This window comes from Paraburkholderia terricola, from assembly GCF_900142195.1.
Classification (GTDB): domain Bacteria; phylum Pseudomonadota; class Gammaproteobacteria; order Burkholderiales; family Burkholderiaceae; genus Paraburkholderia; species Paraburkholderia terricola.
This window is the reverse complement of record NZ_FRAB01000027.1, coordinates 1-57,671: the sequence shown is the minus strand read 5'-3', so window position 1 is coordinate 57,671 and position 57,671 is coordinate 1. Positions and strand designations below refer to the sequence as shown.

46 protein-coding genes and 1 pseudogene (1 of these 47 running past the window's edge) are annotated in these 57,671 nt (G+C 62.9%); 21 read left to right on the top strand and 26 right to left on the bottom strand.

Annotation, left to right across the window (positions count from 1 at the left end):
- The 3 genes from BUE39_RS21655 to BUE39_RS21645 all read right to left on the bottom strand — a co-directional run.
- On the bottom strand, positions 1-93 hold the 5' portion of the coding sequence (locus tag BUE39_RS21655; protein WP_073430772.1) for a hypothetical protein. Its footprint begins 87 nt before the window's first position; 93 of the gene's 180 nt are visible here — the first part of the coding sequence; it begins with the start codon at positions 91-93; the stop codon falls past the left edge of the window.
- Positions 94-184: 91 nt separating this feature from the next.
- Positions 185-1,492 (bottom strand): MFS transporter, encoded by a 1,308-nt coding sequence (locus BUE39_RS21650; RefSeq protein WP_073430771.1) that lies wholly within the window; start codon positions 1,490-1,492, stop codon positions 185-187.
- Between the two features lie 522 nt (positions 1,493-2,014).
- Positions 2,015-2,581, bottom strand: coding sequence for an energy transducer TonB family protein (locus BUE39_RS21645; protein WP_084561463.1), 567 nt, complete (start codon positions 2,579-2,581; stop codon positions 2,015-2,017).
- A gap of 238 nt (positions 2,582-2,819) precedes the next feature.
- Between BUE39_RS21645 and BUE39_RS21640 the strand changes: the two genes are divergently transcribed.
- On the top strand, positions 2,820-3,125 hold the full coding sequence (locus BUE39_RS21640; protein WP_073430769.1) for an NIPSNAP family protein: 306 nt from the start codon (positions 2,820-2,822) through the stop codon (positions 3,123-3,125).
- A 245-nt stretch (positions 3,126-3,370) separates the two neighbouring features.
- Here BUE39_RS21640 and argH read toward each other — a convergent pair whose 3' ends face one another.
- Together argH and BUE39_RS21630 are read right to left on the bottom strand one after the other, a co-directional pair.
- Positions 3,371-4,777, bottom strand: a complete 1,407-nt coding sequence (gene argH / locus BUE39_RS21635) for an argininosuccinate lyase (protein WP_073430768.1) — start codon at positions 4,775-4,777, stop codon at positions 3,371-3,373.
- Between the two features lie 133 nt (positions 4,778-4,910).
- A complete protein-coding gene (locus tag BUE39_RS21630) occupies positions 4,911-5,723 on the bottom strand; it encodes a helix-turn-helix transcriptional regulator (RefSeq protein ID WP_073430767.1) in 813 nt (270 codons plus the stop codon).
- A gap of 151 nt (positions 5,724-5,874) precedes the next feature.
- On the opposite strand from BUE39_RS21630, the gene BUE39_RS21625 reads away from it, so the two are divergent.
- Entirely contained in the window at positions 5,875-6,627 is a 753-nt protein-coding gene (locus tag BUE39_RS21625) for a class I SAM-dependent methyltransferase (protein ID WP_073430766.1), read from the top strand.
- 125 nt (positions 6,628-6,752) lie between these two features.
- On the opposite strand, the gene ppc is transcribed toward BUE39_RS21625, so the two are convergent.
- Complete coding sequence (gene ppc, locus BUE39_RS21620) at positions 6,753-9,977, bottom strand: phosphoenolpyruvate carboxylase (protein WP_073430765.1); 3,225 nt, start codon at positions 9,975-9,977, stop codon at positions 6,753-6,755.
- Between the two features lie 448 nt (positions 9,978-10,425).
- Here ppc and hemC point away from each other — a divergent pair, with 448 nt between their 5' ends.
- From hemC to BUE39_RS21605, 3 genes are read left to right on the top strand one after another with little or no spacing between them, the layout of a single operon-like run.
- Entirely contained in the window at positions 10,426-11,436 is a 1,011-nt protein-coding gene (hemC, locus tag BUE39_RS21615) for a hydroxymethylbilane synthase (protein WP_073430764.1), read from the top strand.
- On the top strand, positions 11,436-13,478 hold the full coding sequence (gene hemDX, locus BUE39_RS21610) for a fused uroporphyrinogen-III synthase HemD/membrane protein HemX (RefSeq protein ID WP_073430763.1): 2,043 nt from the start codon (positions 11,436-11,438) through the stop codon (positions 13,476-13,478). Before hemC ends, hemDX begins: the two co-directional genes overlap by 1 nt.
- 2 nt (positions 13,479-13,480) lie before the next feature.
- Positions 13,481-14,671, top strand: coding sequence for a heme biosynthesis protein HemY (locus BUE39_RS21605; protein WP_073430762.1), 1,191 nt, complete (start codon positions 13,481-13,483; stop codon positions 14,669-14,671).
- A gap of 84 nt (positions 14,672-14,755) precedes the next feature.
- Here the strand turns inward: BUE39_RS21605 and BUE39_RS21600 are convergent, their stop codons facing one another.
- From BUE39_RS21600 to BUE39_RS21590, 3 genes are all read right to left on the bottom strand, one after another.
- Positions 14,756-15,217 (bottom strand): hypothetical protein, encoded by a 462-nt coding sequence (locus BUE39_RS21600; protein WP_073430761.1) that lies wholly within the window; start codon positions 15,215-15,217, stop codon positions 14,756-14,758.
- A gap of 422 nt (positions 15,218-15,639) precedes the next feature.
- The gene (locus BUE39_RS21595) at positions 15,640-18,924 is read right to left on the bottom strand and encodes a DEAD/DEAH box helicase (protein WP_073430760.1); all 3,285 of its coding nucleotides are present in this window, start codon (positions 18,922-18,924) and stop codon (positions 15,640-15,642) included.
- Between the two features lie 509 nt (positions 18,925-19,433).
- Complete coding sequence (locus tag BUE39_RS21590) at positions 19,434-20,045, bottom strand: ATP phosphoribosyltransferase regulatory subunit (protein ID WP_073430759.1); 612 nt, start codon at positions 20,043-20,045, stop codon at positions 19,434-19,436.
- 558 nt (positions 20,046-20,603) lie between these two features.
- On the opposite strand from BUE39_RS21590, the gene BUE39_RS21585 reads away from it, so the two are divergent.
- On the top strand, positions 20,604-21,368 hold the full coding sequence (locus BUE39_RS21585) for a ParA family protein (protein WP_073430758.1): 765 nt from the start codon (positions 20,604-20,606) through the stop codon (positions 21,366-21,368).
- 434 nt (positions 21,369-21,802) lie between these two features.
- On the top strand, positions 21,803-22,402 hold the full coding sequence (locus BUE39_RS21580; RefSeq protein ID WP_073430757.1) for a hypothetical protein: 600 nt from the start codon (positions 21,803-21,805) through the stop codon (positions 22,400-22,402).
- A gap of 130 nt (positions 22,403-22,532) precedes the next feature.
- On the opposite strand, the gene BUE39_RS21575 is transcribed toward BUE39_RS21580, so the two are convergent.
- A complete protein-coding gene (locus BUE39_RS21575) occupies positions 22,533-23,567 on the bottom strand; it encodes a hypothetical protein (RefSeq protein ID WP_073430756.1) in 1,035 nt (344 codons plus the stop codon).
- 634 nt (positions 23,568-24,201) lie between these two features.
- Between BUE39_RS21575 and BUE39_RS21570 the strand changes: the two genes are divergently transcribed.
- Both BUE39_RS21570 and BUE39_RS21565 read left to right on the top strand, forming a co-directional pair.
- A complete protein-coding gene (locus BUE39_RS21570) occupies positions 24,202-24,894 on the top strand; it encodes a hypothetical protein (protein ID WP_073430755.1) in 693 nt (230 codons plus the stop codon).
- 684 nt (positions 24,895-25,578) lie between these two features.
- A complete protein-coding gene (locus BUE39_RS21565; protein ID WP_073430754.1) occupies positions 25,579-26,223 on the top strand; it encodes a YajG family lipoprotein in 645 nt (214 codons plus the stop codon).
- 119 nt (positions 26,224-26,342) lie between these two features.
- Here BUE39_RS21565 and BUE39_RS21560 read toward each other — a convergent pair whose 3' ends face one another.
- The 3 genes from BUE39_RS21560 to BUE39_RS21550 form a co-directional block, all read right to left on the bottom strand.
- On the bottom strand, positions 26,343-27,662 hold the full coding sequence (locus BUE39_RS21560; RefSeq protein WP_073430753.1) for an MFS transporter: 1,320 nt from the start codon (positions 27,660-27,662) through the stop codon (positions 26,343-26,345).
- A 187-nt stretch (positions 27,663-27,849) separates the two neighbouring features.
- Positions 27,850-28,608 (bottom strand): SDR family oxidoreductase, encoded by a 759-nt coding sequence (locus BUE39_RS21555; protein WP_073430752.1) that lies wholly within the window; start codon positions 28,606-28,608, stop codon positions 27,850-27,852.
- Positions 28,609-28,675: 67 nt separating this feature from the next.
- Positions 28,676-30,115 (bottom strand): aldehyde dehydrogenase family protein, encoded by a 1,440-nt coding sequence (locus BUE39_RS21550; RefSeq protein ID WP_073430751.1) that lies wholly within the window; start codon positions 30,113-30,115, stop codon positions 28,676-28,678.
- 260 nt (positions 30,116-30,375) lie between these two features.
- Here BUE39_RS21550 and ppa point away from each other — a divergent pair, with 260 nt between their 5' ends.
- Positions 30,376-30,903: an inorganic diphosphatase gene (gene ppa / locus BUE39_RS21545; RefSeq protein WP_073430750.1), complete on the top strand. Its 528-nt coding sequence runs from the start codon at positions 30,376-30,378 to the stop codon at positions 30,901-30,903.
- Positions 30,904-31,173: 270 nt separating this feature from the next.
- Positions 31,174-33,267: an FUSC family protein gene (locus BUE39_RS21540; protein ID WP_073430749.1), complete on the top strand. Its 2,094-nt coding sequence runs from the start codon at positions 31,174-31,176 to the stop codon at positions 33,265-33,267.
- Between the two features lie 96 nt (positions 33,268-33,363).
- Here BUE39_RS21540 and BUE39_RS21535 read toward each other — a convergent pair whose 3' ends face one another.
- Together BUE39_RS21535 and BUE39_RS21530 are read right to left on the bottom strand one after the other, a co-directional pair.
- Positions 33,364-33,690: a GIY-YIG nuclease family protein gene (locus BUE39_RS21535; protein WP_073430748.1), complete on the bottom strand. Its 327-nt coding sequence runs from the start codon at positions 33,688-33,690 to the stop codon at positions 33,364-33,366.
- A 9-nt stretch (positions 33,691-33,699) separates the two neighbouring features.
- Positions 33,700-34,869: a GNAT family N-acetyltransferase gene (locus tag BUE39_RS21530; RefSeq protein ID WP_073430797.1), complete on the bottom strand. Its 1,170-nt coding sequence runs from the start codon at positions 34,867-34,869 to the stop codon at positions 33,700-33,702.
- A 134-nt stretch (positions 34,870-35,003) separates the two neighbouring features.
- Between BUE39_RS21530 and BUE39_RS21525 the strand changes: the two genes are divergently transcribed.
- Positions 35,004-36,716 carry an NAD+ synthase gene (locus tag BUE39_RS21525; protein WP_073430747.1) on the top strand — a complete coding sequence of 571 codons (1,713 nt, stop codon included), beginning with the start codon at positions 35,004-35,006 and terminating at the stop codon, positions 36,714-36,716.
- A gap of 134 nt (positions 36,717-36,850) precedes the next feature.
- Entirely contained in the window at positions 36,851-37,189 is a 339-nt protein-coding gene (gene glnK / locus BUE39_RS21520; RefSeq protein WP_062126765.1) for a P-II family nitrogen regulator, read from the top strand.
- Positions 37,190-37,385: 196 nt separating this feature from the next.
- On the opposite strand, the gene BUE39_RS21515 is transcribed toward glnK, so the two are convergent.
- From BUE39_RS21515 to BUE39_RS34365, 5 genes and pseudogenes are all read right to left on the bottom strand, one after another.
- Positions 37,386-38,537, bottom strand: a complete 1,152-nt coding sequence (locus tag BUE39_RS21515; protein WP_073430746.1) for a porin — start codon at positions 38,535-38,537, stop codon at positions 37,386-37,388.
- A gap of 597 nt (positions 38,538-39,134) precedes the next feature.
- A complete protein-coding gene (locus BUE39_RS21510) occupies positions 39,135-39,914 on the bottom strand; it encodes an ABC transporter ATP-binding protein (protein ID WP_073430745.1) in 780 nt (259 codons plus the stop codon).
- Positions 39,915-39,963: 49 nt separating this feature from the next.
- Positions 39,964-40,677, bottom strand: coding sequence for an ABC transporter permease (locus BUE39_RS21505; protein WP_073430744.1), 714 nt, complete (start codon positions 40,675-40,677; stop codon positions 39,964-39,966).
- Positions 40,674-41,363 carry an ABC transporter permease gene (locus BUE39_RS21500; protein ID WP_073430743.1) on the bottom strand — a complete coding sequence of 230 codons (690 nt, stop codon included), beginning with the start codon at positions 41,361-41,363 and terminating at the stop codon, positions 40,674-40,676. Before BUE39_RS21500 ends, BUE39_RS21505 begins: the two co-directional genes overlap by 4 nt.
- 220 nt (positions 41,364-41,583) lie before the next feature.
- Positions 41,584-41,724: pseudogene (locus BUE39_RS34365) on the bottom strand (ABC transporter substrate-binding protein); the annotation flags it as partial.
- Between the two features lie 576 nt (positions 41,725-42,300).
- On the opposite strand from BUE39_RS34365, the gene BUE39_RS21495 reads away from it, so the two are divergent.
- Positions 42,301-43,011, top strand: a complete 711-nt coding sequence (locus BUE39_RS21495) for a pirin family protein (protein WP_073430742.1) — start codon at positions 42,301-42,303, stop codon at positions 43,009-43,011.
- 175 nt (positions 43,012-43,186) lie between these two features.
- Here the strand turns inward: BUE39_RS21495 and BUE39_RS21490 are convergent, their stop codons facing one another.
- Positions 43,187-43,720 carry a periplasmic heavy metal sensor gene (locus tag BUE39_RS21490; RefSeq protein WP_073430741.1) on the bottom strand — a complete coding sequence of 178 codons (534 nt, stop codon included), beginning with the start codon at positions 43,718-43,720 and terminating at the stop codon, positions 43,187-43,189.
- Between the two features lie 219 nt (positions 43,721-43,939).
- Between BUE39_RS21490 and BUE39_RS21485 the strand changes: the two genes are divergently transcribed.
- Entirely contained in the window at positions 43,940-44,665 is a 726-nt protein-coding gene (locus tag BUE39_RS21485; protein ID WP_073430740.1) for a response regulator, read from the top strand.
- Positions 44,649-45,965, top strand: coding sequence for an ATP-binding protein (locus tag BUE39_RS21480; RefSeq protein WP_073430739.1), 1,317 nt, complete (start codon positions 44,649-44,651; stop codon positions 45,963-45,965). Before BUE39_RS21485 ends, BUE39_RS21480 begins: the two co-directional genes overlap by 17 nt.
- Before the next feature lie 60 nt (positions 45,966-46,025).
- Here BUE39_RS21480 and BUE39_RS21475 read toward each other — a convergent pair whose 3' ends face one another.
- Together BUE39_RS21475 and BUE39_RS21470 are read right to left on the bottom strand one after the other, a co-directional pair.
- On the bottom strand, positions 46,026-46,292 hold the full coding sequence (locus BUE39_RS21475; RefSeq protein ID WP_073430738.1) for a hypothetical protein: 267 nt from the start codon (positions 46,290-46,292) through the stop codon (positions 46,026-46,028).
- Positions 46,293-46,430: 138 nt separating this feature from the next.
- Positions 46,431-48,122 (bottom strand): sensor domain-containing diguanylate cyclase, encoded by a 1,692-nt coding sequence (locus BUE39_RS21470; RefSeq protein ID WP_073430737.1) that lies wholly within the window; start codon positions 48,120-48,122, stop codon positions 46,431-46,433.
- A gap of 706 nt (positions 48,123-48,828) precedes the next feature.
- On the opposite strand from BUE39_RS21470, the gene BUE39_RS21465 reads away from it, so the two are divergent.
- Together BUE39_RS21465 and BUE39_RS21460 are read left to right on the top strand one after the other, a co-directional pair.
- On the top strand, positions 48,829-50,580 hold the full coding sequence (locus BUE39_RS21465; protein ID WP_073430736.1) for an ABC transporter permease: 1,752 nt from the start codon (positions 48,829-48,831) through the stop codon (positions 50,578-50,580).
- Between the two features lie 18 nt (positions 50,581-50,598).
- Positions 50,599-51,945: an ABC transporter ATP-binding protein gene (locus tag BUE39_RS21460; RefSeq protein ID WP_073430735.1), complete on the top strand. Its 1,347-nt coding sequence runs from the start codon at positions 50,599-50,601 to the stop codon at positions 51,943-51,945.
- An 88-nt stretch (positions 51,946-52,033) separates the two neighbouring features.
- On the opposite strand, the gene BUE39_RS21455 is transcribed toward BUE39_RS21460, so the two are convergent.
- The 3 genes from BUE39_RS21455 to BUE39_RS21445 form a co-directional block, all read right to left on the bottom strand.
- Positions 52,034-52,615, bottom strand: coding sequence for a hypothetical protein (locus BUE39_RS21455; protein WP_073430734.1), 582 nt, complete (start codon positions 52,613-52,615; stop codon positions 52,034-52,036).
- Positions 52,612-53,190 (bottom strand): hypothetical protein, encoded by a 579-nt coding sequence (locus BUE39_RS21450; protein ID WP_073430733.1) that lies wholly within the window; start codon positions 53,188-53,190, stop codon positions 52,612-52,614. The genes BUE39_RS21455 and BUE39_RS21450 overlap by 4 nt, the downstream gene beginning before the upstream one ends.
- Positions 53,191-53,539: 349 nt before the next feature.
- Positions 53,540-54,598: a sigma-54 interaction domain-containing protein gene (locus BUE39_RS21445; RefSeq protein ID WP_073430732.1), complete on the bottom strand. Its 1,059-nt coding sequence runs from the start codon at positions 54,596-54,598 to the stop codon at positions 53,540-53,542.
- Positions 54,599-54,954: 356 nt separating this feature from the next.
- Here BUE39_RS21445 and BUE39_RS21440 point away from each other — a divergent pair, with 356 nt between their 5' ends.
- The 3 genes from BUE39_RS21440 (at position 54,955) to BUE39_RS21430 (ending at position 57,286) form a co-directional block, all read left to right on the top strand.
- Entirely contained in the window at positions 54,955-55,272 is a 318-nt protein-coding gene (locus BUE39_RS21440) for an ElaB/YgaM/YqjD family protein (protein WP_073430731.1), read from the top strand.
- A gap of 47 nt (positions 55,273-55,319) precedes the next feature.
- Positions 55,320-55,586: a hypothetical protein gene (locus BUE39_RS21435; protein WP_073430730.1), complete on the top strand. Its 267-nt coding sequence runs from the start codon at positions 55,320-55,322 to the stop codon at positions 55,584-55,586.
- 299 nt (positions 55,587-55,885) lie between these two features.
- Entirely contained in the window at positions 55,886-57,286 is a 1,401-nt protein-coding gene (locus BUE39_RS21430) for a sigma-54-dependent transcriptional regulator (RefSeq protein ID WP_073430729.1), read from the top strand.
- Positions 57,287-57,671 lie beyond the last annotated feature (385 nt).

Sequence of the window (57,671 nt, the reverse complement as noted above, 5' to 3'; positions counted from 1 at the left end):
CGCCGGGCGAAAGCGCAACGCCAGCAATAATGCGCATAGCAGCGCCAGCGCGATGATTATCACGATATCCGCGTTGTGGAGATGAATATTCATCCAGCCTCCCTGCTTGCCTTAGGGTCTTTGGAAACGAGTATAGGCAAGTCAAGAAGACGCGCAAGACGGCGAAGCACGTTGGCGCTCGTCGTTACATCAACCGCGTGTCGCGCGTCTCGCGCATGCACAGCACGCCGATCATGCTGACCGCCGCCGCGATCGACACATACGCGCCGACCCACGGCAGCCCGCCGCGCGCGGCCAGCATCTGCGCGATATACGGCGCGACCGATGCGCCGAGAATCCCGCCGAGGTTGTACGACACGCCCGCGCCGGTATAACGCACGTTGGTGGGGAAAAGCTCGGGCAGCAGCGCGCCCATCGGCGCGAAGGTCACGCCCATCAGGAACAGTTCGATCACGAGGAACAGCAGCACGAGCTGCGTCTGTCCGCTGCCGAGCAGCGGCGCCATCGTGAAGCCCGACAGGATCGCCGCGACGATGCCGACCATCAGCACCGGCTTGCGGCCATAGCGGTCGCTCGCCCAGGCCGACAGCGGCGTGGCGAGCGCCATGAACACCACGGCGATGCACAGCAGCCCGAGGAACGTCTGCCGCGGAATATGCAGCACGGAGACGCCGTAGGACAGCGAAAACGTCGTGGCGTTGTAGAACAGCGTGTAGCAGACCACCATCGCGAGCGCGCCGAGCAGCGTCGGCAGCCAGTGCTGCGAGAGCAGCGTGGCGATCGGCACCTTCACGCGCTCCTTGCGCTCGATCGCCGCCTGGAAGGCCGGCGTCTCGGCGATTTTCAAACGCACGTACAGCCCGAGCAAGACCAGCACCGCGCTGACGATGAACGGCACGCGCCAGCCCCAACTGCGGAACTGCTCGTCGGTGAGCGACAAAGCCAGCGCGAAGAACAGACCGTTGGAAGCGAGAAAGCCGACCGACGGTCCCAGTTGCGGAAACATGCCGAACCAGCCGCGCTTGCCGGCCGGCGCGTTCTCGGTGGCGAGCAACGCCGCGCCGCCCCATTCGCCGCCGAGGCCGATGCCCTGGCCGAAGCGCAAGATGCACAGCAGGATCGGCGCCAGGCTGCCGATCGAGTCATAGCCGGGCACGAAGCCGATCAGCGTGGTCGACACGCCCATCACCAGCAGCGAGGCGACCAGCGTCGACTTGCGGCCGATCCGGTCGCCGAAGTGGCCGAACAGAAACGAGCCGATCGGCCGCGCGACGAACGCGATGCCGAACGTGACGAAGGCCGACAGTGCCTGCGCGGTGGCCGAGCCGTGCGGGAAAAACACCGGCCCGATGACGAGCGCCGCGGCGGTCGCGTAGACGTAGAAATCGTAGAACTCGATCGCGGTGCCGATGAAGCTCGCGAAGATGATTCGCGCGCTATTGTTCTGCCCGGCTGCATCGGGCTGGGCCGCGGAAATCGGCGAAGTGGACATGCAGGGTCTCCATGGGTCGTGATGCCGTCGGGCGCCGCGCTTCGTCGCACGCTGGCGCGGTCGCTCGGCGGTTTTTCGGGTCGTGCGCTTGCGCGTCGCGCGCCGGTTTGTTCAAGGCGACGTGCGGCCACGCGTGGCGCTGGCAATGCGGCAACAGCTTACAACGGCAGCCGGCAAAACTCGCCCACGAAAGCGGCCATACCAGGGAAATAACCCGGCGAGGTGCGCGACGCGTGCAGGCTGTGAGGCGGCCGGTCGATGCACGGCACGGATCGCCGCGATCAGGCTTCGCATGCGTCGTGCATCGTGCGTACATCGGGAAGCGTCATCAAGCAGGCGGCGCGCGGATGGCGCGGCAACGCCGCAATCGGGCTTGCGCCGCGCCGGCGGATGAGCGGGCGGCGTGAGCCAATGCCGGGAAGACTCCGGCGCGGGGAATCGAAAAATTATAGCGAGCGTGACTGCCACGCAGCAAGGCAGCGCGCGACTTGCCGTGCGCGCGTTGCCATGCCGACAGCGTGTTCAATCAATGGTGAGCGCTTGCGGCGATGCGAGCTGGCGCAACTGGAACTTGCCGTTGTCGTTGAAAAGCCAGTCTTCGAACAGTTCGAGTTGCCCGCGGCCGTTCAGCAATTTGCCGGGCGGCTCCGGGAATGGCGCCGCGCGCCGCAAGGTGGCGAGCGCGGTGCTCTCCGCTTCGTCGTCGCCGTTGCTGCGATAGACCGACGATTGCACCACATGCCCGTTGCGGTCGACCGTGAACGACACGACCACCAGCGAGCGCAGCATCGCTTGCGGCGTGCCGCGCAGCACATAGGAAGGATTGCGTTCGACGATGCGTTTCGCGACGGCTTCGCGATACTGGTCGAGGGTCAAACTGTTGACCGCCGCGGCCGGCGTGGTGACGACGGGACGTTGCGGCGGCGTGAACGTGCAGCCGGCCACGACGATGGCCAAAGCCGCCGTTAGCGCATGAGCCCCGGCGGAACCGCGCACATGCAGTGAAGAGACGCGCGGCGCAGCCACCGCGCAAACGTGTGAAGCGACGCATCCGGTGACGCGCCGAGGATAACGTGAGCGGGTATGCATGGCCGTGGCAACGACAAGTGATTGTTCTAAAGTTGATGGTAGCCAAAACGCGCGAGGATTCAATTGGCGTTCGCCCTGTATGCCGGCGCAGGTTCATGGCATGGTGCGGGCTCGCGGATTGCTGCGCGAAGTCCTGGCATATCGTTCTGTCGCATGCCGCGAAAGCGGCTGAACGATTCAACTCGCGCACGAATTGACATACCATCCGGTTCTGTCCATTACCGAACGAACCGACATCATGGTCACTTGCTATTTGCGCTACATCGTCGATCCGTACAAGCTGAAAGAGTTCGAGCACTACGGCAAGCTGTGGATTCCGCTGGTCGAGAAATTCGGCGGACGGCATCACGGCTACTTCCTGCCGTCCGAAGGCACGAACAATGTCGCGCTCGCGATGTTCACGTTCGAATCGCTCGCGGCGTATGAGGCTTACCGCATCGAGTCGATGGACGATCCCGAGTGCCAGGCCGCATTTGCGTATGCGGAACAAACGCGCTGTATCGTCAGTTACGAACGCAGTTTTTTCCGGCCGGTTTTTAGCTGAATGCGCGTGCTGTAACGCGCCGAAATTTGGCCGGATTTGTGTATGGCGCAAACGCGCCTACACTGCGATGGCCTCTTTCGGGAGGCATCGGTGGAAGTCTTTCATTTAGCCCGCTTCGCGCGGGCTTTCTTTTGTGCGGCGCCTTGCGCAATCGGTCCGGCGTCGCGGCGCACAAACGAAAAAGGCGAACCCGTCGATGAGTTCGCCTTTCCTTGCGCTTTGGTGCTTGTCTTTCGAGACTTGCGTTACTTCAACGCTTCCCGCGCAGCCTTCACGGCGGCCAGCACCTGTTCCGGCGCGGTGCCGCCCGGATGATTGCGGCTCGCCACCGAACCTTCCAGCGTCAGATACGAGAACACGTCCTCGCCGATCAGTTGCGCAACGTTCGGCAGTTCCGCGCGCATTTCGTCGAGCGTCAGATCCGCCAGATCGCAGCCGCGATCCGCGCACACGCGCACGGCCAGCGCGACCGCTTCATGTGCGTCGCGGAACGGCAGGCCGCGCTTGACGAGGTAGTCGGCCAGATCGGTTGCCGTCGAGAAGCCTTGCAGCGCGGCGTCGCGCATCGCTTGCGGCTTGACCGAGATGCCGGCGACCATTTCAGCGAAGATGCGCAGCGTGTCGGCTACCGTATCGACCGTGTCGAACAGCGGCTCCTTGTCTTCCTGATTGTCTTTGTTGTACGCGAGCGGCTGGCCTTTCATCAGCGTGAGCAGCGCGATCAGATGACCGTTCACGCGGCCTGTCTTGCCGCGCGCGAGTTCCGGCACGTCCGGGTTCTTCTTTTGCGGCATGATCGACGAACCGGTGCAGAAGCGGTCGGCCAGATCGATGAAGCCGACGCGCGGGCTCATCCACAGCACCAGCTCTTCCGAGAAGCGCGACACGTGCGTCATGATCAGCGCCGACGCGGCCGTGAATTCGATCGCGAAGTCGCGATCGGAGACAGCGTCGAGCGAATTCGCGCAGATGCCGTCGAAGCCCAGCGTTTTCGCCACCGCGTGACGGTCGATCGGATAGCTGGTGCCCGCGAGCGCCGCCGCGCCCAGCGGCAGACGGTTCACGCGCTTGCGGCAATCGAGCATGCGCTCGGCGTCGCGCGAAAACATTTCGACATAGGCGAGCAGATGATGGCCGAACGTGACCGGCTGCGCGACCTGCAGATGCGTGAAGCCCGGCATGATGGTGGACGCGTTTTTCTCCGCCATGTCGAGCAGGGCGGTGCGCAATTGCGTGAGCAGGCCGCCGATGCGGTCGATCTCGCCGCGCAGCCACAGGCGGATGTCCGTCGCGACCTGGTCGTTGCGCGAGCGGCCGGTGTGCAGGCGCTTGCCCGCGTCGCCGATCAGCGCGGTCAGGCGCGCTTCGATGTTCAGATGAACGTCTTCCAGATCGAGCTGCCACTCGAACTCGCCGCGCTCGATTTCCCCCTTGATCTGCGCCATGCCGCGTTGGATCGCGGCGAGGTCGTCCGCGGCGATGATCTTCTGCGCGGCCAGCATCGAGGCGTGCGCGAGCGACCCTTCGATGTCGACGAGCGCAAGACGCTTGTCGAAGAAAACCGACGACGTGTAGCGTTTGACGAGTTCCGACATCGGCTCCGAGAAGCGAGCCGACCAGGCTTCGCCTTTTTTGTGCAGTTGGGACGTCATGGTGTTGGGCAGTTGAACGAGCGGTGAGAGGCTGACGGCGCCTGGTTGGATACACGTACCTTAGGCACGCCGGATACGCTAAATGCGCCGCCGAAACGAAGAAACCGGCAAAGGCCAAGATTTTAACACTCGCCTATTCCCGCACCAGCACCACCAGCTTCAGGTCCTCGCGATGCGCGGGTTTGAAGGTGATCTGGTCGTAGACGATGCGGCCCTCGCGCGGATGATTGAACTCACGCCGCCCGCCTTCACGGCCGCCCACGTCCTGCGACGCCCAGAAGCGTGCGAACGCGTCGCTGGCGGCGCTGAGCGAGTCGATCAGCGCGCGCGTGGGCGCGTCGTTCAGGTGGCGGATCGAGTCGGCGCGGAATTCGGCGGCGAGGCGCCGCGCGCGCGTTTCCCAGTCGACGATCAGCTCGCGCGCGGCCGGCTCGGTGAAGGTGAAACGCAGCAGATTGCGGTCGTGCGCGCCGTCCAGCCAGCCGACGAACAGATCGGCGGCGCGCTCGTTCCAGGCAAGCGCATTCCACTGGCGGTCGAGCACGTAGGCCGGCGCGTTCACGAGTTGCACGGTTTCGAGCAGCGTGGCGGGCGCGTCGGCGGCGGCCGGATCGGGCTCGGCCGGATCGCGCTGGGCGGCCAGTTCGAACAGATAGGCCCGCTCGGCGCGCGACAGTTGCAGCGCGACGGCGATCCGCGCGAGCGCGTCGGCGGAGGCGGAAACCGGCCGGCCTTGCTCGATCCACGTGTACCAGGTCGGGCTCACGCCGCACAGTTGCGCGACTTCCTCGCGCCGCAAGCCCGGCGTGCGGCGGCGCGGGCCGGGCGGCAGGCCGACCGCTTGCGGCGTGAGCCGTTCGCGATGAGCGCGGATGAAGTCGCCGAGCGCGCGGGCTGGCGTGGCGTCGAGCGGCGGCGGTGTGTCGGCGGTGGACGGCGTGGTCATTCTGATCGGGCAGCGCGTGGAGGCATTAGGGGGTGTGATTGATACCAGAATAATTGCTTAACTTGTACTGGTACATGGCGGGCTCTATTGTAGCGGCAGGCACGGCGCGATGCCGTCCCGAGCAACCCCACCTGGATAAACGGAGTCTTCCATGAAGCACCACGATCAGGTCGCCGACGCCTTCGGCTCGACCGCCGCCGCGTATTTGACGAGTCCGACCCATGCGAGCGGCGCCGATCTGCGGACGCTGGCCGAAGCGATCGCGGCGACGCCCGACGCGACGGTGCTCGACATGGGCTGCGGCGCGGGCCACGCGAGTTTCGCGGTCGCGCCGCACGCGAGGGAGGTCGTCGCCTACGACATCGCGCCGCCCATGCTGGCGACGGTGGAAGGCGCGGCGAAGGAACGCGGTCTCCCGAACATCCGCACGCGGCAGGGCGCCGCCGAAACGCTGCCGTTCGACGACCATTCGTTCGACTGGGCGATCAGCCGGATGAGCGCGCATCACTGGCACGACGTGCCGCTCGCGCTCGCCGAAGTGCGGCGCGTGCTGAAGCCGGGCGGCAAGGTGTTGTTCGTCGACATCGCCGGCAGCGATCATCCGTTGCTCGACACGCATATCCAGGCGGTCGAACTGTTGCGTGACGGCTCGCATATCCGCGATTACCGCGCCGACGAATGGATCGCGTTTTTCGAAGCGGCGGGTTTCAGCGCATCGATTCGCGAGCGTTGGCGCATCGACATCGAGTTCGGCTCATGGGTGGCGCGCATGCGCACGCCGGAACCGCGCGTGGTGGCGATTCGCTCGCTGTGGACACATTCGCCCGATGAAGTGCGCGAGTATTTCGACGTGCGGGAAGATGGCTCGTTCAAGCTCGACGCGCTGATGGTGGAGGCGCACTAAAAGCGTATCGAGCGTGCCGCCGCTCCACAAACGACAAAGCCGGACGCGAACTGCTTCGCACCCGGCTTTGTCATTGCAGCCGCTACGAGCGACCTCGAACGGCCGCCGCCTGCCTCAACGCGGGCTTAGCCCGTATTACGCAACCCCGCCGCAATCCCGTTGATGCACAAATGAATCCCGCGCCGCACGCGCGCGTTGGTATCGCCCGCGCGGTGACGCTTGAGCAACTCCACTTGCAAGTGATTCAACGGATCGAGATATGGAAAGCGATTCTTGATCGAACGCGCTAGCAGCGGATTCTCCGCGAGCCGCTCGCTCTTGCCGGTAATCTCCGACAATGCGTTCGACGTGCGCTCCCATTCCGCGACGATCCGCTCGAACACATGTTTGCGCAGCTTCTTGTCCGACACGAGTTGCGCATAGCGCGACGCGACCGCGAGGTCGGTTTTCGCCAGCACCATGTCCATGTTCGAGAGCAGCGTCGAGAAGAACGGCCACGTCTTATACATTTTCTTCAGCAGCGCGAGGCGGCGCGTGCGTTCGGCATCGCTCGGCGCGCTGTCCAGGTGCGCGGCCACCGCGCTGCCGAAACCGTACCAGCCGGTCAGCAGCAAACGGCATTGGCCCCACGAGAAGCCCCACGGAATCGCGCGCAGGTCCTCGATCTTGCGTTGCTTCGGGTCTTGCAGCTTGCGCGACGCCGGACGGCTGCCGATGTTGAGTTCGGCGATCTCCGAGATCGGCGTCGACTCGAAGAAATACTCCTTGAAGCCAGGCGTTTCGTAGACCAGCGCGCGATAGGAGGCCATCGCCGCGTCGGATAATTGCTGCATGGTCTCCTCGAACACCGGCAGTTGCGCCGGCGCGTTGCCATGCGGCAGCAACGACGCTTCGAGCGTCGCGGCCACCACGATTTCCAGGTTGCGCCGGCCGATTTCCGGATTGCCGAACTTGCTGGCGATCACTTCGCCTTGCTCGGTCAAGCGGATCTGCCCGTCGACGGTGCCCGGCGGCTGCGACAGAATCGCCTGATAGGTCGGACCGCCGCCGCGGCCGACGGTGCCGCCGCGTCCATGGAACAGGCGCAGCGTGATGCCGCGCTCGTTGAAGAGCGACACCAGCGCGAGTTCGGCGCGATACAGCTCCCAGTTCGACGTGAGGAAACCGCCGTCCTTGTTGCTGTCGGAATAGCCGAGCATGACTTCCTGCTCGTTGCCCTGGTGTTCGATCAGCGCATCGACGCCCGGCAGCGCGATCAGATCGCGCATGATGTGCGGCGCGTTGCGCAAGTCGGGGATCGTCTCGAACAGCGGAATCACCATCAGGCCCGCTTTCGCCGGAGCGTGCGCGTCGCCCAGACGCCCGCGCAGCAGGCCGGTTTCCTTTTGCAGCAGCATCACTTCGACCAGATCGCTGACGGTCTCCGTGTGCGAAATGATGTAGTTGCGCACCGCGCGCGCGCCGAATTTCTCGCGCGTGATGCGGGCTTCTTCCAGCACGCCGAGTTCGCTCTTCACGAGGTCGGAGTACTCGGCATACGGCAGACGCAGCGGACGCGGCTGGGCCAGTTCGGCGAGCAGCACCTTGAGCTTGTCGTCCTCGGAAAGCGCCGCGTAGTTGCTCTCGACGCCGGCACGCTTGAACAGTTCGGCGATCACCGCTTCGTGAATGTCCGAGCTTTGACGCAGGTCGATGCTCGCCAGATGGAAGCCGAACACTTCGGCGGCGCGCGCGAGCGGCGACAGGCGCGGGGCCGCGAGCGGCGCGCCGTGATGCTCGGCGAGCGAATCGATCAGCACGTGCAGATCGCGCACGAACTCGGCGGAGTCGCCATACGGCTTGGCGCGCACCGGCGCCGCGCCGCGGCCCGCGCTGCGCAGCGGCACGCTGCCTTCGCCGAGGCGCACGCGCGCGCTTGCCGCGAGCCGCGTGTACATGCCGATCAGCGCGCGCCGATACGGCTCGTCCGTGCGATGCGGCGACTGGTCGGGCGAGGCGGCCGCGAGTTCCTTGAGCGCGTCGCTGGCGCCGGCCAGCAGGTTCGACACCGACAACTCCGCGCCCAGCTTGTGCACCTGCTCCAGATAGTGCTCGAAGATCACCGCGGCTTGACGGTCGATGGCGTGTTCGAGCGTTTCGGCGGTGACGTTCGGATTGCCGTCGCGGTCGCCGCCGATCCAACTGCCCATCTGGAAGAACGGCGGCAGGCGCGCGGCGAGGCCGTGCTCGGTGAGCGCGTCTTCGATATCGGCGTAGAGCGCGGGGATTTCCTCGAGGAAGGTCGCGCGGTAATACGACAGCGCGTTTTCGATTTCATCGGCGACGGTCAGGCGCGAGTCGCGCAGCATGCGCGTTTGCCAGAGCGACGTGACGCGCGCGCGCAGCATCGCTTCGTTGTGCGCGCGCTCGCGGTCGGTCAACGGCTGATCGCGTTCCGCGAGCAGACGCGCGACGTCGTGCTGCGCGTCGAGAATGCTCTTGCGCTGCACTTCGGTGGGGTGCGCGGTCAGCACGGGCATGATCAGCGCTTCGTTGAAGAACTGCTGCAATACCGGCGTCGCGGCGGCGCCCGCCTCGACGAGCCGTTCCAGCGCGTGAGCGATGGTGCCCGGTTGCGAGGTGGAGCCGGCGAGTTCGTGAATCCGGTGACGGCGATTGCGGTGGCGGTCCTCGGCGATGTTCGCGAGATGCGAGAAGTAGCTGAACGCGCGCACCACGCTGACCGTCTGCTCGGGGCTGAGCGAGCGCAGCTTCTTGTCGAGCGTCTGCGCGGCGGCGCTGTCGTCCTCGCGGCGAAAGCGCACGGCGTTCTGGCGGATCGTTTCGACCACGTCGAACACCGCGTCGCCTTCCTGCTCGCGCAGCACGTCGCCGAGCAGGCGCCCGAGGTAACGGATGTCCTGGAACAGCGGGTGGTCTTTGTCGTCGCGCGTGCGGCCGTTGTTTTTCGGCGCGGGCGCGATCGTCTCGGTCGACACCGCTTCCAGCATGGGTGCTTTGTCGGCACCGTTGGCCACCGCTTTGACCTTCGGGGCTTTCGTCGTGGCCGGTTTCAGTGCGTGGGCGGCGTTCGCGGCTTGCGTCGCCTTGGCGGTCCTGACCGTCTTCACCGCTTTGTCTGCTTTTTCCGTCTTGACGGGCACCGAGGTTTTGGCGGCCTTCGGCGTTTTAGCGGTATTGGCGGCCAGCGTGGTGTGGCGGGCGCGTTTGGCCGGTATCGACTGAGCGGCGGTAGATGTCGCGGCGGCGGAAGTGGAAGAAGCGGCGGTGGCCGTGGGGGCGTCGGCCGCGCAAGCGTTGGGCGATGCAGTGTTGCGGCGGGCAGGGCGCGCCGATCCGGAAGACGTCACGATGGGTTTCCTCAGGGAAGCCAGGGTCTGTTGAGTGATGAACTGCTACTGCGGAACTGCACTATGAACTGCAACGTGAACAGCAATCTGAACTGCGCGAAACGGTATGCGCCGATGGCGATACGCGGAGAGGGTGGCCGCGCGTTGCGCGACATGCGGCGCGCCTCGTTGCTTTCATGAGGCTTGCACTTGCGCGATCGGCACGTTGCGCCGCGTTGCATCATCCCGCATGCTGAGCTCCGGTGCGCGAACGACCGTGCGTGATCAGGCGGGAATGGGGCAGGTGCGCGCCGCGTGAGGCCCGTCTCCTCCATCGATACCGCGCCAGCACGGCGCCCCGCCGCGCCCCATGACATAAGGCTGGAAACAGGGGCAGAGGCCGGGGCGGACCCCAGGGCGCGTGCTAACATTGTTTGTTATTACACCCCGTCATTCGATCAGCAAGCTAATGAACACCGAGACGTTTTCCACGCCACCCCACACGCTTGTGATTGCGTCGCGAGAGAGCCGCCTGGCCATGTGGCAAGCGGAGCATGTGCGATGTGCGCTGCACAAATTATATCCATCTTGTGACGTAAAAATCCTCGGAATGACGACACGCGGCGATCAAATTCTCGATCGCACCTTGTCGAAGGTGGGCGGCAAGGGCCTCTTCGTGAAGGAGCTGGAAGCCGCTCTCGCCGACGGCCGCGCCGACCTCGCCGTGCACTCGCTCAAGGACGTGCCGATGGAATTGCCCGCGGGCTTCGCGCTGTCCACCATCATGGAACGCGAGGACCCGCGCGACGCGCTCGTCTCCAACGATTACGGCTCGCTTGCCGCGCTGCCGGCCGGCGCGGTGGTCGGCACCTCCAGCCTGCGCCGCGAGGCGATGCTGCGCATCCGTTATCCGCACCTCGTGGTGCGGCCGCTGCGCGGCAATCTGGATACGCGTCTGTCGAAACTCGATCGCGGCGACTATGCGGCGATCATTCTGGCCGCGGCCGGTTTGAAGCGTTTGGGTCTCGAGGCGCGCATCCGCGCGCTGCTCGACCCCGAGGACAGCTTGCCCGCCGCCGGTCAGGGCGCGCTCGGCATCGAGATTCGCGCCGATCGCGCCGACCTCGCGGCCTGGCTCGCGCCGCTGCATCACGACCATACGGCGCTGGCCGTCGAAGCGGAGCGCATGGTGTCGCGCGTGCTCGGCGGCAGTTGCGAGGTGCCGCTCGCGGCCTATGCCATGTGGCACGACGGCGCGCTGCATCTGCGCGGCATCGTCGCCACGCCCGACGGGCAACGCGTGTTGAGCGCGCAGGCCTCGGCGCCCGCGCCCAACGTCGAACGCGCGATCGCGCTCGGCCAGCAAGTGGCGAGCGCGCTCGAACAGCAAGGCGCGATGGAGATCGTCCGCGCGCTGAGCACGGCGAGCGGTCCCGCGTCGGCCTCCGGTTCGACAGACAGCGCGGTGACCGGCGAGTGATGACCGCCGACACTTTCGGCAACACTTCATCATCCGCCGCGCGCGCGGCGTTCACGGCTGTGATTACACGGCCGGCCGGTCAGTCGAGCGAGCTCGCCGCGCGGCTCGCGGCGGCCGGCATCGTCACGCTGGATTTCCCGCTGATCGACATCGCGCCCGTTGCCGACGAAGCGCCGTTGCGCGCGGCGCTGGCTTCACTCGAACGCTATGCGCTGGTCGTGTTCGTCTCGCCGAACGCCATCGATCATGCGTTTGCCAAAAGCGGCGCGATCTGGCCGCATGCGCTGCCGATCGGCGTGGTCGGGCCGGGCAGCGTGCAGGCGCTGGTGCGCCACGGCGTCGCCGCGCCGGCGTACAACGTGATCAGTCCGGCCTCCGGCGCCGATGACGACAACGGGCGCTTCGATTCCGAGGGCCTGTTCGCGGCGATCGATGCCGCGCTCGGCGCGGCGAATCTCGAAGGCAAGCGCGTGCTGATCGTGCGCGGCGACGGCGGCCGAGAGTGGCTGGCCGAGCGTCTGCGCGAAGCGGGCGCCGAAGTCGAAACGGTCGCGGCGTATCGGCGACTCGTGCCGGAGCCGTCGATCGGCGCATGGGCGCGCGTGCACGAACTGCTCGCCGGCGCGCCGCATGCGTGGCTGTTGACCAGTTCGGAAGGCGTGCGCAATCTGCACGAACTCGCACAGGAACATCTCACCGCCGACGAACTCGCGCAGCTCAAACACGCCGCGCTCGTCACGCCGCATCCCCGTATCGCGCAGACCGCGCGGGCATTGGGTTTTGATAGCATTACGGTGTCCGGCGCGGGCGACGAGCGCATCGCTCGCGCCTTGCTTGCAGCCGCATCGGCCGCCGCACCCGCAGCCGCACCTTCCGCAGTTAAACCGGTACCGTCCAACCCGGCTCACTCACCGGCTAAATCACGCATGACAGAAACGAACGCATCCACGAACGCTTCACCCCAGCCCGCCGCGAGCAGCGGGCTGCCGCCGAATCAACCCTTCACGCCCTATGAAGCGCAAAAGCGCCGCAGCGCGAGCGGACCGCTGCTGTGGTTTGTCGTCGTGATCATTGCTTGCGCCGCGGGCGTGGGCGGCTATGCGCTCAACCGCAAGGTGGAGCGCGCCGAGCAGCAGCTCGCGCAGCGCCAGCAAGCCAACGACACGCAGACCAACGAACTGCGCATCAAGACCGAACAGGCGCTCGCCACGGTTCATCAAGCGGACGCGCACGTCGCGCAGCTCGAAGGCAAGCTCGCCGATACGCAAGCCGCGCACCAGGCGTTGCAACAGCAATACGCCGATCTCGCGCGCAATCGCGACGACTGGACGCTCGCCGAAGTCGGCCAGATGCTCTCGGCCGCGAGCCAGCAGTTGCAGCTCACCGGCAACACGCAACTCGCGCTGTTCGCGCTGCAAAGCGCCGACACGCGACTCGCCGCGTCGGACAACGCGCAAGTGGTGGCGGTGCGCAAGGCGATCGCGCAAGACATCGACAAGCTGAAGGCGGCGCCCTCCACCGACTTGACCGGCCTCGCCATCAAGCTCGACAACGCGATCGACCAGGTCGACAGCCTGCCGCTTTCCGGCGAGGCGCCGATCGCTCGCGCCACGCCGAAGGCCGCCACGTGGTCGGACACCGCCAAGGTGGCCGCGGCCACCGGCGAGCCGCGCTGGAAGGTGTGGTGGCGCGAAGTCTCCAGCGGCATCGGCCAGCAGTTGACGAGCCTCGTGCAGGTGCGCCGCATCGACAACGCCGACGCGATGCTGGTCGCGCCCGATCAAGGCTACTTCATGCGCGAGAATCTGAAGATGCGCTTGCTGTCGGCGCGCCTCGCGCTGCTCTCGCGCAACCAGACCACGCTGAAGTCCGACCTGCACGCGGCGGATGCCGCACTCACGCGCTACTTCGACAATTCGTCGAAGAACACGCAGACCGTGGCCGATCTGCTCAAACAGGTGGATGCCGGCTCGGCCGCGGTTGAACTGCCGAATCTGAACACGAGTTTGCAAGCCGTCAATCAATACCGGAGCCGAGGTTAATCATGGCGATCCGGGGACTTCTATGGCTCGCGTTGCTGTTCGCCGTCGCGGTGGTGCTGGCGGTGGTCGGTCGTTTCGACACGGGGCAGGTGCTGCTGATCTATCCGCCGTACCGCGTCGACATCTCGCTGAATCTGTTCGTGGTCGGGCTGGTGGTGCTGTTCATCCTGCTCTACGCGCTGCTGCGCATTGTCCGCAATATCTGGCGCATGCCGCAGCGGGTGGCCGCCTACCGTGCGCGCTCGCGGGTCGCGAAGGCGCACGCCGCGCTGCGTGACGCGATCGGCAATCTGTACGCCGGGCGTTTCTCGCGCGCCGAGAAGGCCGCGAAGGATGCGCTCGCGAACGGCGACAACAAGGGCGCGGCCGGCTTGATCGCGGCCACCGCGGCGCACCGCATGCATGAATATGCGCGGCGCGACGAATGGCTCGCGCAGATCGAGGAAGCCGACTGGCAGGACGCGCGCCTGATGGCTACCGCCGACATGCGCGCCGACGGCCGCGACGCGGACGGCGCGCTCACCGCGCTCACCGAAATGCAGTCGCAGGGCGCGCGGCGGATTCACGCGCAGCAGATCATGCTGCGCGCGCAACAGCAGTTGAAGAACTGGGGCGAGGTGCTCAAGCTCGTCAAGACGCTGGAAAAACGTGAGGCAATTCATCCGGCGGTGGCGGTGCGTTTGCGTCAACTGGCGGCGGAGAATTTGTTGCGCGACCGGCGTCATAACGCCGATGCGCTGCTGGAGTTGTGGCATTCGCTCACGCCTACCGAGCGTCATTCGCCGCGTCTCGCCGATCTCGCCGCTGAACTGCTGGTGGCGCTGAATCGTCCGCAGGAGGCGCGCAAGATCGTCGAGGAGGCGCTCGCGCAGAACTGGGACGCGCGCTTGCTGCGACGTTATCCCGACACGGCCGGAGGCGATGCGTTGCCGTTGATCCAGAAGGCCGAGGCATGGCAGAAGGATCGCCCGGAAGATGCGGACTTGCTGTTCGCGTTGGGCCGCTTGTGTCTGCATCAGCAACTGTGGGGCAAGGCGCAATCGTTCCTCGAACGCGCGCTGAAACTCGCCGATAACGAGACGTTGAAGATTCGTTCGCATCGCGCGTTGGCGCGCTTGCATGAACAACTCGGCGATGCGGAGAAGGCGAGCCAGCATTATCGCGAGAGTGCGTTGGCGATGAATATCGTTTGACGGTTGCGTTGCGCGATGGATGCGATTTTGAATGGCCGGCGTTGCCGGCCATTGTTTTTTTCGGTCTTTTTTTACGGCAGCCGGTTACTGCACGGTGGCGGTGGCTAACGTGACGGCGGTTTTCGCGGATGGGCTTTTACGCTGGGAAGCGGTTGCGCTTGCTTTTGCGTTCGCCTCGGCGACAGGTGGTTTTCCTCTCTGCGATGCCTCGGCCAGCAACTTCGCTGCGTGATGTGCCGTGATGCGCCTATGCGGGACGCCTTTCGCATCTAGAGCAATGACCTGGAATAGCTCACGGTCGCATTCGAGTTCCTGTTGATACTGCTCTGCCGTGTCCACGAGCAATTCGATGAGCGTTCTTTGTCGCTGTCTTTCGTCGCGCGTGATCGCGGGATTTCTCACTATCGAAGCCGCGAGCGTGATCAACGTGTCCAGTTGACCGACCTGTCGGTCGCATAGCTCGAACGCGGAAAGGGCAAGCTTTTCGTACTGAAGTGCGTCGACAGGCGGACGCGAAGCCGGTTGATTTTTGACGGACCTGGTCATGGTGCGATCTCCCTGTTGCTTCTTTGGATCGCCCGGACACTTGCCTTTTTTGTGGAAGGGGTGAGCGGGCACGTGATGCGGTTGACAGACCGGCGTTCCAACATTCCGGCGAGCCTCGCGGCTCCCCCACCACAGCCCGCCCATAGAAATATAGACGTGCGGAGATAGACGCACGACCCGCGTGAGCGGGTGTGCGGTTGGAACGTCAGGCTGTCAAACCTGGTCGCTGGGTGTTTCCCGGCGACTCGGTAATTATAAGGGAGGCGACCTTGGTTGCATTCAACCTGGTGGGCTAAATGTCTCGGGTTGGCTGAAGGGATAAGGGCGGGTAGGGCGCGAGGTGGGTGTGCGGGATTCTGGTGGTGTCGGATGCGGTTTAGGGTCTACAAAAATTCCAAGATTACGATACACGATAAACCCGCCTATTCAACCCTCACAATGTCACCGCAAAAGACATATAACGGAAGTTGGTAAGTCTCGCTCAAGAATTTCTCAGTGACACCAAGCAGTGCCAGCTGATGCTCAGCTGCGTCCGTCTTGGAAAGTCCCGGTTGAACAATGAAAACTCTGAGCGTTACTGCACACGTGCGGCTGATGTCTCTGATCAATGCTAGCCGATCACGGCTGCCAACTTCGATACGTGAAGGTCTCCCTTCGTCGATACGTATAGACTCGCGCTTTAGAAGGTGAACGAAAAGGTCTGTCCGTCTGTCCTTGTTATGCAGCCACATAACGCTGCGCTGTGCCTGCCCGCATACGACGTACATATCGTCGATTCTCGCCCCCGCCGTATTCCCGCCTGAATACTTGCAATGCACCAAATCGACCGTAATAAGCTTCGGCGCAACGGGATCATCGAGAGCTATTCCTACAATGTCCGCCGCCTCACCCGCCCCGTCATCATCGACCATTACGTCATATGCGTACCGATCCTTCAAAACCTCGATGGTTCTGTACTGTACCGAGTCCTTCCTGCGCTCTTCACGTTGCGACTCCTTTTTGATATCAACGTCCGTCCAATCGACTACCTCTAGCTTGTCCCGCGGAAACAGCGTTGAGCCAGTACGCAACTCAGTGTGCATGTTTCCGTCCAACCTCGATCCGTCCGCGAACCAAATAGTCGGAGGGAACTCAGTGAGGAAGTCACAAACGTCGACCGTTTTCCCACGCCGGATCGAAGCGCGACCCGTGCCTTCATAGACAAAAGCGAAGTCGGCCGTGGCACCAGATCCTACGAACTTCAAACGGACCTTGACCTCCCGCTTGTCGGTGAATATACGGATGATCAGCGGCGCCGTTGCCGAGTACTCGACAAGTTCGATGCCGACATGAGTCATAAAGACTTCTGAGATGTACTCAAACGAAAAGGCTGTGACGGACTCATTGAAGTCGATGAGTTCAACCGGCCAGTCGATTCCAATAGCAACGGCGGATGGGCGCGCCATGACCATGCGCGGAATCAAGGTGCCTTTCAGAACCTCTTCCGGATCGATATCGTCGTTCCCAATCTTCTCGCCAGCCTGCTTGCACCAATCAGAAAAGTTGCTTACACGCAAGCGCAAATTCGACCAAACACGCCCGCGCTTTCCTGCACCGATGGATGTTTGCTCCCCACGTGAAAATCCGACCCCTGCGAGAACAGCTTTCGTTGAAGTGCCTAGGGTTGCTTCAGATAGACGCGCGCCTACGTCGGGGCCCATGCGGCCGGTGTATCGAATTTGACGGCCAATTTGTTCGTTGAGTCCGACATTCGTGAGCATTAGCCGATTGATTCCAGCCATCACCCTAAACACTTCCGGTGCGACAACCAAGGAAGCGTCGTCTCCGCAAAGCGCTTTAGCGAAATCGGCGTAAGTACCGGTGTTAGTTGATCCGTGAACATATAGGAGCGCTCGCTGTTGATCCCATACAGCGATACAGAGTTCCCAGACGATACTTTCAACCGACGCGATATCGGTCCACGGTACACCTTGGCGTCGCGGCGCTAGAACTACCAGGGTGTGTTCGGCCGCATTAAGAATAGGATAAATCCGCTCCTCCTTCGATCCTCCTCGAAAAGCTTTTCGGTAGTTCTCAGGCTTCCACATCTCACATCGGGTGCGATACACGACCATGCTTGCGGATGGACGAATTTCGTGCAATGGAATATCGTCGAGCTGTCCAACAAATCCAGCAAGGAATTCCTGCGCCTCCACTTCTTGGTCGATCGCTCCTTCACTCAGGCCTGGTAGGAGACGATTCCAGTCAGGATCCTGGGAATATAGTGTTCGAAGCTCCTCGCGAAGATTTACATCCGCAGTGTTTGCGATAAATACAGGGCCACCTAGATCTTCTCTCGCTCGCGTGAAACGGCCAGCCAACTGCAGGGTGATCGCCAGGCTCTTCTTAAGATCGTGGAATGCCGCAATCTTCAGCTCGGGCATGTCAAAGCCTTCTCCGAGCATGTCCACACAGACTACGATCCGTGATTGTCCACAGTCCAGCAAGCTCCGAGAGGCATTCGCTTCTTTCGTAGACATGGTGCTGTGGAGCATGACAGGTTTGTATTCCCCGATACTGCGGTAGATCTCAAGCACCTGAGCGGCACGAGCTTTCGTAGCAACACGCGCCATGGCGACGTGAAGTCCTGTTGCGTCTGCGCGCAATTCTTCCACAACCGCTCTGGCGATTTCTATATCGGCTCGCGGCGTGCTGAATTCGAAGACATTTCTGAAGCGAATTGAACGAAAGTATCCCTCGCGCTGTGCCATTCTGAGGGGGTAGACATAGACAATCTTCCCGTCGAGTGGAAGACCATCCTCTCGGAACGGAGTCGCCGTGAACTGCAAAATAGGCCGTTCGCGTGCTTTGAAGTGGGACTTGAACCGTTTCCACGTCGGCGCCTCCGCGTGATGTGCCTCATCGATGAATAGGTGCGAACATTGCTCCGCCATTCGGTCCTGAACATCAGAGGAGCAAAGTCCGGCCAATGCGCTGGTGGTTACAATGACGTTGCATTGGCTGAAGAATTCGTCGACCTCGTCCGGAGTAGACGGAAGCTTCACTAGTGTACCCACCACGGGTCTGATCGCTGCTTGATCCAAGACCACACAATCCGGGCGCTTAAGAATTCCTAGGCTGTAGAACTTTTCGGAAATTTGTCGCCGGAGCGCGTCCGTTGGAACCAGAACAAGCAGACGCGGACAGCGCGCCGTGACCAAAGTTGCCAACATGGTCTCAGTCTTCCCCGTCCCTGTCGGCATCACGACAGTCGCAACACTGGAAGTCGTCGACCAATGCGCATGTATCGCATGGAGCGCGCCAATCTGCGGCTTGCGAAGACCAAGTTTTCCGGAACCGGCGTCCTCTTCGCTGATATACCTGAATGCGTTTCGCCAACTATCTAGTGCCTCGGCGGCGGAATTACTTACCATTGACGCGTTCCAAGGTATCCATTTGGCAGTTTGAAGATCAATTTCGTCCGCGCCTTCCGGGATATTGCCAACCAACGATGTGCCATCCGAAGGTATCTGCGCCGCCACCGGTAAGCGCTGGAACACGTAAATGACCTCACTTGCATTGGTTTTGAACATCCATCCGAGCGCAGATGGAAGCGTAAACCGCGTCATTTCAGCCTCCAATGTCCTGGAGGTTTCCTTCAACTGCTTGACCGTTCCTTTTGCAAATTTAGTATCTAAGCCAAGTAATGGCGGCAGCGTTAGCTTCATTCACTATCCCCGGAGAATCTTCTATTTTGATATCGGAGCCTAGGAAATCACGCCACCTTTGCAGACACTTGGGCAGCGCGTCCCAGCGGGACAGCCATCCCCCGCATCGTTATCCACTTTCAACAGAGATTGTCGACGATCTGAAGCATTGTGTCGAACGGCCGTTGTTGCCCGGTCGGTCATCATGCAATGTGCATAAGGGGGCCTCGGCCCGCAGGTGAAGGGCGGTTGTCGGCCGCGGACCGATTCGGGACATTCGCTTGGCCGAAAAGCAGACGCTCGAACGCCATGGGCCGCTCCAAACCGATAAGAAGGATGTCTAGTTCCACGGCGCAACGTTGTTGTCGCGATATGCGGGTCGCTGTTCTTTACGATCGGCATATGCCCACCCAAAGGGGACGGTCGAGGTAATAGGAGGCGGACGTTCGCGTCCCGACTCAGCAGTCTATCAATCGCGATTTGAGGCTTGCGATAGTTGCGAAACACAAGCCTCTCCAGCGTGCGTGTCGCTACACCAGCCCTTGGGCGATCATCGCCAGCAGCAGTCGTTCAGCGCCGATGCCGAAGCCGGCACCTTCCCGATATGCGCCGCCGCCCACCACCTGCTGTTGTGCTCCGAGTTCGGTGCAGCGCATCTCGAAGCCCCGCCCGTTCAGATAGTAGCTGAGGCCCCTGTGGGCCGAACCGTCGATTTCATAGCGAAGTGCAAGTGAGTCAAAAAAGCCAGTCACTATTTCCTTACTGCGCATGATCGCCAATTCCGGATCGGGGCACAGATATTCGAATCCCAGTTGGGAGAATTCACGGTAACGGCCGGCTTGCGGTCGTTCATAGCGATAACATCGAGCGATATAAAACAACATCCGCTCCTGTTGGCGACCCAGCAACTCACTACATCGTTCCTGGAAGAGAGCTGTCGCTTCCGGAATCAGGCAGCAAGCCCGTCCCTTCTTATCGGAGAAGGCCCACATTTGGCCGATGATCTCGCTACCGCCAGCCTTCTGGATGAACGTATCCTGCGACCACAAGGCGGGGACGATAGCCTCTTCCGCTCCAACGTTAATGAAGATAGCTCCGGAATCGAGTTTCCAGAGCGCGAATTTGCGCGGCTTCCTTGCCAACGATGAAACGTGTTCCGCGAATCATGGTCATGAGAATCCTCTTTGGTGTTGAAAATAAAAAAGGCGCCTAAGGCGCCTTGGTCGTTTGTGCATGGAAAGAGGAAATGCGATCCCGGATTTCCTGCTATGGACGTAACGAACCACGGCGCATCGAATAGCGACCGTGATGGTGGTGAGACTTGCTCAGGATGTTACGAAGTTCCATGGCGTCAATATTGACACACAAACTGATGATTGTGTAACCACTGCTATGCCTCGGCTAGCTGATTTAGGCGGCCAAGCTGAGCGACCGTTGTTGGCCGAACAGGGCCCGATGCGATAGTCTTAACACCAAGCGACGCCACACTTTTCCAGCCGCGGCTTACCTGCCAACGGCAAGGTGTCTGCCCATCAGTAACAACTAATCTTCTCAAACGGTCAGACCATCGACCGCGCTGACGCGCTTTCCCCTTCAACGACACAACGACCCATGCCGGAAAATAGCCGCCCACATCCATCCCAGCCGACTGACTCAGGTATGCTGGCGCCTTTGGGACAGCTTCCGTTCAAGGGGAGAATATGCGGCGCGTCGTATTCAATCAGAAAGGTGGCGTAGGCAAATCGACCATCGTCTGCAACCTTGCGGCCATCAGCGCCAGCGAAGGTCTGCGCACTCTGGTTATCGACCTGGATGCCCAGGCGAATTCAACTCAATACCTGCTCGGCCCGCAGGCCAGCGAGGCCCATCCCACCGTCGCTGGCTTCTTTGAAACCGCGCTAACGTTCAGCTTCCGGCCCGTAGAAGTAACGTCGTTCATTCATCCGACGCCGTTTGAGAATCTGGACATCATGCCCGCTCATCCTGACCTGGACGCGTTGCACGGCAAACTGGAATCCCGCTACAAGATCTACAAGTTGCGTGACGCGCTCAACGAACTCGACATGTATGACGCGATTTATATCGACACGCCGCCAGCGTTGAACTTCTACACCCGCTCCGCGCTGATCGCCGTCGAGCGGTGTCTGATCCCGTTCGACTGTGATGACTTTTCCCGTCGCGCGCTTTACACGTTGCTGGAAAACGTGAAGGAGATCCAGCAGGATCACAACGTCGCACTGGAGGTGGAAGGGATTGTCATCAACCAGTTTCAGCCTCGTGCGAGCCTGCCTCAAAAGCTGGTCGACGAACTCGTCAGTGAAGGCTTGCCGGTGCTGGCTTCACGGCTGTCTTCGTCCGTGAAGATCCGCGAATCGCATCAGCAGGCGACCCCCGTCATTCACCTCGATCCGGGACACAAACTTTCGCAGGAGTATCGGGCCTTGCATCGTGAACTGGCCGGATAGGGGGAATCAGCAGACGGCCGGGTTCGGCCGAGATGGAACGAATATCCAAACGTGGGTTTCGCTCAAATATCGGGCGTAGGGAGTCGGATAGGGGCGCAGCTTCGGCCCCTAACCGGCCGTAGTCGAGCAAACCTGGTGAACTGCCGCTTTGTCCGTTGCCGAGCGGCAGTAACCGGACCCATTTCAGTCACTCAGGCAGCATCGACGCCGGTTCGAAGTCTCCCCGATATGAGACGTTGTCACGCGGCGCTGCCGTCGCTAGCATCAGAACGCCTCTCGCAGCGCAATGACGCCGCATGGTGGTTCGTCGCGCTCACCGCAGACATTGGGCGTAAATTTCAGCACTGTCGATGCGAATAGCCCGCGTGAGTCGAACTCCATCAGCGCATCTACTAGTGCATATTGCACAGCAAAACAGATACAAGGAGACGGTCATGACTGAAACGAGTCCCCCCAACGAGGTCAAGTTCATTGCCACGCGCGCCCTTGAACTTATGGGCGGTCGTGAGAAAGCGTTCGCTGCAATGGAAGCGGATTACGACGCGATGAAGGAACGCTGGAATCAAGACACTGACAGTATTGGACGCATTCTTCGCGCGCATCTATATCTCGAACACTACCTCACGGAGTACCTTCAGCACGCAAATCCTGCTCTCGGCGATCTCGATGAAGCCCGCTTAACCTTTGCACAAAAGGCGAACTTGCTAAGGTCGGATGCCCCAGTGATTGAGATGATCATTGGCGGCATCCGCCACTTGAACAAGATCCGCAATCGCCTAGCGCACAACCTGCGAGCGGCAGTGACGGAAGAGGATGCTAACGTCTTCCTGTCCCAAGGAATCTTTCGGGCGATGCGTGAGGAAGATGCAAAAGGCACTGACCGAGAGCCGAGCGCCGATCCGCTCGATGTGCTCGAAGGGTTTGCCGAATTTGCAAGCGCGATGCTTCATAACGGCACTACTTCTCACGGCGAAGCGTTTCGACAAGCTACCGGCGAATGGCATGAGAGGCATGGAGAAGCCTCTTCAAAGTAACCGCTCGTCTACCCTTTCATAGCAGGCATACTAGACGCGTAAAGTCGCATTTCTGCGAGAAAATGGCAGAGGGGCGAGCCCAAACACCTGTCCACCTTTTGCTCCGCCTGTCTTAAGGCGGCCGACCTCATCATACCGATAGTTCTGACGACGGTTTGACCCACAATTCCTTTCGCGTCTTGTCCGTCTTGCTGGCGACCGTCTTCAGCTTGCCTAGCAGTGACTCGAAGTGTGGCAATGAGCAGACGATGAACTGCCCAAAGTATTTGCTAAGTCTCCCGCGTGAATATCCGTCGGTCAGTTCTTCACATGCCGCAGACGGAAGACCGTAATCGTGAACTCCTGCGCTCTTTCGCACCGCGTCTATCCAGTCAGTGGCACCTGACTCGGCCAGTCCGGACAGTGGCTCGCACGCGACCTGCCGATGCCGCTGGAAGTCCTGCGTCTGCTCGCAGTAGACCACCACCCAAGAGGCAGGAGTTGCAAGGTCCGTTAGCGCGTTTGCATTCTCCACACTTGCGATTGTCGTGTCTGGTTTTGCGACCAGTATTTCCGATGTCGTCAGCAAGATTGGGCAGTAGAGGAAGGGGTAACACTCTTCCGGGTGCATGCCCAAATTCCACTCGATTGCTTCTGTTACTAGGCGCGGCAGAGCGTATTGCAGTTGGGCTAGGCCTCTTCTTATTTCTGCGTCATGCACTGTTCCATTGCTCAGATCAATCTCGACACCCTTGATACAGAGCTCTTCCTTGTTGTCGAAAGCGGTAGAGGGCTGGGTATCCAGCATCACGGGCGCGAAATCGTCTACAACCCGTAGCGTATGGCCCAGGGTAAACGATGAGAAGTCGCTGAGGTTCGGGTCCGGAAAAAACAACCATTTGTTGTTGCGATGCCGATGCTTGCACTCTATCAACAACTGGAATTCTGTTGTGATCTCGTTCGGCCTGCGATACGGCAGGTAGATTGACGCGTGAAGGTCAACGGAGAAGTCGTCTCTTCCCTGTGCGCCGTGCCGGGTATAGGAATAATCGGCACTGGTGGAAAAGCCATGCTTCACTAACAGTTTGGATACTTCAAATTCCATCGGCACGCTGGAGGACAATAGGTTGTCCTTCCAACCTTTCTTTTCCTTGAAATTTTTTTCATCCGTTTTCTTCTCAGCCACGGCCGCTCGCCCTCGTACGCTCGTTTGAATTGCTGCGGATCGTAACATGGAGAAGATGTGACCGAAACGCGATGAGTTTCAGCCATATAGCTCCGTCGAGCGACGTCTCTTCCTGGCCGAACCGAGACAAATCGCGGCAGTCTCCGATCAACCGACCCTAAGCCGCTCCAGTTTCGCCGAAGCGGACGCTCATGGTTCGGCAAATGCGGTGCGCCGTTCACCGTGGAAATAGGGAAGCCAGCAGCGTCCGGCGGCAGAACATATGCGATTTATTGCCCCATTATCACGAAGCGGGTGATAGCGTCTATTGCATTGCTTGCCAGTGGAAGACCCTCATTCGCGCTTGACGGGATGTTCGCGCTAACTTCGCGCGAGTTAGCGGTTGATGGCATGGCCTTCTCAGGCGTCTCCGTATTTAGCCACTCCGGTCATCGACGAACCTCTTAATGTCGCCGTTCGCTAAAGTTAATCAAAAATCTGTCGTTAATGTTATCGCAGCGCGCGATCATTCGACTTCGTCTGTTCAGCCCTCTGCACTGCCGCGCTGAATCCGCCGAAACGATTGATGGAAAGGCCATATGGCTTACGGGCGCTGCCATCTTAATCACACGCTAACTCGGAACTGATCCCGGAAATGAACCTGAGAAACCTCTTTTTGTTGTTGTTTATCGCAGCGCTGGCCGGATGTGCGACGACACCACCCATGTCGGTAACGAAGCAGGAGCAGCATGAACTCGGACCGGTAGCCGGTGCGCTATTCATTCCCCAGAATAGCTTGTTGGTGACAGTGACGCCTACCAATGCTGGCGCCACGGGCCTCCTCGGAGCTCTGGTTGCAGCGGGAATCGATGCGGCCCGGCGCTCTTCGGCGGAAAGCACCGCCGCTCCGATGCTTGAGCAACTCCACGATTATGACTTCCGCGCCGTCATGAAGCAGGCGTCCAACAGTGCAGTTGGCATGCTTCAGACCATCAAATTTGCCGCGCCGCTCGATGTCGAGACTGTCAACTCGAGCACGCAGAAAAGAATCGTCTTTGACAATGCTTCGGCAAGCGCAGTCCTATTCGTCGATGTTGGCTACCAGTTGCAGTCGGGAAATCTTTATGTCTCTGCTAATGCCGTGATGTATCCGAAGGCCGACAACTTGTTGCACTTCAGAAGAAAGCCGAACGATTCCGACCCGCTCGATGCCGGCAATGCTATATACAGGAAAACGTTCAACTACTCGAAGTTGAATGTGGTAGCCACCGATATCAAACTCGATTTGACGGAAGGGGCAAACAACATCGCATCCCAACTCGCGGCCGATCTGAATCATCCCATTTGATTTGAAGTAGCGGTTGCCCAGCTGCGCGGTGCATCACAGCAAGCGCTGATGCTGGACACCGCACTTCACTTTCTGCGTCGCGCGTACTACCGTGGCGCCACGGCGGTAAGGTCACGATAGGGCTCCGCATCGACGTGGGGAAGAGGGGCTAATTTCTTTGCAAAGCGGTCACTTGAACGTCGGCGCTGAGCGCAAGGGCGAATGGCTGTATGTTGACGTTGGACGATCGCAGCACACGTCCGGGCGTCTATGCGAAAGTCATAAAACGACCGCTGCAGCCCTGGCATGAAAAGATGCGATGTCGGATGCAGTGCGACCTGAAGCATCAACTTTCCAGACCACTGCATCCACCAGCAACCATGACGCAAGTCACTCCCGCATTAAAATTCGGCGGCTCCGCGAGAGCAAGCTGGGAAACACATCAGAAACAGCGCAAGCATAAACAGCCGACGCATATCAATGCTCCAGAGAGATTTTGAGCAAGAAGCTTCTCCTCGACACTTCTTTTCAAAAAGACCTCCAGAAGTTGGAATAATGCCGAACCATTGGATTACCGAACGAGAATCACGATATTCTTCCGATCCGGCGGAATCAGCTCAAGCGCATCCATCTTCTCGCGCCGCACCGTCGAACGTTTGGTTTGGCAATTAAAACAATCAATCTTCAACTAGGGGTAAAACAATCATGCTATTGGGTCGAATCGCTATCTATGGTCTCGCCGTGTCCATTCTCGCCGGATGCGCGGCAGGCCGGACAACTGTCGACGTCTCCGCGCCTCAAGGCAAAAATCCTGCAACGGGGAAATACGTACGCATTGATTCCGTACAGGACAAACGCACGTTCACGGTCGCCCCTCCCAGCGCCGACATGGCGTCACTGGATCCGGCTGAAGATTCTGGCGATGCGTCGAAAGCTCGCGCGATCGGTCGGAAGAGAAACAGTTATGGCAAGGCGCTCGGCGACGTGGTGCTTCCCGAAGGCAAGACGGTCTCTGGCCTCGTTGAAAGCGCATTGGCTACAGGCTTTCAGGAGGCCGGCTACATCGTCGTGAAGCAGGACGACCCCAACTTTGCCGCCGCCACTCCGGTGACGGCGCAAATCATCGATTTCTGGGCCTGGTTCCAGCCCGGCTTCTGGTCCATTTCAACCAACCAGAAGTCGGAACTGCAGTTGTCAGGCGATGTCGGCGCGCTTCATGGTGAGCAGACCGTCAAGACGCGCGTTAGCGAATCCAAGAAGGTCGTGGTTGCCAGCGACTGGCAGGAGATCGTGGAAAAAGGCCTGTCGGCGATTACGCTGCGGACCAAGGATCTGTTAAGCGGGAAGTAGGTCCATCGAGGAGCGAGCCGCCTCGCTCCTGATGAAGACGGCGAGCGCGTCTAGCTCGCTGGTCCAGAACCGCAATCGGGTATCTGGACCAGCGAAGCGCCAGCAAAAACCGCCGCCACTTACTTATTGACCATCTTCGCCGGCACACTAATCGCCAGCAACCCGCCAAGCACGAGAAACCCGGCCAGCATATACATCCCCGAATCATTCGCCGAGGTTGCCTGCTTGAGCCACCCCACCGCATACGGACTGAGAAAGCCCGCCAGATTCCCAATCGAATTAATCATCGCAATCCCGGCCGCCGCGCCCGTACCCGCAAGAATCGCGGTCGGCAAACTCCAGAACAGCGGCAGCGTGGTGAGAATCCCCATCGTGGCGAGCGTGAGCGAAGCCATCGCCAATACCGTGTTGTGCGTCCACACAACAGAGAGAATCAAACCAATCGCGCCCGCGAACGCCGGCAACGCGATATGCCAGCGCCGCTCGCGGTGGCGATCCGCGCTACGCGACACGAGCACCATCGCCACCACCGCCGCCGCGAACGGAATCGCGGACAACAGACCGATCGCGAACGCGTCGGTCACGCCGGTCGTCTTGATGATGGTCGGCAACCAGAAGCTCACGCCGTAAAGACCCATCACGAACGAGAAGTACGTGAGGCTCAGCATCAGCACGCGCCCGCTCGTGAGCACCTGGCGGATCGGCATGTCGTGCTTGGTGGCTTCCTCCGCGGACACATGGCGCTCGAGCAACTCCTTCTCTTCGGCGGTAAGCCACTTGGCCTTCGCGATGCGGTCGTCGAGGATGAAGAACACCAGAATGCCGACCAGCACCGACGGAATACCTTCGAGCAGAAACAGCCACTGCCAGCCGTGCCAGCCGTTCGCGCCGTTGAAGCTCTTCATGATGTAGCCCGAGATCGGACCGCCGATCACGCCGGAGAGCGCGATCGCCGTCATGAACCAGGTGGTCATGCGGCCGCGCCGGTGCGACGGATACCAATAGGTGAGGTACAGGATGATGCCGGGGAAGAAGCCCGCTTCGGCGATGCCGAGCAGGAAGCGCATGACGTAGAACATGGTGGGCGTGGTGACGAACATCGTCAGCATCGAGATCACGCCCCACGACACCATGATCCGCGCGATCCACACGCGCGCGCCCACTTTGTGCAGGATCACGTTGCTCGGAATTTCGAAGATGAAATAGCCGAGGAAGAAAATCCCCGCGCCGAAGCCATATACGGCGTCGCTCAGACCGAGGTCCGCGCTCATTTGCAGCTTGGCGAAACCGACGTTGACGCGGTCCAGATACGCGACCACGTAGCACAGCATCAAGAACGGCGTCAGCCGCCAGCCGACTTTGCGGTAGGTGGCCTCTTCGAAGCTGGAAGGCGGCGCACCCGCGCCGGGATGGTGAAGCGGATCTGCGGGACTGGCCATGATGTCTCCTCTTTTCTTGTGGAAATGAAGTGCCGCTGTCGCCCGATTCTATCCGCGCGGAATGGCTTGCATGACGAATAGATACCGGGGGAAAACACTGACATTGCAAGCGGGCCGCGCGTGCGACGGCCCGCGGCGGCAAGCTGGGCGCCGCCTACAAGTCACCTGCGCGCCACCTGCGCGTCACCTACACGCAGCGCCCGCCGTCGACTTCGAGACACACGCCCGTGATGAACTCTGCTTCGTCCGAAGCCAGATACAGCGCGGCGTTGGCGATATCCTGCGGCGTGGAGAACCGCCCGAGCGGAATGCCCGCGAGAAAGCGCTGACGATTTTCCGGCGTGTCCTCGACGCCCATGAATTCGGAAAGCAGCGCCGTTTCGCCGATCACCGGGTTCACGCAGTTCACGCGAATGCGGTCAGGGCCCAGTTCGACGGCAAGCGATTTGCTCGCGATGATCACCGCGCCCTTGCTGCCGTTGTACCAGACGAGGCCCGGCCGCGGCCGCACGCCGGCCGTCGACGCGATGTTGATGAAACAGCCGCCGCCTTGCTCGCGAAAGTACGGCACGAATTCCTGCACGCTCCAGTAGATGCTTTTGACGTTCACCGCATACACGCGGTCGAACTCGGCTTCGGTCACTTCCATCACCGGCTTGTTGCGATGCGTCGTGCCCGCATTGTTGACGACGATCTGCACGCTGCCGAAGTCTTCGAGCGCGGCTTCGCGCAGCTTGCGCCAGTCGTCCTGTTGCGCGACGTTGCCCGGCACCGCGATCGCCTTGCCGCCCGCCAGCGCGATTTCACTCGCCACGCGTTCGGCGGCCGCGCCGTTCAGATCGTTGACCACGACGTTCGCGCCTTCGCGCGCGTAGGTCTTCGCGATGCCTTCGCCGAAACCCGATCCGCCACCTGTGACGATGGCTGTCTTACCTGTCAACCGCATGATGTCTCCGCTGTTTGTTGTGAATGGTGATGCGTTTGCGATGAACCCAGTGCCTAATCAACCACGCCTAGCCGTGACGAATGGCGATGGTTTTCAGCACCGTGAAGCCATACAGCGCTTCGAAACCTTTTTCGCGCCCGTGGCCCGAATGCTTGACGCCGCCGAACGGCAACTCGACGCCGCCGCCCGCGCCATAGTTGTTGATGAACACCTGACCGGAACGCAAGCGCCGCGCGAGACGCATCTGCCGCGCGCCGTCGCGTGTCCAGATGCCGGCCACGAGGCCGAACTGCGTGCCGTTGGCGAGCGCGAGCGCTTCGTCCTCGTCGCTGAACGACATCGCGGCGAGCACCGGGCCGAACACTTCGTCGCGCGCGAGTCGGTGGACTGCGGGCACGTCGCGCAGCAGCGTGGGCGCCTGATAGAAGCCGCTTTGCGGCGCTTCGGGGATCACTTCGCCGTGCGCCGCCATCGGAATGCCGTCGTGCTGCGCGTCGGAGAGGAAGTCCCACACGCGCCGTTGCTGTTTCGCGTTGATGAGCGGCCCGCAGTCGAGATCGGCATGCGAAGGACCGACGCGCAACGCGTGAAACGCGTCGCTCAGACGGTCGAGCAAGGGTTCGTAAATGGCCCGGTCGATCAGCACGCGACTGCCCGCCGAGCAGGTTTGCCCGGCGTTCTGCACGATCGCCGCGACGAGCACGGGGAGCGCCGCGTCGAGATCCGCGTCGGCGAACACGATTTGCGGCGACTTGCCGCCCAGTTCCAGCGTGACGGGCACGTGGTTTTCGGCGGCCATTTGCGTGACCAGCTTGCCCGTTTCGGGCGAGCCGGTGAACGAGATGTGATCGATGCCCGGATGGGATGCCAAAGCCGCTCCCGCCTCGTGCCCATAACCTGTGACGACGTTCAGCGCGCCCGCCGGCAAACCGGCCTCGGCCGCCAGTTCGGCGACACGCAGAACGGACAGACACGCATCCTCGGCCGGCTTGACGACGCACGCGTTGCCGGCGGCGAGCGCCGCGCCCACGCTGCGGCCGAAAATCTGCATCGGATAGTTCCACGGCACGATGTGGCCGGTCACGCCGTGCGGCTCGCGGATCGTCAGCACCGTGTAGCCGGCCTGATAAGGCAGCGTTTCGCCGTGCAGCTTGTCCGCCGCGCCCGCGTAGAACTCGAAGTAGCGCACGAGCGCGGCCGCATCGGCGCGCGCCTGTTTGAGCGGCTTGCCGGTGTCGCGGGCTTCGAGTTGCGCAAGTTCCTCCTGGCGGGCGGCGACCAGCATCGAGAGCCGGTACAGCACGCGGCCGCGTTCGGCGGCGCTCGCCTCGCCCCATGCGCCTTCGAACGCGCGGCGGGCGGCCTGCACCGCCTGGTCGATATCCGCGGCGGTGCCGCGCGCGAGCTGGGTGAACGGCTGGCCGTCCGAGGGATCGAGCACGGCGATCGTCTCGCCGCCTGATCCCGCGGACCATTCGCCGCCGATGAAGTGTCGGGCTTCTTCCATGCATGCTCCTTGAGATCGCGCAGCCGGCACTGACGAGGGGCCGGATACGCGGTGTTCACAAACGAGAGGCACAATCGAGAGACGCGGGACGATTATCGCGCCGATCCGGCGACGGGTGCCACCGGCCGATTGGCTATAATGGCGCATTCCGCACTGTCCGGCCGCGGGGCCGCGGCTCCAGGCGAGCTTCACGATCCATGCCGCCCGGGCTCACGCACCGCACGCCGTGTTCCGAATTCCATCCTGATCAGAGAGCGCCCATGAGCTTCAATCACGTCCCCGCAGGCAAAGACCTTCCGCAAGATTTCAACGTCATCATCGAAATCCCGGCGCAGAGCGACCCGGTGAAGTACGAAGCCGACAAGGACTTGGGCCTGCTCGTCGTCGACCGCTTCATCAGCACGGGCATGCGCTATCCGGCCAACTACGGCTTCATTCCGCAAACCCTGTCGGGCGACGGCGACCCGGTCGACGTGCTGGTGATCACGCCGTTCCCGCTGCTGGCCGGCTCCGTGGTGCGCGCACGCGCGCTGGGCATGCTGCAAATGACCGACGAATCGGGCGTGGACGCGAAGCTGATCGCCGTGCCGCACGACAAGGTCTGCCCGATGACCGCGAGCCTCAAGTCGATCGACGACGTGCCCGCGTACCTGAAAGATCAGATCAAGCATTTCTTCGAGCAATACAAGGCGCTGGAGAAGGGCAAGTGGGTGAAGGTCGAGGGCTGGGCGGACCTCGAAGCCGCGCATAAGGAAATCAGCGAAGGCGTGGCGAACTACAAGAAGTAAGCTGCGTCGCCACGCTGCTGGCATGACGAAAACCGCGCGGGCCCGAAAGGGCCGCGCGGTTTTTTAATGGGCTTGCCAGGCATGCGCGTGCCGCCCGCCTGGCCTTGCGCGACGCACATAGACGTATTGCATCGCCCGCATGAACCGAAGCCATTTTTATAGTTAGGTGTAAACCCTTATGATCTGTCGCCTGTCGCAGCTTCGTTAATCGCGCGGCATCACCCCGCGCAGACGTCGCGCCAATGCGTGTTTTAGGAGCCCACTGTCCGGATGCTGAATCGCAAGTCCAACGCATCGTCGCCACGCGGGTCGAACCGGCTGTATGCCATCGTCACCGCGATCTACCGCAAGCGTCCGGTATGGATGGTGTCGTTTTCCGCGAGCGAGGCCAATCTGTCGGAAGGGCTGAGAGCGGCCTGCGCGTCCACGGCGATGCTGGCCGTCGGCAATGTGCTGCACGATCCGACCTTCGCGTGGGCCGCGATCGGCGCCTTCTGGACCTGTCTCGCCGACGCGGCCGGCTCGAATCGCGCGCGTTTCGCGTCGATGATGGGCTTCGCGCTTCTCTCCACCGTATGCGGCGGCCTGACGGCCTTTGCTTCCGGCGCCGGGGCGATTTGGGCGGCGCTCGCGGTGCTGATCTTCACGAGCCTCGGCGGATTCGGCCGCATCTGGGGCGCGGCCACCTCGCAGGTGACGATCCTCGCCGCGACCGCTTGCGTCGTGATGGTCGACAGGCCGATGCGCGACGTGCGCGAAGGCCTGGCGTTTCTCGGCGTCTATCTGATCGGCTGCCTGTTCGCGGTCGTGCTCAGCCTCACCATCTGGCGGATTCATCCGTTCGCCATGAGCCGGGCGTCGTTGCGCGCTGTTTATCTGCGACTGGCCGACATCGCTCTGGACAGCGCCCGTCTGCTCGAACAGCGCGCGGCGCCCGGCGAGTGGGCCACGCATGCCGCGAAATTTCGCGCCGATGCCCGCGCCGCGCTCGAGCGCGCCCGCAAGGCGGTGGCGAACGTGCCCGCGTCGAGAACGGGCGGGCGCGAAACCTACGACACGCTTCTCAGCTTGCTCACCGAAGGCGAGGCGCTGTTCGCCTATCTGATCGCCGTTTCGGGCGCGAGCGAAAAAGTCCCCGGCGACGCCCGGCGCGCGCAACGCGCGGCGCGATTGCTCGCGGGCATGGGTAACGTGCTGCGCAGAATCGGCGCCGACGCGAATGAAGGGCAATGGCAGCGTCTCGCCGATATGCAACAGCGTTTGCGGCGCCTCGCGCGGCGTCTCGAAACCGCGCTGATCGAGCCGGTGAAACTGAAGTCCGACTTCGAACTGGTCGATTTCGCGCCGGCGTACGCGCCGCCCGAACGCTGGACCGACAGCGCCATCAGACTGCTGACGCGCACCGGGTCGACGCTCAAGGCCAATCTCACGACCGAGTCCGTCGGCTTGCGCCACGCGGCGCGCGTCGGCGTGACGACGACGACGGGCTTTCTCGTCATCCGCGCGCTGGGGCTGCCGTTCGGCTACTGGGCCACGATGGCGACGCTGCTGATACTGCAACCGTCGATTGCCGCGACCTGGCCGCGCAGTATCGAGCGCGCGGCGGGGAGCATCGTCGGCGGCGTGCTGGCGGCCGGCATCGGCTATGCGATTCATTCGCCGCTCGGCATTTCGCTCGCGGTCTTTCCGCTGGTGGTGGCGACGATGGCGCTGCGCCCCGTCAGCTACAGCCTCTTCGTGCTGTTTCTCACGCCGACTTTCGTGCTCGTCGCCGACTTCGCGACGCCTGGCGCGAGCGAACTTGCCTTCGCGCTCACGCGGCTCGGCAACAACGTGCTCGGCTGCGTGCTGGCGCTCGTCGCAACCTTCTATCTGTGGCCGACGCGTGAAAAGGCCGACTACCGCGCTTATCTGAGCGGGGCGGTGCGAGCCAACGTCGAGTATCTGAGCGCGGCGCTGGAGTCGCCGCGCCGCAGCGAAAAGGACATGGAGCGCTTGCGCAGAGCCGCGGGCCTCGGCAGCAATAACGCGGAGGAAGCGATCGGCCGCGTTCGCCTCGAAAAACTCGAGGACTCGATGATCGACACCGTGACGCTGACGGTGCTGAGTCTGTTGCGAAGAATGGCGGGCACCGCGACGCAGTTGCGCCTGAGTACGACGCGGCGCGACAGGCACGATGAACTCGGCATGTGGATCGCCGCCGTGAGCGCCGACATCGACGCCGCGTTGGAGCGGACGCTACGGCCGATCCGCCATGAGCTTCCGGCGCGGGACAAGCTGACGTCGCTCGAGGCCGATGCGGTGGGTGAACTCGCGCTGATGCAGCGGCTGTTGACTGAGCGGATGCGTGAGGCGAGAGGGTAGCGAGCCGTCGCGAGCAGGTAGGCGGGGCGATCTGATGCGTGATTCGCGCGGAGCACGAAGCGCGAGCACGCATCCCGCAGCGAAGGCAAAGCGCCGTCACGAAGCGCCGGTTTCCTGTTCCGTTTCGTCATCGGCGAGCGGCTCCGGCTCGGGCAACGGCAACGCCGATTCCAGCGTGCGCAGCCCCGCCGCCAGCGCCCGCTTTTCAACAGCGGACAAACGCTTGACCCAATACTCGGCGCGCGAAGCGCTCGAGCGGTCCGCCAATTCGAACGACGCCAGCACGCGCACCGGCTTGCGCGAGCGTGTATACCGCGCGCCCATGCCGCTCATGTGTTTATCGAAACGTGCCTCGACGTCGACGGCGATGCCCGTATAAACGCTGCCGTCCGAGCATTCGAGCAGATAGAGAAACCACGGCATAAACGCGCTTCAGCCTTTGAACGGATTGTGTTCGCGCAGCTCGTCCACATACGCGTGGATGCTGTTCTTTTCGTTGGCGAGAAAGTGGCCGACCGCATCCGCGAAGGCCGGATGCGCGAGCCAGTGCGCCGAGCGCGTCACCGTGGGCAGAAAGCCGCGCGCCATCTTGTGCTCGCCTTGGGCGCCGCCCTCGAACGCGCCGAGTTTTTCCTCGATGCAGAATTCGAGCGGTTGGTAGTACGCCGTTTCGAAGTGCAGGCACGGCACGTGTTCCAGCGCGCCCCAGTAGCGGCCGTACAGCGTGCCGCCGGTTTGCGCATCGCGCTGGTAGACCACGAGCGAACTGGCGATCGGCCTGCCTTCGTATTCGGCGATCACGAGCAGCAGGTTTTCCGGCATCGACGCGCCGATCATGCGGAAGAAATCCAGATTCAGATACGGACTCGAAAAGTGCTCGCGATAGGTTTGCCGATAGCACTTGCTAAAGAAGCGCCAGTCGGCGTCCTGGATGTCCTCGCCGCGAATCCGGCGCATCGTCACGCCGGCCTCGTGGACTTTGCGGCGCTCGGCGCGAATGTTCTTGCGCTTCTTCTGTTCGAGCGTCGAGACGAAATCGTCGAAGTCGCGATAGCCGTCGTTCAGCCAGTGGAACTGCACGCCCTCGCGCTGCATCATGCCCATCTCGGTGAGCGCGTTCGCTTCCGTTTCGGTGGGAAACAGCACGTGCAGCGACGAGACGTCGCTTTGCTCGGCGAACGCCATCAAGGTCGCCGCCAGATGCCGCAACGCGTGCGTATCGGCGGCGAGCAGACGGTTGCCTTGCACCGGCGTGAAGGGCACCGCGCACAGCAGCTTCGGGTAATAGGGCAGGCCGTTGCGCTTGTAGGCGTCGGCCCAGGCCCAGTCGAACACGTACTCGCCGTACGAGTGTCCTTTCAGATAGACGGGCGCGGCCGCCGCGAGCTTGTCCGTGCGCGGATCGGTCAGCGTGACGAATTGCGGCGCCCAGCCGGTATCGGCGACCGCGCATTGGGCCGCATGCAAGGCGCTCAGGAACTCATGCCGCAGAAACGGCGTGGGCTGCTGCTGCCGCGCGAGGAGGGCATTCCATTCCGCGGCGTCCACCTCGGAGGGCGACGCCAGAATGCCCGTGCGATAATCAAAGCGTTCCTGATTCAATCTGTGTGACTGTTCCCAATGAGCGACGCGGCGCTTCAGGCGGCGCGTCGTTCGTTTATTCGATTTGTCCGTTCCGTCGAGCCGCAAGGCCGCGGTACTCGCAAGCCGCTCGTGGCTTGCCTGCCGATCCTGCCATGAAGACCCGAATCGCTCTTGCTCAAATCAATGTCACCGTCGGCGACTTCGCCGGCAACGTCGCGAAGATCGTCGCCGCCGCGCGTGTCGCGCACGAAGGCGGCGCGAAGCTGCTGATCGCACCTGAACTCGCGCTGTCCGGTTACCCGCCCGAAGATCTGCTGCTGCGCCCCGCGTTCTATACCGCGAGCGCGGCGGCGTTGGCCGACCTCGCCACGCAACTCAAACCGTTCGCCGGCTTGCATGTGATCGTCGGCCATCCGCTGCGCGAGGTGGCGCACGCCGGGTCGCACAGCGCGGGGCACGGTCATGGTAATGCAAACGCGCCGATCGAGCGCGGCGTGCCGCCGGTCGACACGTTCAACGCGGCCTCGCTGATCGTCGGCGGGGAAGTGGCGGGCACCTATCGCAAGCAGGATTTGCCCAATACCGAAGTGTTCGACGAGAAGCGCTACTTCGCGTCCGACCCGCAGCCCTTCGTGTTCGAACTGGACGGCGTGAAGTACGGCGTGGTGATCTGCGAGGACGCATGGCATGCGTCGGCCGCGCAAATGGCGAAGGCGGCGGGCGCGCAAGTGCTGCTGATTCCCAACGGCTCGCCGTACCACCTGAACAAGGAAGCGGTGCGCTTCGACATTCTGCGCGGGCGGATTCGCGAAACCGGTTTGCCGATGGTCTACGTCAACATGGTCGGCGCGCAGGACGAACTGGTGTTCGACGGCGGCTCGTTCGTGCTCGACGACAAGGGCGAACTGGTCGCGAAGATGGCGCAGTTCGAGGAAGCCACCGCGATCGTCGAGTTCGAGGGCGGCAAGCCGCTGCCGGCCGCGATCGCGCCCGAGCTGTCGCTCGAAGCGCAGGTGTACGCCGCGCTCGTGATGGGCGTGCGCGACTACATCGAGAAGAACGGCTTTCCGGGCGCGCTGATCGGCCTGTCGGGCGGCGTGGATTCGGCGCTGGTGCTGGCGGTCGCGTGCGACGCGCTCGGCGCGGAGCGGGTGCGCGCGGTGATGATGCCGTCGCGCTACACCGCGGACATCTCGACCACCGACGCCGCCGACATGGCGCGCCGCGTCGGCGTGCGTTACGACGAGATCGCGATCGCGCCGATGTTCGACGCGTTCCGCAACGCGCTGGCGGATGAATTCGCGGGCCGCGCCGAAGACGCCACCGAAGAAAATATCCAGGCCCGCATTCGCGGCACCTTGCTGATGGCGCTGTCGAACAAATTCGGCTCGATCGTGCTGACCACCGGCAACAAGAGCGAGATGGCGGTGGGCTACTGCACGTTGTACGGCGACATGGCCGGCGGCTTTGCGGTGATCAAGGACATCGCCAAGACGCTCGTCTACAGGTTGTGCCACTACCGCAACCAGGCCACCGGGTTCGGCAAGCAGAACGTGATTCCCGAGCGGATCCTGACGCGCGCGCCCTCGGCGGAACTGCGCGAGAATCAGACCGACCAGGACAGTCTGCCGCCGTACGAAGTACTCGACGCGATCATGCGCATGTACATGGAAGAGGATCGTTCCCTCGCCGAAATCATCGCCGCGGGCTATGCGGTCGACGACGTGAAGCGCGTCACGCGCCTCATCAAGATCAACGAGTACAAGCGCCGTCAGGCGCCGATCGGCATTCGCGTCACGCATCGCGCGTTCGGCCGCGACTGGCGCTATCCGATCACTTCGCGCTACACCGAGCCCGTGGAGTGAGCTTCGGGAAGAACGGCTGCCGATTACCCGAAAGAGACTGAAGCGAGCCGGATTGCCGCAACGCATCCGGCGCGGCGTAGAATAAAAATCACCCAATTTCCTTTCACTCTTCCAGACACGAGACGAGGTTCGCCATGAAGCGCATCACCGCAGTCATCAAACCGTTCAAACTCGACGAAGTGCGCGAGGCGCTCGCTGAAGTCGGCCTGACGGGGCTGACCGTTACCGAAGTCAAGGGCTTCGGCCGGCAGAAAGGCCACACCGAGCTCTATCGTGGTGCAGAGTACGTCGTCGACTTTCTGCCGAAAGTGAAGATCGAAGTGGTGGTGGCCGACAGCCAATGCGACCAGGTGATCGACGCGATCATCGGCGCGGCGCGCACCGGCAAGATCGGCGACGGCAAGATTTTCGTCGCGGAAGTGGAGCGTGTGATCCGCATTCGCACCGGCGAGGAAAACGAAGCGGCGGTTTGAGCGGGCCGGCTTCGCACCGAGGCGGTGCATCGCGGGCAGTTGCGGCAATCGCAATACCGCTCTTCAGAATAAAAAACGGTGCGATACCCTTGCGGACATCGCACCGATACGCGCCTCTCGCAGCAGCGTGAAAAAGATTCTCTCGAAGAACTTCTGACTCGCCCCGAAGGAACTCCCCTCGGGGCGCACCGTTCGCTTAGAACGAGTGTTGAATACCTGCGTAGACGCCGGTTTGGTTATGACCTTGCAGCGGGTTGTCCGTGCTGCTTGCCAGACCTGCGTTGTTCGCATTCAGGCCATAGTTGGCCGATTTGCTGTTTCGCACCTGTGCAACCTGCATATCCAGCAGCGTGCGCTTCGACAGGTTGTACGTACCGCCAACCGTGTAGATCGTCGCATTGCCCGCGCCGTTGTTGCCGTTCACGTGGTAGACCGCTGCGATCAGCGCGGCAGCCGGCGTTGCTTGCCACGTCACGCCGCCCCACTCGTGGTCGAGCGTGGTCGGCTGACCCGGCAGAACGCCCCGGGCACCCGCCGAGCGGATAGCCTGGTAAGCGGCCTGGATCTTGAACTGGCCGAGGAACACGTTCACGAGCGCCGAGTATTCACGCGATGCCGAGAACACGCCGCCGCCTGCGTTGGCCGTATTGATGGTGTCGAGGTTCGCGCCGTACAGGTTGCCGTTAGCCGGATTGCGGATTTCGTCATACAGACCGCGAATCTGGAACAACGAGTTCGTGTACGTGATCTGCGCGCCGGCTTCGCGACCTTGAGCAGTTGTGCCGTTGCCGTTCCAGCTCGTTGCGTTCGACAGCGCGTATTGACCGTAGAAGTCAAAGCCCGCGATCTTCGGCGACTGGTACGCGAAGTTGTTGCTCGATTGCGGCCAGTTGCGGCCACGCACCAGCGATGCCGACGACCAGTTGGATTGACCGAACGGGTCGAAGTCCCACACGCCGTTCGAGATGAAGAGCATGCGGCCCATCGTGAACGTACCGAACTGGTCGTTCGCCAAGCCGATGGTTGCCCAACGATTGAAGAGACCGCCGCCGCCAGGGCCCGAACCCGTCATCGTGTTGAAGGAGCCTTCCAACTGGAAGAGGACCTTGTTGCCGCCACCGATGTCTTCAACACCCTTCAAGCCCCACAGGCTGGTACCCCAGTCGCCGCTTTCCGCGCGCCAACGGTTCGTGCTGCCAGTTGCCTGGCCGGCTGCGCCAGTGCCTTGCGGAACGCCCGACATGTACTCCAGGCCAGCGTCAAGACGTCCGTACAGCGTGACGCTGCTTTGGGCGTGCGCAACAACACCGGCTGTCATCAGCGCAGCGGCGAGCAAAGCTTTCTTCATCTTCTCCTCCATACCCTGTCAAAAAGTGAAACCCAGTACTGCGAGTGGTGTTCGGACGCCAGCAGCGCCGAACAGAAATCGGTACCAGGGAGATTAGCGGGTGGATTGGGTCTCCTGCCGTGACGTGTAGCCTTGGGGCTATCTGGTCGTCATGCCGATCCCTCGCCGACCGGTTCTCCTCTGTGCTTTGAAGTGAAACTACTTTTACTGGACTTTGTTTTGCTACTTTGGTTACTAATTTATCAAAAATACACTTCTGTGGGAGAAGAAATTAGTACCTCCATTGTTCGATGTCTCCAAATTGCAATAGGAATGTGCGCAATAAAGGGTTCGGGGGCCCACAAAAACACCGAAAACCCTTATGCGACAAGGGAACCACGGTTCGGCGGGAGCAACCTTAAGGATTGCCACTATTGACGCTGCAAACGTGGCGGGGTAGGCGGGGAGTTGTAGCTGGGGAGCGGCTCGAAGGCCGTTTTCGCGGCGAAAAACACCTGAATGCAAAGGTGAGCGAAACAAAAAAGGCGCTCGTAAGCGCCTTGTAATACTACATTCACTACAACCCAAATACCGGGTTGCGCGCGAGCCGCGCAGCGTTCATTTGAGGCTGCCGGAGAGGAACTGTTTCAGGCGTTCGCTCTTCGTATTCTTGAAGACCTCGTCGGGGTGACCTTCTTCTTCCACGCGGCCTTGATGCAGGAACATCACGTGATTCGACACGTTGCGCGCGAACGCCATTTCGTGCGTGACGACGATCATCGTGCGGCCTTCCTCGGCGAGCGTCTGCATGACCTTGAGCACTTCGCCGACCAGTTCGGGGTCGAGCGCGGAAGTGGGCTCGTCGAACAGCATGACGTCCGGATGCATGGCGAGCGCGCGCGCGATTGCCACGCGCTGCTGCTGGCCGCCCGACAGATGCGATGGATACTGCTTCTCGAGACGCGGCGCGAGGCCCACTTTCTCCAGGTATTCACGCGCGCGCTCTTCGGCGTCTTTCCGCTTCATGCCCAGCACGTTGACCGGCGCCTCGATGATGTTCTCGAGCACGTTCATGTGCGACCACAGGTTGAAGTGCTGAAACACCATCGACAGCCTGGTGCGCACGCGCTGCAACTGCTTCGGGTCGGACACGCGCAACGCGCCGTTTTTCGCGATCTGCGTACGCACTTCCTCACCGTCGACGAAAATGCGCCCCGAGTTCGGCTGCTCGAGAAAGTTGATGCAGCGAAGCATCGTGCTCTTACCCGAGCCGGACGAGCCGATCACGCTGATCACGTCGCCGGCGTTGGCCTTCAGCGACACGCCCTTGAGGACTTCGTTGTCGCCGTACTGTTTGTGAAGCTCGTCGACGAAGAGCTTTTGCTTCCTGGTGTTCATCGGAGTCCTTGGCGGGCTTCTTTGCTTGGGAGCGGGTCACGCCCCGGGGTTACTTGCCTTGCGGCCGCAGGTAGGCGAGCCAGCGGCGCTCGGCGCGGCGGAACAGCCACACGAGCGCGAAGGAAATCAGCAGATAGAGAACGGCGGCGAGGCCGAACGCATTGAACGACTGGTACGTCGCGGAGTTCACGTCGCGGGCGATCTTGAGGATGTCCGGCACGGTCGCGGTGAAGGCGACCGTGGTGGCATGCAGCATCAGGATCACTTCGTTGCTGTAGTAGGGCAGCGCGCGGCGCAGCGCCGAGGGCAGAATCACGCGCCGGTACAGCGTGAACGACGACATGCCATACGCGCGCGCCGCTTCGATTTCGCCATACGGCGTGGCCTTGATCGCGCCCGCGAAAATTTCCGTGGTGTACGCGCAGGTGTTCAGCGTGAACGCGAGCAGCGTGCAATTCATGCCGTCGCGGAAGAACGCGTTGGTCAGCTCGTGATTGCGAATGATCTCGAGGCTGTACAAGCCGGTGTAGCAGAGCAGCAACTGCACGTAGAGCGGCGTGCCGCGAAAGATATACGTGTAGAGCCACACGAGGCCGGCAAGCCACTTCTTCTTCGACACGCGCGCCACCGCCAGCGGAATCGACAGGCAGAAGCCGAGTCCGATCGACACCACCAGCAGCCACAGCGTGATCGCGAGGCCGGTGAAGCGATAGCCGTCGGTATAGAGATAGTTGCGCCAGTATTCCTGAATGATCTCGATCATAGATCCGCCTTTCGCACGCCGGTCGAGTAACGCTTTTCGAGGTACATCAGCACGAAGTTGGACACTGTGGTGATGACGAGATAGATCGCCCCCGCGAACAGGGTGAAGAAGAAGAACCGCAGCGTGCCCTTGCCGGCGTCCTGCGAGGCCTTGACGACATCGGCGAGACCGATGATCGACACCAGCGCCGTGGCCTTCACCATCACCTGCCAGTTATTGCCGATGCCGGGCAGCGCGAAGCGCATCATCTGCGGGAACATCACGCGCGAGAACACCTGCCAGCCGGTCATGCCGTAGGCCGCGCCCGCTTCGAGCTGGCCGCGCGGCACCGCGAGAAACGCGCCGCGGAAGGTCTCGGTGAAGTACGCGCCGTAGATGAAGCCAAGCACCGCGACGCCGGCCACGAACGGATCGATGTCGATCTGCTCCCAGCCGAGCAGATCGGTCAGGTTGTTCAGCCAGATCTGGATGCTGTAGAACAACAGCAGCATCAGCACCAGATCGGGCACGCCGCGCACGAGCGTCGTATAGACCGTGCCGGCGCCGTATGACAAGCGGTTCTTCGACAGTTTCGCCGCCGCGCCGAGCAGGCCCAGCACGAAAGCGAACGCCAGCGACAACACCGCCAGTTTGACGGTTTGCCAGGTGCCGTTGAGAAGCAGCGGGCCGTAGCCTTGAAGGAACATATGGGGGTCCTTGACGATGCGTTGCGACGCACCGGCGAAAGACGCGGCCGGCTCTGCGCCGCGTTTGCCGCGAGCTAGGGCTCGCCGTGACCTGCGGCGCACAGCGCACCGCTGTGCAAATCATGACTGCATGGCCGTTGCCGGCCGTGCGCGCTTTTCGACTCTCGTTTTGAAACTGGTCCTGAAGCTATGTCGACTGTATTCCGCAGCCGGCGGACAGCCCCTGCGGCTCGCCGCCCGCCGCCTTCGATCCGAACGGCGGATAGCTGGCGTCCACCCCGATGCGCACGGTTTTCCATTCTGTTGCCACGGCGCTCCCGGCCGTGACGGCAAGCGCCACGCGCAGTGCGAGCTTCTTCATGTTTCTCCTGGATCAAACTGATCGTCGTGATGCGCCGATCCCGGCGACCCGCCGGCTCGTGGCTGGCCGTCGCTATTCTAGGCGGTCAAAATTGTCGCGCCGCGCCGGGGAAATCCGGCCTGCATCGCGCCGGCGGCCTTTTGACGTCACGAGGGCGTGGCCCGAAGAGCGCGGCGATCCCCGGCGCGGTCGGGATGCCGATGCCGCCCGCTTACGTCTTCCGCGTGCCCACACGGCTTGAAAAGCGCGGTATTTTACCCGAACAGACACGCGACGCCAGTCCGCAGCGCGACAGCGGCAACCAGGCCGGCGCGGGCGTTGTGCGAGCGCGACGCCGTTTCGGTTTCGCAGACCGTGGTCCGCCGTGGCGGCCGGACATCGGAACGAGGTTCTGTCGCCCGCCGGTCCTCAGCCGGCCGTGGCGGAGGCTACGGCAACGGGACCGCAAGCGCCACGCGCCGCGTCGGCGCCCGATTGCGCCGATTTATGGAACGCTCCAGTGCGCCCACGCCGATTGTTTAGCGGCGGCCGTGCCCATACATTCCGTGCATCGCTATTGACTCATCGGAGTACACCATGATCGAGATTCGCCGTTCCGCCGAACGCGGCCATGCCAACCACGGCTGGCTCGACTCGTATCACAGCTTCTCGTTTGCCGACTATGCCGATCCGCGGAACGTGCATTTCGGCCCGCTGCGGGTCATCAATGAAGACCGCGTCGCGGGCGGCCAGGGTTTCGGCGCGCACGGGCATCGCGACATGGAGATCGTCACCTATGTGCTCGACGGCGCGCTTGCTCACCGTGACAGCATGGGCAACGGCTCGACCATCCGTTACGGCGACGTGCAGCGCATGAGCGCCGGCACGGGCGTCATGCACAGCGAGTTCAACGCGTCGCCGGAGGAGCCGGTGCATCTGCTGCAGATCTGGGTGATTCCGCAACGCGCGGGCGACCCGCCCGGCTACGAGGAAAAACATTTCGACGCCGCCGACAAGCGCGGCCGTCTGCGTGTGATCGCTTCGCCCGACGGCCGCGACGGCTCGGTGACGATTCATGCGGATGCGTCGATCCACGCGGCGTTGATCGACGGCGCGGAAGAGGCCCGCTTCGCGTTGCCGCAGGGTCGCCAGGCCTATGTGCACGTGGCGCGCGGCGCGCTGACCGTGAACGGCGAAGCGCTTCAGGCCGGCGACGCGGCCAAGCTGACCGGCGTCGACACTGTGACGCTGGAGAAGGGCGAGGACGCGGAAGTACTGCTGTTCGATCTCGGCCCGCTCGACGGCTAAACGCCCAACGGGGCGCGCGGGCAGGGATCGACGCGGATCGCTCGCGAGGCATTCATCGACGGAATGGCCGGACGCGCAGCCGCGAGGCCAAACAGAAACGCCACGGAATACCTCCGTGGCGTTTCTGCATTCGCGAGACGGCCGCGCGGGCGGCCGGTCTTCCCGCCCGGTGCGCTTACTGGCTGGCGGCCGGCGCCGACGCCGCGCCCTTGCGATGCTCCCAGCGCTCGCGCATCTTCTCGTGACGCGCTTCCATCTTCGCGAAGCGCTGCTTCAGCGCCGTGCTGACGGTGGTCTTCTGCTGGTCGTTCAGGCCGTTATAGAACTTGAGCCAGGTATCCGTGGTTTGCTGGCGCAGTTGCGCGTCTTTCTGCTCGATCTGCTGGTGCGCGGCGGCCATCGCGTTCAGATCCAGGATCGGCTGTTGCTGCGCGGCCTTGAACTGGCTCTTGATCTGCTCGTGATCGGCGCGCATCGCCTCGTGGTTCTGCTTCATGGTGTCGAGCGCGGCTTGCCACTGCCGTTCCTGATCGGCGTTCAGCTTCAACTGATCGTGCAGTTGCGTGAGTTCCTTCATGAAGTGGCCATGCCAGCCGCCGGGGCCGCCGCGGGCCTCGTGAGCGGGTTGCGCGGCATAGGCGGCGCCGGCGCCGATGGCGAGGGCGGTGGCGGCAACGGCGAGAACGCGCGAGATCTTTTTGGTGGACATATGAGGCTCCTTGTAATGGAATAGCCGACGATGCAACCGGTAAAGTAGGCGGCCTGCATTCGGTAAGACACAGCGTAGAGAACTGCGCCTCGGGCTGTGTTACGCGGCTCGATGCCGCTATTACGGGCCATTACGTGCGGCTTTCACGGTAACACCCGGTAACCCTTGCGGGCCTTATCGAAACAGAAACCCTTCCTGCTGCGCGTTAAACTTCATTCCATGGCTACTCAAATACTTGTTGTCGACGACGACGTCGAATTGCGCGACCTGCTGCGCGACTATCTGGCCCGTCAGGGCATCGAGGTGTCGGTGCTGCATGACGCCGCCTCGCTCGAGCGCAGGCTCGAACGCGAGCGTCCCGACCTGATCGTGCTCGACCTGATGATGCCGGGCGTCGACGGGCTGACCGCGCTGCGCAAGCTGCGCGCCTCGGGCGACGACATTCCCGTGATCATGCTCACCGCGCGTGCGGACGACGTCGACCGTATCGTCGGGCTCGAGCTCGGCGCCGACGACTACCTCGGCAAGCCGTTCAACCCGCGCGAGTTGCTGGCGCGCGTGCAGGCGGTGCTGCGGCGGCGCCGCACGCTGCCGTCGTCGGCGGCGCCGGAGCAGCGCGAGCCGTTCAGCTTCGGCCGCTTCACGCTGGATTTCCAGTCGCGCACGCTGCATATGGAAAACAAGCCGCTCACGCTGTCGGGCAGCGAATTCGCGCTGCTAAAGATTTTCGTCAATCACCCCATGCGCACGCTCACCCGCGAGCGCCTGCTCGAACTGCTGCACGGTCCGGAATACGACGGCACCGACCGCGGTATCGACGTGCAGGTGTGGCGTCTGCGCCGCATCCTCGAAACCGATCCGTCCACGCCGCGCTTCATTCAGACGGTGCGCGGCCGCGGCTACGTGTTCGTCCCCGACGGCGACCAGCATGCGCCGGCCCATTGATTCGCTGTTCGGGCGGCTGGCGCTGCTAGTCGTCGCGGTGCTGCTGCTGTCGCATTTCGCCTGGTACGCGTTGATGCGTCTGGAGCGTAGCCAGTCGCAAACGCGCTATGCCGTCGAGGAAGCCGTTTTTCTCGTCGACGCGGTGCGCCAGCACGTCGCCCGTTCGCCGGATCAGCCCTTGCCGTCGCGCGTCAAGCTGGTCGATCCGGCAAGCCCCGACGTGCCCGCGGATAACCCGGATCTGCCGCCGTCGCCCAGCCGTTTTCTCGATGACGTCCGCGATCGCATGCCCTCCGGCACCCAGGTGCGGATCGACCGGCCGGGCCACCCGCCTACGCTGTGGGTGCGCGCCCCCACGGACCGCAGCTGGATCGTCGTGCCGCTGCAGCCATTGCGCCCGCCGCGCTCGATCGACCGCATGGTGCTGTGGCTCGCCATCATTTTCTCGTTCGCCGTGATGGCGGCGCTGTTCGCCGCGTGGGCGTTGCAGCAGCCGTTGCGCTCGCTCGCCCAGGCGGTGGCGCGCTTCGGTCGCGGCTTGCCGGTGCCGCCGGTGCCCGAGCGCGGTCCGCGCGAATTGCGTCAGCTCACGCATGGCTTCAACCAGATGGTGCGTGAAGTTGAGCGAACCGAGAACGACCGCGCGGTGATGCTCGCGGGCGTCGCGCACGACCTGAAAACGCCGCTGGCGCGTTTGCGCCTGCGCGCCGAAATGATGGATGAGCCGAAGATGCGCGATGGCGTGGTGCGCGACGTCGATTCGATGACGCACATCGTCGAGCAGTTCCTGGTGTTCGCGCACGACGGCGCCGATCGCAGCGAAGCGGTCGAAGTGGACGCGCAATGCGAGCGGGTCGTGCGCAGTTATCGCGCGGTGGCCGCGGGTGCGCCCACCGTGCAGACCGAACTGCACGCGGGGCCGGGATTCGTGCTGCCCGCCGCCACGCTCGACCGCATCCTCTCGAACCTGCTGGATAACGCGCACGCCTACGGCGCGCCGCCGATCGTCGTCGCCACGGCGCGTACGCCGCAAGGCTTCACGCTGTCGGTGAGCGACAACGGCGGCGGCATCGCCGCGCAAGATGTCATCAATGCCAGCCGGCCGTTCGTGCGGCTCGATCCGGCGCGCGGCGGCAACGGCCATAGCGGCCTCGGCCTTGCCATCGTCGAGCGGCTGGTGCGGCGTGCGGGCGGGGAGTGGGAAATCGGCAACCACGGCGGGCGTGGTTTGCGGGTGTCGATGAGCTTTCCGTTTCAGGCGGTGCCGCGTGCCGCGGCCGCCTCGGAAAGCGCCTGGTAGATTCGGCTGGCGCCCGCTCCGCTGTGGCGGTATCGCAGGCGCGCTTGCGCTGTGTGCGCGTTAGTCGGAGAACAGCGTGTTCAGCGCGGTCGCCGCTTCGCTGTCCACCGTATTCCACGTCACCGTTTCGGCTTCGAAGATGTAGTGCGTGGTGTATTTGCCCAACCTCGCGAGTATCTCTTCCTGAATCAGTTCCGGCGCGACATCCAGTTTCAGATACCACGTCGTGGATGACAGGCGCGTCTGGAACGCGCCGTATTCGGCCAGCAGATGGTCGAACGCGTCAGCATCCTGATCGCGACAGACAATGACCAGATTTCCCTTCATGCAAATCTCCCGTTAAAGCGGTAGCGGCAACCTCGATATTCAGGTCGATGATACCTGCTTCGCCACGGGACCCCGAGGCCGGGACTTGCGTTGCATCGGCGAACGCGCTCGATCGGACGCCGGCTCGGCAAGACGGCTTTACCAGACGCTGGCCACCGTGCGCGCGGGCGGCGCGGTGTCGTCGGGCGGGAGCGCTTCGGTGCGGTCGCGGCCGCCTGTTTTCGCCGCGTACAGCGCCGTGTCGGCGCGGCTCATGATCCGCTCGGGCAGATCGTCGGGCGAGAGTTCCGTGATGCCGATGCTCACGCTCAAGCCCACGGAGGGCGGCAGCTTGGGCGACGGCACCGCTTTCAGACGCAGGCGCAGTCGCTCGACCACCTCGCGCCCGCCGGCCAGATCCGTGGCCGGCAGCAGCAAGCCGAACTCCTCGCCGCCGAGCCGGCCGATCGCATCGGCGCCGCGCAGTTCGGTGCGGCACGTCTCGACGAAATGCTCGAGCGCGCGGTCGCCGGCGGCATGGCCGAAGCGGTCGTTGATCTGCTTGAAGTGGTCGAGGTCGGCGATCGCCATGCACAGCGGCTCGTTGTTCGCACGCGCGCGTTCGATCTCGTGGCGCAGCAGATCGAGGAAATAGCGCCGCGACAGCGCGCCCGTCAGCGCATCGTGACGCGCCTCGGCCGAGAGCAAGGTATTGGCCGATTGCAGTTGCTCGGCCAGATCGCGCGTCGCGCGGTGGTGGCGCCGCTCGCGCACATACGAGACCGTGATCACCCACGCGAGCGCAACCGTGCCGGCCAGCGTCAGGAACACCAGCAGATGGTCGCGCTTATGATTGCGCAGCAGTTCGGGCCACGCCGCGAGCGGGTCGACCAGATGCGCGGACAGCCCCGAGTTCAGTCCGCCGCGAGCCTGATAGAGCGACGGCGTGGGCTGCTCGGTCATGCCGAACAGTTGCCCGGCGACGGCCGTGGGCACCCAGGGCGCCTGCTCGCGCACCTGGGCATCGACCTTGATGCGCATGTCCGGAAAGGTTTCGCGGCGATAGATGAGCCTGCGCTCTGACACGCTCATCTGCGTGACGCGCGAATTCGGCAGCGCGTGGCCTTCGAGTTCGCTGTTGTGGGCCATGATGATGACACCGTTCTCGTCGGCGACGAAGGTCCCGGCATGCGCGACCCAGTGGCGCAGCCGCGCGATCCCGACCTTCGCCGACACCACGCCGACCAGCACGCCGTCCGCGTACACCGGCGCGGCAATGAAGATGCCCGGCTCGCCGCTCGTGCGGCCGACGCCGTAGGCTTCCGAAAACGCGCCGACCAGCGCGCTCGTCAAATAACTGCGTGAGCGCATGTCGACGCCGACGAACGAACGCTCCGCCGCTGACGCGTTATTGATCGAGTCGCTCGATGCGACGCAAATGCCGTTGGCGTTGACGAGCCAGATCTGGTCGAGTCCGGAGAAGCCTTGCGCGTCGTGCAGGAAGCCGCTCACGGCGGTGATCCGCGCGTCTTTCAACAACGCGGCGCGGCGGGCGGGTTCCGTCGCTTCGCCGTTCGCGGCATAATTCTGCGATTGCACCAGCGCGTGCTGGATCAGGTCCATTTCGGCCATGGTCGCGGGAATGGCCCGAGACATGGCGAGGTCGCTGGCGATCACCTCGGCCATGTTGTCGACGATCGAGGTGGACATTTGCCGCTGCGCGCGCAAGGCCGCGCCCAGCTCTTGCTGTACCATCCGGTCCGCGACCATGCCGGCCACGAACCAGCAAACCAGTATGACCAGCGCGAAACTGATCGGCCCGGTTGCCTGGCGCAAGGTTGTCCTGTTCATCGACCCTCTGATCCGTCTGGCTGTGACATGCAACTAGCTCATTCGTGGCAGCGCGCCCGCGCCGTTTCGCTGCTGTTGAAGCGGTTGGCGATAGGCCGCCGCCGTGGTCCGGGATAAACCGCGATGTGGCGCCTCGCCTCCTGATTTTAACCGTCGTGGGGACAGACGCCACCCTTATTCCGGGAATGCGAAGTGCGCGCGGCGCACCGATCAGGTTCTTAACGGCCAGGCCACCGGTTTCTGAATGGCTATGCGGGTTTTCCAGATCGCTTCGGCCGCCGCGCCTTGGCTCTTATCGGACATGTTGGTGTTCGCACCGTGAGCAACGGCTCGCGGCAAGGCATGGGCGGCGTTAGTGAAAGGACCGGCGGCGGAGCGCTGCTGTTATTCGCCGCGATTTGCCATGAAAGGTTGTGCCTGAAACATAGGATGGTGTAGTGTCGTGCCGTCCAAAAGAAGGAAAGCTCGCCAGCCCACGGGCGGCGCCTGCGGCGACGGGAGTCCGGGTTGATGGTTGCGGTCCTGGGCGACTCGTCCACGGACACGTCCGTCACCGGTCCACGTGTCACCCACGCTAACGATTTACCGCGCACACGCGTTTTGCCATGCCTGATTTCCGCTTTCCGGACCGATCTTCAGACCGCCGCGGCGAAGCCGCGGCCGCCTTCCCGCGTTCGAACGCCTGCATGAACGGGGAGCGCGCCTGATGGATTTCAACTTCAACCTGAAGCGCACCGCCAATGCGTCGGCATGGCGGGTATTGCCCAATCGCTGGGACTTCGTCGCCTTTCCGTTGATCATCTGCATCATCGCGATGGCGGCGATCGGCTTTCACGAGACGCTTGCGCCGATGTCGACGCTCAAGACCCAGGCGATCTCGCTCGACCCCTCGAACCTGCCTGAATATGCGATGCGCACGACCCTGCGCATGCTGGCGGCCATGGTCGCCTCGCTGATCTTCACGCTGGCCTACGGCACGCTGGCCGCCAAGAGCCGCCGCGCGGGTCTCGTGCTTGTGCCGATTCTCGACATCCTGCAGTCGGTGCCGGTGCTCGGCTACATCTCGTTTACGGTCACGTTCTTTCTCGCGCTGTTTCCGGGCCGCGTGCTCGGCGCAGAACTCGCGGCGATCTTCGCGATCTTCACGAGCCAGGCGTGGAACATGACGTTCAGCTTCTATCAGTCGCTGCGCACCGTGCCGCGCGATCTCGACGAAGTCTCGCGCGGCTTTCACCTGACCTCGTGGCAGCGCTTCTGGAAGCTGGAAGTGCCGTTCTCGATGCCCGGCCTCATCTGGAACATGATGATGTCGATGTCGGGCGGCTGGTTCTTCGTGGTCGCCTCGGAGGCGATCACGGTCGGCAACCGCTCGATCACGCTGCCGGGGATCGGCGCCTATCTGGCGCAGGCGATCGTCGAGCAGAACCTCCACGCGATCGGCTGGGTGATCCTCGCGATGACGGTCGTGATTCTCGCCTACGACCAGTTGCTGTTCCGTCCGCTCGTCGCATGGGCCGACAAGTTCCGCATGGAAACCACCAGTTCGGGCGACGCGCCCGAATCGTGGCTGCTCGACCTGATTCGCCGCACGCGTCTGATTCACCGCCTGCTCGTGCCGCTCGGCTGGATGTTCGCGAAGGCCGCGCGCGTGCCGTTCCGCTTGCCGGCGATCCAGGGGCGGCGCTTTCAGATGCCGCGGATCCAGAAGCGCTCGCGCGTCGGCGACATCGCGTGGGCGGCGCTGGTGCTGGCCGGCACCGTGTACGTGGTGTATCGGGTGTTCATCTATGTGCGCACCGGCGTCTCGCTCGACGAAGTCGGCCATGTGCTCGTGCTGGGTCTCATCACGCTGTTGCGCGTGGTGTTGCTGATCGCGCTGGCGTCGGTGGTGTGGGTGCCGGTGGGTGTGCTGATCGGGCTGCGTCCGGCGCTTGCCGAAAAGATCCAGCCGCTCGCGCAGTTTCTGGCCGCGTTTCCGGCCAACCTGCTGTTCCCGGTGTTCGTCATCGCGATCGTGCGCTTCCGTCTGAACCCAGACATCTGGCTGTCGCCGCTGATCGTGCTCGGCACCCAGTGGTATATCCTGTTCAACGTGATTGCCGGCGCGACCTCGTATCCGAACGACTATCGCGAGGCGGCCAAGAACTTCCACATTCGCGGCTGGCAATGGTGGCGCCAGGCCATTCTGCCGGGCATTTTCCCGTACTACGTGACGGGCGCGATCACGGCCTCGGGCGGCGCGTGGAACGCGAGCATCGTCGCCGAATTCGTTCAGTGGGGCGACACCCGGGTGATGGCGCACGGACTCGGCGCCTACATCGCGCAGTCCACCGAGGCGGGCGACTACCCGAAGATCATCGTGGGCATCGCCGTGATGTCCCTGTTCGTGACTCTGTTCAACCGCCTGCTGTGGCGTCCGATGTACGCCTATGCCGAAGCCAAGCTCCGGCTCGATTGAGTAATAAGGCAAAACGCGATGCAAAATCCTAAAGCTGCTATGACCGCCGCGCCGATCCAGACGCCGCCGAAGCCGCCGCGCCTCGGCGAAGAGATCCTGCGCGTCAAGGACGTGTGCCGCGGGTTCAACAAGTCGCAGGGCGAACTGCTCGTCCTCGACGACGCGAACCTGTCGCTGCGCGAAGGCGAGATCGTCGGTTTGCTGGGCCGCTCAGGCTCGGGCAAATCGACGCTGTTGCGCATCATCGCCGGTCTGATCGAACCGACCGACGGCGAAGTGACATATATGGGCAAGCCGCTCGACGGTCCCGCGAAAGGCGTCGCAATGGTGTTTCAGACCTTCGCGCTGTTCCCGTGGCTGACCGTGCTGCAGAACGTCGAAGCAGGTCTCGAGGCGCAGGGCGTGGCTGCGCGCGAGCGCCGCGAACGCGCGCTTGCCGCGATCGACCTGATCGGTCTCGACGGCTTCGAGAATGCTTATCCGCGCGAGTTGTCGGGCGGCATGCGTCAGCGCGTCGGTTTCGCGCGCGCGCTGGTGGTCGATCCCACGCTGCTGCTGATGGACGAGCCGTTCTCCGCGCTCGACGTGCTCACGGCCGAAACGCTGCGCACCGACTTGCTCGATCTGTGGACGCAAGGCCGCATGCCGATCAAGGCGGTGCTGATCGTCACGCACAACATCGAGGAAGCGGTGTTCATGTGCGACCGGATTCTCGTGCTGTCGTCCAATCCGGGCCGCGTGATCGCCGAGATCAAGGTGCCGTTCAAGCATCCGCGCAACCGGCTGGATCCGGCGTTCCGGCGGCTGGTCGACGAAATCTACGCGAAGATGACCGCGCGTCAGACCGACGAAAAGACCAAGAAGGGGTTGGAGCTGCACAGTTGGCTGCCGCACGTGTCGACCAACCTGATGGCCGGTCTGATCGAGACGCTCGCCGCCGCGCCGTATCATGGCCGCGCCGACATGCCGGAGATCGCGCGCTCGCTGCATCTGGAAGTGGACGATCTGTTCCCGGTGGCCGAAGTGCTGCAACACCTGGGCTTCGCGGACGTGCGCGAGGGCGATATTTTCCTGACGCCGCCGGCGCGTGTGTTCGCCGAGTTCGGCACCCAGGAACGCAAGATGATGTTCGCCGAGCATCTGCTGCGGCACGTGCCGCTCGCCGCGCGGATCAAGAAGGTGCTGAACGAGCGGCCGGGGCATCGCGCGCCGCGCGTGCGCTTCGAGCAGGAGCTGGAGGATTTCCTGTCGGACAGCGCCGCGGAAGAGACGCTCGACGCGGTCATCAACTGGGGCCGTTATGGCGAGATCTTCTCGTACAACGACCAGACGGAAATCTTCAGCCTGGAAGACGTGGAGTCTTAAGGGCGTTCCGGCCGATTGATGCGTTTCAAGTAAAAACGGCAGGGTCTCCCTGCCGTTTTTTCATTGCCGCCCGAGTTTTGCCGCGCGCTTATTGCAGCGCACCCCAGCGCGCGACCGCCGGTTCCGCGGACGCCCACTTCCAGCCTTTGTCCTGCCGGCAGGCGCTCGCGGTGTACCAGTCTTCATGTGCGTTCGGGCCGTCGCCGTCCTGCACCGAGAACACGAACTCCTTGCACAGCGCGAGGGCCGAGCCGAACGCGCGCGTCACGCGCACCTGGCCGTGGCCGTTCTCGATCGGCAGCGCATGCTTGACCGCCCACGGCCGCGTCTCGCCGACCGGCATCGCGCCCGCCAATGCGGCGATCATATTCTGCTGGTCGGTGTGCATGGTGCGCATGTAGCGGCCGATCGCTTCGTCGGTCGCGGCCTGCACGGCAATGCCGACGCCAATGCCCACCGCCGGATTCGATGTGATGAGACCGGACGCGACGCCGGCCGCCGCGCCGCTCGCCGCGCCGACCGACGAACAGCCGCTCGTCAACAGGCTCGCCCCGACACAGACCGCGCCGGCCAGCAGAAGCCGCAGCCGGTTGCCGGAAAGCGAAGCCGTGCGGAAAAGCGGACGCTGGCGCCGATCCGCCAGCGAACGCAGATGCAAGCGCGCCGTCATTGCAGCGCGCCCCAGCGTTCGGTGGCGGGTTCAGCCGATGCCCATTTCCAGTTGTCGCCGTCGCGGCAGATCGACGCGACGTAGAACGCGCTGCTTGCCGGCACATTCTTGGTGGCGGTTTGATCGACCGAGAAAACGATTTCCTTGCAGTCGAGTGCACCCGTGCTGATCGCGCGGCTGACCGTGACGCGGCCATGTTCGTCGTCCTCGATCGGCACCGAGTGAGTGACGCTCCACGGCGCGACCGCGCCGACCTCGAGCGGCCCGGCGATTCTTGCGATGCCGTCCTGCGTGTTCTTGTGAACCACGCGCTCGGAGTACTGGACGCCGGCGCGGGCCGCGGCCACCGCGCCGAGACCGATGCCGGTGGCGACGGCCGCATTGCTGGTGACCTTCGCCGCGAGCGCGGCGCCCGCGATACCGGCGCTTGTGGTGGCGCCTTCGGAATAGAGCGAACTACAGCCGCTCAGCGCCGACGTCACCGCCACTGCCAACGCAACGAGCGCTGTTGTATTGATGCGTCCGCGCCTCGTCGTTTGTTTCACGCCCGCCGCCCACACGATACTTTTCTGCATGTCCCTGTCCGTGCTCCTGCAAGTGTCGCGCGCTCATACTCGAAACCGATGTGTGAACGAGCGGCACGCCTTTCCATCGTTGCAATATGCGCTGCCGCATTTTGCAGGATGCCATTTGTAATTGGCAGAGGGAAAGTGCAAGGAATTGCAAAAGATGATGCGAGGCAAATCGGTTTCTGCTTGCGGTGACGGCCGATTTGATTGGCGATGCGAAGGGATCGATAGAGATTGCGTGACGCGCTGAACGCGCTCGTTGCACCTTCCGTTGCATCTAGCGTGCGAACTTCCGGCACCGGCCAACCAAAGGCGCGCTCACGCGATTGAATCACGTGAGCGTTGCAGCCGAGGCTTACGGCTCGATTTCTTCCTCGGGGCCGTCTTCGCCGCCGTAAGCGCTCAGGCGGTTGTACAGCGTCTTCAGACTCACGCCGAGCGCCTTGGCCGCGCGCCGCTTGTCGCCGCCGCAATATTTGAGCGTGCCGAGAATGATCTGCTTTTGCGCGTCGGCGAGCGGCGTGCCGATCCACACGCTCATCGCGTCGCCCTGGGTCACGGGCTTCTTCACACGCGACGCGAGGTGCGGGTGCGGCAGCTCGACCGTCTTCTCCGCGAGAATGAACGCGCGATAAACCGCGTTCTTCAACTCGCGCACGTTGCCCGGCCACGACCAGGTGCGCAGCGTTTCGATCGAGCGCTTGCTGAAGCTCTTGTTCGCACCCTCCTGGTGGTTCAACTGCGCGAGGAAATGCTGCGCGAGCAGTTCGCGATCGTTTTCGCGCTCGCGCAACGGCGGCGCGCGCAAGGGAAACACCGCGAGTCGATACATGAGATCTTCACGCAGGCCGTTTTCCTTGACGGCCACCGCGGGGTCGCGATTGGTGGCGGCGATCACGCGTACGTCGCCGCTGATCAACTGGTTGCCGCCGACCCGATAGAAGGTGCCCGTCTCGAGCGCGCGCAACAGCTTGACTTGGCGCACCGGCGCCATTTCCGTGACTTCGTCGAGAAACAGCGTGCCGCCGTTCGCGTGTTCGAAGTAGCCGATGCGGCCTTGAACCGCGCCCGTGAAGCTGCCTTTCTCGTGGCCGAACAGTTCGGCTTCGATCAGTTCGTCGGGGATCGCGCCGCAGTTCACGGCGACGAACGGTGCGTTCTTGCGGCCGCTTTGATCGTGAATCGTGCGGGCGATCAATTCCTTACCCGTGCCGGATTCGCCAATGATGAGAGCGGTCGCGTCGGTGCCGGCAACGCGCTCGATCTGCTCGTACAGATCGAGCATCACCGGCGACGAGCCGTAGAGCAGCCCATACGATTTCAGTCCCGGGACGTCCGCGACGCGTTGCTTCGCGTTTGCCGAAGCGCCGCCGCCGGCGGAGACGCTGGGCGAGTCCACATCGATTGACGTCATAAACGGGGAGTCCTGTGCCAGGGGGTTCGTTGTTGCGGCGCGCAGGCCTGGGAACGAGATGGGCCGAAGCCGTCTCTCACAAAGGTCGATTTAACCACTTGCAGGCCGCTTACGGCAATCCGTGTAACGACGAGCCGCGACATTCGTGCGAAGTCGGTCGAGACTGCCTGAAGCGCGGCCGCGCCGCGAGCGCGCGATGGTTTTACCGGGCACGCGCCTTGCGCAATGCAGCCGATAGGCATGTGTTTCCCGCGCGATGACCTGTCGCGGCTTGGTGTGCGACGAATGCGCGTCGTCATCGGCGATGACGGACCCGGAACCACCCGCGACCGCTGAACTCAGACAAGGAGTGAATGATGACTGACACCACGCAACAGCTTGCGCTCGGCGGGCAGAAGATTGTCGAGGACCTGCGAGTGCTGCTGAAGGATTCGGAGGAAATGCTGCGGCTTGCGGCCAACGTGCCGGGCGAGGGCGTCGGCGTGTTGCGCGACAAGCTGGGCACGCATGTGGAGACGCTGCAATCCGCGCTCGGCGATGCGCAACAAGGCGCGCAGCGGCGCTATCGGGTTGCCGCGGTCAACACGAAACAGTATGTGCGGCACAACCCGTGGCGCGCGATCGGTATTGCCGCGGGCGTCGGCTTCCTGCTCGGCGTGCTGAGCGCGCGCTAACGCCCGGTTCGGCACGTATCCGCTTCACGACGACAAAGGAGTTCGCGATGACAGGACCCAAAATCGGCATCTTCGGCGCGTTGATGGCGCTCGGCGGCTTTCTCGCGGTCCGCTACGTGCAGCGTAGCCGCGCCGCGCAGATTCCGGCGGCGCGTGAACTGAGCCGCTGGGAGGGCGAGGGCGGCGCGGTGGCGGAAACGCCTGCCACGCCCGCCGGTGGCACGGCGGCGGCGACCGCGCCGGCCACGCATGGCGGCAACGGCTCGGCGCATCCGAACGGCAACGGCGGTGCGTGGCCGTTTCCACATAGCTGACCACGCCTTCACGCAGTGCTCGGCCGGCGTGCCGAGCGTCGAGCGCGCTCGGGCACGCATTGCCGGTTTGTCTCGATAAAGCCGTATAATAGGCAAATAAGCAACAATGACCCATCGCGCATGCGAATTTATCTGGTCATTGTTGCGTTATTGCACTAAGTCGAAGGTTCTGCGTTTTTGCGACACGTTGACGCGCTTCGGTGCTGGCGCAGCGTCGCGAGGCAACGGACCGCGACCCGTTTTTCCGGCATGCGCGTTAGCATGTTTCTTCACTCACGCTTTCAGGCTCTCGAGACGCGATGCCACATGTACTGATTGTCGATGACGATGCCGGTACCCGCGAGGCGCTTTCCGCCATCATCGGGGAAGACGGCTTGACCACCGCCACCGCGGGCGATCTGCGCGAAGCGCGCATTCAACTGGTCCGGCAAATGCCGGACGTCGTCTTTACCGACCTGAAGCTGCCCGACGGCAGCGGGGTCGATCTGTTCGAAGATCTGGATCCGCGCTCGGGCGTGGAAGTGATCGTGATCACTGGGCATGCCACGGTGGAGTCGGCGGTCAGCGCGCTGAAAATGGGCGCCACCGATTACCTCGTGAAGCCCATCAACATGCAGCGCGTGAAGGCGATTCTGTCGCGCCTGCCGCGCGCGGGCGACCTCAAGGCGGAAATCGGCACGTTGCGCGGCGAGTTGCGGCGCATGGGCCGCTTCGGCTTGATGCTCGGCAACTCGCCGGCCATGCAGGAGGTGTACGACCAGATCGGCCGCGTTGCGCCGACGGCGGCCTCCGTGATGCTGGTGGGCGAATCGGGCACCGGCAAGGAAGTCGCCGCACAGACGCTGCACGAACTGAGCTTGCGCCGCAAGCATGCGTTTCTGGCGGTGAACTGCGGCGCGATTTCGCCGAACCTGATCGAATCGGAGATGTTCGGTCATGAGCGCGGCTCGTTTACCGGCGCTGACCGTCAGCACAAGGGCTATTTCGAGCGCGCGAACGGCGGCACGCTGTTCCTCGACGAAATCACCGAGATGCCGATCGAGTTGCAGGTGAAGCTGCTGCGCGTGCTCGAAACCGGCATGTTCATGCGGGTCGGCACGACGAAGGAAATCGAAACCGACGTGCGCCTCATCGCGGCCACGAATCGCGATCCCGAGCAGGCCGTGCTCGAAGGCAAACTGCGGCTCGACCTGTACCACCGTCTGAATGTGTTCCCGATCAGTCTGCCGCCGCTGCGCGAGCGCGGCAAGGACGTGGAACTGTTGGCGCAGGCATTCCTCGACGAACTGAACGAACGCCACGGTACGAAGAAGCATTTCCCGGCGGCGGTGAAGGAAATGCTGCTGTCGTACCCGTGGCCGGGCAATGTGCGTGAACTGAAGAACTACGTGCAGCGCGCGCACATCATGTCGGGGACCGACTCCGATAGCACGGCGACCGTGCCGTTGCAGATCACGTTGTCGAAGCCTACCGCCGGCACGGCGATCACGATACCGTTTGGCACGTCGCTCGCCGAGGCGGATCGTCAACTGATTCTCGCGACGCTCGAGCAATGCGGTGGCGTGAAGACGCGTGCCGCGGAGATTCTCGGGATCAGTCTTAAGACGCTGTATAACCGGCTTGTCGAGTATGGGAATGATGCGCGGGAGGAAGGGGATTCGGCGGATGAGTCGCGGGCTTTGGGTGGGGCGGATGTTTGAAGGTTTTTGCCTGCTCGGCGGCTTGGGTTGTGGTTTTGTTGTTTTTGGCCTTTTCTTGATTTGTTAGTGGTCTATTGGGGTTGCCCCTGTGCGGGGCAATGCTCTCAACTTAAGCCTCAAAGAGCTTGTAAACGAGGCATTGCCCCTGTAAACTTCATCGCATAACTCACTGATAAATCAACGATATGAACTCAAATACCAGCGTCCTCGCGGCTTCTGGCTGAGTTCTCCGATTTCCTGCTCGATCCGGCGCTCGCCGATCGCGTGCGTCGTTCTCCCACTGCCTTTACCCGCAATCGCACACTGACCTTGCCGCGCATGGCCGCGCTGATGATGTCCGGCATGTGCGCCAGTGTGCAGGCCGAACTTGACGCGCTATTCGGCG

Coding starts and splice junctions, on each gene's coding strand:
- BUE39_RS21650 (WP_073430771.1), bottom strand. CDS start 1,492: ATGTCCACTTCGCCGATTTCCGCGGCCCAGCCCGATGCAGCCGGGCAG.
- BUE39_RS21645 (WP_084561463.1), bottom strand. CDS start 2,581: ATGCATACCCGCTCACGTTATCCTCGGCGCGTCACCGGATGCGTCGCT.
- BUE39_RS21640 (WP_073430769.1), top strand. CDS start 2,820: ATGGTCACTTGCTATTTGCGCTACATCGTCGATCCGTACAAGCTGAAA.
- argH (WP_073430768.1), bottom strand. CDS start 4,777: ATGACGTCCCAACTGCACAAAAAAGGCGAAGCCTGGTCGGCTCGCTTC.
- BUE39_RS21630 (WP_073430767.1), bottom strand. CDS start 5,723: ATGACCACGCCGTCCACCGCCGACACACCGCCGCCGCTCGACGCCACG.
- BUE39_RS21625 (WP_073430766.1), top strand. CDS start 5,875: ATGAAGCACCACGATCAGGTCGCCGACGCCTTCGGCTCGACCGCCGCC.
- hemC (WP_073430764.1), top strand. CDS start 10,426: ATGAACACCGAGACGTTTTCCACGCCACCCCACACGCTTGTGATTGCG.
- hemDX (WP_073430763.1), top strand. CDS start 11,436: ATGACCGCCGACACTTTCGGCAACACTTCATCATCCGCCGCGCGCGCG.
- BUE39_RS21605 (WP_073430762.1), top strand. CDS start 13,481: ATGGCGATCCGGGGACTTCTATGGCTCGCGTTGCTGTTCGCCGTCGCG.
- BUE39_RS21600 (WP_073430761.1), bottom strand. CDS start 15,217: ATGACCAGGTCCGTCAAAAATCAACCGGCTTCGCGTCCGCCTGTCGAC.
- BUE39_RS21595 (WP_073430760.1), bottom strand. CDS start 18,924: ATGAAGCTAACGCTGCCGCCATTACTTGGCTTAGATACTAAATTTGCA.
- BUE39_RS21585 (WP_073430758.1), top strand. CDS start 20,604: ATGCGGCGCGTCGTATTCAATCAGAAAGGTGGCGTAGGCAAATCGACC.
- BUE39_RS21580 (WP_073430757.1), top strand. CDS start 21,803: ATGACTGAAACGAGTCCCCCCAACGAGGTCAAGTTCATTGCCACGCGC.
- BUE39_RS21570 (WP_073430755.1), top strand. CDS start 24,202: ATGAACCTGAGAAACCTCTTTTTGTTGTTGTTTATCGCAGCGCTGGCC.
- BUE39_RS21565 (WP_073430754.1), top strand. CDS start 25,579: ATGCTATTGGGTCGAATCGCTATCTATGGTCTCGCCGTGTCCATTCTC.
- BUE39_RS21560 (WP_073430753.1), bottom strand. CDS start 27,662: ATGGCCAGTCCCGCAGATCCGCTTCACCATCCCGGCGCGGGTGCGCCG.
- BUE39_RS21555 (WP_073430752.1), bottom strand. CDS start 28,608: ATGCGGTTGACAGGTAAGACAGCCATCGTCACAGGTGGCGGATCGGGT.
- BUE39_RS21550 (WP_073430751.1), bottom strand. CDS start 30,115: ATGGAAGAAGCCCGACACTTCATCGGCGGCGAATGGTCCGCGGGATCA.
- ppa (WP_073430750.1), top strand. CDS start 30,376: ATGAGCTTCAATCACGTCCCCGCAGGCAAAGACCTTCCGCAAGATTTC.
- BUE39_RS21540 (WP_073430749.1), top strand. CDS start 31,174: ATGCTGAATCGCAAGTCCAACGCATCGTCGCCACGCGGGTCGAACCGG.
- BUE39_RS21535 (WP_073430748.1), bottom strand. CDS start 33,690: ATGCCGTGGTTTCTCTATCTGCTCGAATGCTCGGACGGCAGCGTTTAT.
- BUE39_RS21525 (WP_073430747.1), top strand. CDS start 35,004: ATGAAGACCCGAATCGCTCTTGCTCAAATCAATGTCACCGTCGGCGAC.
- glnK (WP_062126765.1), top strand. CDS start 36,851: ATGAAGCGCATCACCGCAGTCATCAAACCGTTCAAACTCGACGAAGTG.
- BUE39_RS21515 (WP_073430746.1), bottom strand. CDS start 38,537: ATGAAGAAAGCTTTGCTCGCCGCTGCGCTGATGACAGCCGGTGTTGTT.
- BUE39_RS21510 (WP_073430745.1), bottom strand. CDS start 39,914: ATGAACACCAGGAAGCAAAAGCTCTTCGTCGACGAGCTTCACAAACAG.
- BUE39_RS21505 (WP_073430744.1), bottom strand. CDS start 40,677: ATGATCGAGATCATTCAGGAATACTGGCGCAACTATCTCTATACCGAC.
- BUE39_RS21500 (WP_073430743.1), bottom strand. CDS start 41,363: ATGTTCCTTCAAGGCTACGGCCCGCTGCTTCTCAACGGCACCTGGCAA.
- BUE39_RS21495 (WP_073430742.1), top strand. CDS start 42,301: ATGATCGAGATTCGCCGTTCCGCCGAACGCGGCCATGCCAACCACGGC.
- BUE39_RS21490 (WP_073430741.1), bottom strand. CDS start 43,720: ATGTCCACCAAAAAGATCTCGCGCGTTCTCGCCGTTGCCGCCACCGCC.
- BUE39_RS21485 (WP_073430740.1), top strand. CDS start 43,940: ATGGCTACTCAAATACTTGTTGTCGACGACGACGTCGAATTGCGCGAC.
- BUE39_RS21480 (WP_073430739.1), top strand. CDS start 44,649: ATGCGCCGGCCCATTGATTCGCTGTTCGGGCGGCTGGCGCTGCTAGTC.
- BUE39_RS21475 (WP_073430738.1), bottom strand. CDS start 46,292: ATGAAGGGAAATCTGGTCATTGTCTGTCGCGATCAGGATGCTGACGCG.
- BUE39_RS21470 (WP_073430737.1), bottom strand. CDS start 48,122: ATGAACAGGACAACCTTGCGCCAGGCAACCGGGCCGATCAGTTTCGCG.
- BUE39_RS21465 (WP_073430736.1), top strand. CDS start 48,829: ATGGATTTCAACTTCAACCTGAAGCGCACCGCCAATGCGTCGGCATGG.
- BUE39_RS21460 (WP_073430735.1), top strand. CDS start 50,599: ATGCAAAATCCTAAAGCTGCTATGACCGCCGCGCCGATCCAGACGCCG.
- BUE39_RS21455 (WP_073430734.1), bottom strand. CDS start 52,615: ATGACGGCGCGCTTGCATCTGCGTTCGCTGGCGGATCGGCGCCAGCGT.
- BUE39_RS21450 (WP_073430733.1), bottom strand. CDS start 53,190: ATGCAGAAAAGTATCGTGTGGGCGGCGGGCGTGAAACAAACGACGAGG.
- BUE39_RS21445 (WP_073430732.1), bottom strand. CDS start 54,598: ATGACGTCAATCGATGTGGACTCGCCCAGCGTCTCCGCCGGCGGCGGC.
- BUE39_RS21440 (WP_073430731.1), top strand. CDS start 54,955: ATGACTGACACCACGCAACAGCTTGCGCTCGGCGGGCAGAAGATTGTC.
- BUE39_RS21435 (WP_073430730.1), top strand. CDS start 55,320: ATGACAGGACCCAAAATCGGCATCTTCGGCGCGTTGATGGCGCTCGGC.
- BUE39_RS21430 (WP_073430729.1), top strand. CDS start 55,886: ATGCCACATGTACTGATTGTCGATGACGATGCCGGTACCCGCGAGGCG.